Annotated in this window: 48 protein-coding genes (2 of these 48 only partly in view); 37 read left to right on the forward strand and 11 right to left on the reverse strand. The window is 71.3% G+C overall.

Annotated features, from left to right (window positions below):
- Positions 1–1318, forward strand: partial view of a sensor histidine kinase gene (locus ACLJPY_RS09625; RefSeq protein WP_410587685.1) — the 3' portion only. The gene continues 17 nt to the left of window position 1, outside the view; only the last 1318 of its 1335 coding nucleotides appear in the window; its start codon lies beyond the left edge, outside the window; the stop codon is at positions 1316–1318.
- A gap of 253 nt (positions 1319–1571) precedes the next feature.
- Positions 1572–1961, forward strand: a complete 390-nt coding sequence (locus tag ACLJPY_RS09630) for an NUDIX domain-containing protein (RefSeq protein ID WP_410587686.1) — start codon at positions 1572–1574, stop codon at positions 1959–1961.
- Here ACLJPY_RS09630 and trpS read toward each other — a convergent pair.
- Positions 1954–2919, reverse strand: a complete 966-nt coding sequence (trpS, locus tag ACLJPY_RS09635; RefSeq protein ID WP_410587687.1) for a tryptophan--tRNA ligase — start codon at positions 2917–2919, stop codon at positions 1954–1956. The genes ACLJPY_RS09630 and trpS overlap by 8 nt on opposite strands.
- A gap of 216 nt (positions 2920–3135) precedes the next feature.
- Here trpS and ACLJPY_RS09640 point away from each other — a divergent pair, with 216 nt between their 5' ends.
- Complete coding sequence (locus ACLJPY_RS09640) at positions 3136–3435, forward strand: YciI family protein (protein ID WP_410587688.1); 300 nt, start codon at positions 3136–3138, stop codon at positions 3433–3435.
- Positions 3436–3447: 12 nt separating this feature from the next.
- On the opposite strand, the gene ACLJPY_RS09645 is transcribed toward ACLJPY_RS09640, so the two are convergent.
- A complete protein-coding gene (locus tag ACLJPY_RS09645) occupies positions 3448–3597 on the reverse strand; it encodes a hypothetical protein (protein WP_003090169.1) in 150 nt (49 codons plus the stop codon).
- Positions 3598–3789: 192 nt separating this feature from the next.
- Between ACLJPY_RS09645 and typA the strand changes: the two genes are divergently transcribed.
- From typA to ACLJPY_RS09680, 7 genes are all read left to right on the forward strand, one after another.
- Positions 3790–5715 (forward strand): translational GTPase TypA, encoded by a 1926-nt coding sequence (gene typA, locus ACLJPY_RS09650; protein ID WP_091317730.1) that lies wholly within the window; start codon positions 3790–3792, stop codon positions 5713–5715.
- A gap of 383 nt (positions 5716–6098) precedes the next feature.
- Entirely contained in the window at positions 6099–7835 is a 1737-nt protein-coding gene (locus ACLJPY_RS09655) for an ABC transporter family substrate-binding protein (protein WP_410587689.1), read from the forward strand.
- A 290-nt stretch (positions 7836–8125) separates the two neighbouring features.
- The gene (locus ACLJPY_RS09660; RefSeq protein WP_410587690.1) at positions 8126–9937 is read left to right on the forward strand and encodes an ABC transporter family substrate-binding protein; all 1812 of its coding nucleotides are present in this window, start codon (positions 8126–8128) and stop codon (positions 9935–9937) included.
- A 187-nt stretch (positions 9938–10124) separates the two neighbouring features.
- Positions 10125–11141, forward strand: a complete 1017-nt coding sequence (locus ACLJPY_RS09665) for an ABC transporter permease (protein WP_410587691.1) — start codon at positions 10125–10127, stop codon at positions 11139–11141.
- The gene (locus ACLJPY_RS09670) at positions 11134–12063 is read left to right on the forward strand and encodes an ABC transporter permease (protein WP_410587692.1); all 930 of its coding nucleotides are present in this window, start codon (positions 11134–11136) and stop codon (positions 12061–12063) included. The genes ACLJPY_RS09665 and ACLJPY_RS09670 overlap by 8 nt, the downstream gene beginning before the upstream one ends.
- A 79-nt stretch (positions 12064–12142) precedes the next feature.
- Positions 12143–13159: an ABC transporter permease gene (locus tag ACLJPY_RS09675; RefSeq protein ID WP_410587693.1), complete on the forward strand. Its 1017-nt coding sequence runs from the start codon at positions 12143–12145 to the stop codon at positions 13157–13159.
- Positions 13160–13201: 42 nt separating this feature from the next.
- Positions 13202–13612, forward strand: a complete 411-nt coding sequence (locus tag ACLJPY_RS09680; protein WP_410587694.1) for a hypothetical protein — start codon at positions 13202–13204, stop codon at positions 13610–13612.
- Between the two features lie 86 nt (positions 13613–13698).
- On the opposite strand, the gene ACLJPY_RS09685 is transcribed toward ACLJPY_RS09680, so the two are convergent.
- A complete protein-coding gene (locus tag ACLJPY_RS09685; RefSeq protein ID WP_410587695.1) occupies positions 13699–13872 on the reverse strand; it encodes a hypothetical protein in 174 nt (57 codons plus the stop codon).
- Positions 13873–14155: 283 nt separating this feature from the next.
- On the reverse strand, positions 14156–15937 hold the full coding sequence (locus tag ACLJPY_RS09690; RefSeq protein ID WP_410587696.1) for an ABC transporter ATP-binding protein: 1782 nt from the start codon (positions 15935–15937) through the stop codon (positions 14156–14158).
- Between the two features lie 112 nt (positions 15938–16049).
- Between ACLJPY_RS09690 and mshB the strand changes: the two genes are divergently transcribed.
- The 4 genes from mshB to ACLJPY_RS09710 all read left to right on the forward strand — a co-directional run bounded on the left by mshB (position 16050) and on the right by ACLJPY_RS09710 (position 18914).
- On the forward strand, positions 16050–16892 hold the full coding sequence (gene mshB / locus ACLJPY_RS09695; RefSeq protein WP_410587697.1) for an N-acetyl-1-D-myo-inositol-2-amino-2-deoxy-alpha-D-glucopyranoside deacetylase: 843 nt from the start codon (positions 16050–16052) through the stop codon (positions 16890–16892).
- Positions 16889–17281, forward strand: coding sequence for a hypothetical protein (locus ACLJPY_RS09700; protein ID WP_410587698.1), 393 nt, complete (start codon positions 16889–16891; stop codon positions 17279–17281). The genes mshB and ACLJPY_RS09700 overlap by 4 nt, the downstream gene beginning before the upstream one ends.
- Positions 17274–18050 carry a hypothetical protein gene (locus ACLJPY_RS09705; protein ID WP_410587699.1) on the forward strand — a complete coding sequence of 259 codons (777 nt, stop codon included), beginning with the start codon at positions 17274–17276 and terminating at the stop codon, positions 18048–18050. The genes ACLJPY_RS09700 and ACLJPY_RS09705 overlap by 8 nt, the downstream gene beginning before the upstream one ends.
- An 84-nt stretch (positions 18051–18134) precedes the next feature.
- The gene (locus tag ACLJPY_RS09710) at positions 18135–18914 is read left to right on the forward strand and encodes a hypothetical protein (RefSeq protein ID WP_410587700.1); all 780 of its coding nucleotides are present in this window, start codon (positions 18135–18137) and stop codon (positions 18912–18914) included.
- Positions 18915–18943: 29 nt separating this feature from the next.
- Here ACLJPY_RS09710 and ACLJPY_RS09715 read toward each other — a convergent pair whose 3' ends face one another.
- Complete coding sequence (locus ACLJPY_RS09715; protein ID WP_410588262.1) at positions 18944–19705, reverse strand: site-2 protease family protein; 762 nt, start codon at positions 19703–19705, stop codon at positions 18944–18946.
- Between the two features lie 264 nt (positions 19706–19969).
- On the opposite strand from ACLJPY_RS09715, the gene ACLJPY_RS09720 reads away from it, so the two are divergent.
- Positions 19970–20257, forward strand: coding sequence for a WhiB family transcriptional regulator (locus ACLJPY_RS09720; RefSeq protein ID WP_410588263.1), 288 nt, complete (start codon positions 19970–19972; stop codon positions 20255–20257).
- 304 nt (positions 20258–20561) lie between these two features.
- Positions 20562–23852, forward strand: a complete 3291-nt coding sequence (locus ACLJPY_RS09725) for a glycosyltransferase (protein ID WP_410587701.1) — start codon at positions 20562–20564, stop codon at positions 23850–23852.
- Between the two features lie 723 nt (positions 23853–24575).
- On the opposite strand, the gene ACLJPY_RS09730 is transcribed toward ACLJPY_RS09725, so the two are convergent.
- On the reverse strand, positions 24576–25040 hold the full coding sequence (locus tag ACLJPY_RS09730) for a metallopeptidase family protein (protein ID WP_004559274.1): 465 nt from the start codon (positions 25038–25040) through the stop codon (positions 24576–24578).
- A 79-nt stretch (positions 25041–25119) separates the two neighbouring features.
- Here ACLJPY_RS09730 and ACLJPY_RS09735 point away from each other — a divergent pair, with 79 nt between their 5' ends.
- The 5 genes from ACLJPY_RS09735 (at position 25120) to manA (ending at position 29583) form a co-directional block, all read left to right on the forward strand.
- Complete coding sequence (locus ACLJPY_RS09735; RefSeq protein ID WP_033261311.1) at positions 25120–25473, forward strand: DUF3499 domain-containing protein; 354 nt, start codon at positions 25120–25122, stop codon at positions 25471–25473.
- 80 nt (positions 25474–25553) lie between these two features.
- On the forward strand, positions 25554–26909 hold the full coding sequence (locus ACLJPY_RS09740; protein WP_410587702.1) for a phosphomannomutase/phosphoglucomutase: 1356 nt from the start codon (positions 25554–25556) through the stop codon (positions 26907–26909).
- Positions 26910–26998: 89 nt separating this feature from the next.
- Entirely contained in the window at positions 26999–27220 is a 222-nt protein-coding gene (locus ACLJPY_RS09745) for a Trm112 family protein (protein WP_410587703.1), read from the forward strand.
- Positions 27204–28298, forward strand: coding sequence for a hypothetical protein (locus ACLJPY_RS09750; RefSeq protein ID WP_410587704.1), 1095 nt, complete (start codon positions 27204–27206; stop codon positions 28296–28298). Before ACLJPY_RS09745 ends, ACLJPY_RS09750 begins: the two co-directional genes overlap by 17 nt.
- A 55-nt stretch (positions 28299–28353) precedes the next feature.
- Complete coding sequence (gene manA, locus ACLJPY_RS09755; RefSeq protein WP_410588265.1) at positions 28354–29583, forward strand: mannose-6-phosphate isomerase, class I; 1230 nt, start codon at positions 28354–28356, stop codon at positions 29581–29583.
- Positions 29584–30498: 915 nt separating this feature from the next.
- Here the strand turns inward: manA and ACLJPY_RS09760 are convergent.
- Complete coding sequence (locus tag ACLJPY_RS09760; protein WP_410587705.1) at positions 30499–33420, reverse strand: BTAD domain-containing putative transcriptional regulator; 2922 nt, start codon at positions 33418–33420, stop codon at positions 30499–30501.
- Positions 33421–33551: 131 nt separating this feature from the next.
- On the opposite strand from ACLJPY_RS09760, the gene ACLJPY_RS09765 reads away from it, so the two are divergent.
- From ACLJPY_RS09765 to ACLJPY_RS09775, 3 genes are all read left to right on the forward strand, one after another.
- Positions 33552–34469 carry a cation diffusion facilitator family transporter gene (locus tag ACLJPY_RS09765; protein WP_410587706.1) on the forward strand — a complete coding sequence of 306 codons (918 nt, stop codon included), beginning with the start codon at positions 33552–33554 and terminating at the stop codon, positions 34467–34469.
- A 97-nt stretch (positions 34470–34566) separates the two neighbouring features.
- Positions 34567–36093: an amino acid permease gene (locus tag ACLJPY_RS09770; protein ID WP_410587707.1), complete on the forward strand. Its 1527-nt coding sequence runs from the start codon at positions 34567–34569 to the stop codon at positions 36091–36093.
- Between the two features lie 270 nt (positions 36094–36363).
- Positions 36364–37065 carry an LPXTG cell wall anchor domain-containing protein gene (locus ACLJPY_RS09775; RefSeq protein ID WP_410587708.1) on the forward strand — a complete coding sequence of 234 codons (702 nt, stop codon included), beginning with the start codon at positions 36364–36366 and terminating at the stop codon, positions 37063–37065.
- Positions 37066–37116: 51 nt separating this feature from the next.
- Here the strand turns inward: ACLJPY_RS09775 and ACLJPY_RS09780 are convergent, their stop codons facing one another.
- Positions 37117–39375, reverse strand: a complete 2259-nt coding sequence (locus tag ACLJPY_RS09780) for a hypothetical protein (RefSeq protein WP_410587709.1) — start codon at positions 39373–39375, stop codon at positions 37117–37119.
- A 92-nt stretch (positions 39376–39467) separates the two neighbouring features.
- Between ACLJPY_RS09780 and ahcY the strand changes: the two genes are divergently transcribed.
- A complete protein-coding gene (ahcY, locus tag ACLJPY_RS09785) occupies positions 39468–40940 on the forward strand; it encodes an adenosylhomocysteinase (RefSeq protein ID WP_410587710.1) in 1473 nt (490 codons plus the stop codon).
- 90 nt (positions 40941–41030) lie between these two features.
- On the forward strand, positions 41031–41198 hold the full coding sequence (locus ACLJPY_RS09790; RefSeq protein ID WP_410587711.1) for a hypothetical protein: 168 nt from the start codon (positions 41031–41033) through the stop codon (positions 41196–41198).
- A 242-nt stretch (positions 41199–41440) separates the two neighbouring features.
- Here ACLJPY_RS09790 and ACLJPY_RS09795 read toward each other — a convergent pair whose 3' ends face one another.
- Complete coding sequence (locus ACLJPY_RS09795) at positions 41441–42439, reverse strand: hypothetical protein (protein WP_364275474.1); 999 nt, start codon at positions 42437–42439, stop codon at positions 41441–41443.
- Between the two features lie 247 nt (positions 42440–42686).
- Here ACLJPY_RS09795 and ACLJPY_RS09800 point away from each other — a divergent pair, with 247 nt between their 5' ends.
- The 3 genes from ACLJPY_RS09800 (at position 42687) to ACLJPY_RS09810 (ending at position 44732) form a co-directional block, all read left to right on the forward strand.
- Positions 42687–43265 (forward strand): papain-like cysteine protease family protein, encoded by a 579-nt coding sequence (locus tag ACLJPY_RS09800; protein WP_410587712.1) that lies wholly within the window; start codon positions 42687–42689, stop codon positions 43263–43265.
- On the forward strand, positions 43262–44017 hold the full coding sequence (locus ACLJPY_RS09805) for a hypothetical protein (protein WP_410587713.1): 756 nt from the start codon (positions 43262–43264) through the stop codon (positions 44015–44017). The genes ACLJPY_RS09800 and ACLJPY_RS09805 overlap by 4 nt, the downstream gene beginning before the upstream one ends.
- A gap of 82 nt (positions 44018–44099) precedes the next feature.
- Positions 44100–44732, forward strand: a complete 633-nt coding sequence (locus ACLJPY_RS09810; RefSeq protein WP_410588266.1) for a dTMP kinase — start codon at positions 44100–44102, stop codon at positions 44730–44732.
- Here the strand turns inward: ACLJPY_RS09810 and solA are convergent.
- Positions 44721–45851, reverse strand: coding sequence for an N-methyl-L-tryptophan oxidase (gene solA / locus ACLJPY_RS09815; RefSeq protein ID WP_410587714.1), 1131 nt, complete (start codon positions 45849–45851; stop codon positions 44721–44723). The genes ACLJPY_RS09810 and solA overlap by 12 nt on opposite strands.
- A gap of 150 nt (positions 45852–46001) precedes the next feature.
- Entirely contained in the window at positions 46002–46787 is a 786-nt protein-coding gene (locus ACLJPY_RS09820; RefSeq protein ID WP_410587715.1) for an IclR family transcriptional regulator, read from the reverse strand.
- Between the two features lie 165 nt (positions 46788–46952).
- Here ACLJPY_RS09820 and ACLJPY_RS09825 point away from each other — a divergent pair, with 165 nt between their 5' ends.
- The 8 genes from ACLJPY_RS09825 to ACLJPY_RS09860 all read left to right on the forward strand — a co-directional run.
- Complete coding sequence (locus ACLJPY_RS09825) at positions 46953–47267, forward strand: bifunctional 3-phenylpropionate/cinnamic acid dioxygenase ferredoxin subunit (RefSeq protein ID WP_410587716.1); 315 nt, start codon at positions 46953–46955, stop codon at positions 47265–47267.
- A gap of 167 nt (positions 47268–47434) precedes the next feature.
- A complete protein-coding gene (mtrA, locus tag ACLJPY_RS09830; RefSeq protein ID WP_005150760.1) occupies positions 47435–48112 on the forward strand; it encodes an MtrAB system response regulator MtrA in 678 nt (225 codons plus the stop codon).
- A 7-nt stretch (positions 48113–48119) separates the two neighbouring features.
- Positions 48120–49844, forward strand: a complete 1725-nt coding sequence (gene mtrB, locus ACLJPY_RS09835; protein WP_410587717.1) for an MtrAB system histidine kinase MtrB — start codon at positions 48120–48122, stop codon at positions 49842–49844.
- On the forward strand, positions 49841–51550 hold the full coding sequence (locus ACLJPY_RS09840) for an LpqB family beta-propeller domain-containing protein (protein WP_410587718.1): 1710 nt from the start codon (positions 49841–49843) through the stop codon (positions 51548–51550). The genes mtrB and ACLJPY_RS09840 overlap by 4 nt, the downstream gene beginning before the upstream one ends.
- Before the next feature lie 69 nt (positions 51551–51619).
- The gene (locus ACLJPY_RS09845; RefSeq protein WP_410588267.1) at positions 51620–52420 is read left to right on the forward strand and encodes a ComF family protein; all 801 of its coding nucleotides are present in this window, start codon (positions 51620–51622) and stop codon (positions 52418–52420) included.
- Between the two features lie 675 nt (positions 52421–53095).
- Positions 53096–53782: a ribosome hibernation-promoting factor, HPF/YfiA family gene (hpf, locus tag ACLJPY_RS09850; RefSeq protein WP_003085632.1), complete on the forward strand. Its 687-nt coding sequence runs from the start codon at positions 53096–53098 to the stop codon at positions 53780–53782.
- Between the two features lie 296 nt (positions 53783–54078).
- Positions 54079–56976 (forward strand): preprotein translocase subunit SecA, encoded by a 2898-nt coding sequence (secA, locus tag ACLJPY_RS09855; RefSeq protein WP_410587719.1) that lies wholly within the window; start codon positions 54079–54081, stop codon positions 56974–56976.
- A 66-nt stretch (positions 56977–57042) separates the two neighbouring features.
- Positions 57043–57671, forward strand: the 5' portion of a protein-coding gene (locus ACLJPY_RS09860; RefSeq protein WP_410587720.1) for a cytochrome P450. 583 nt of this gene lie beyond the right edge of the window; 629 of the gene's 1212 nt are visible here — the first part of the coding sequence; it begins with the start codon at positions 57043–57045; its stop codon lies off the right edge, out of view.

The raw sequence follows: 57671 nt of genomic DNA on the forward strand, positions 1-57671 counted from the left end.
GGGCCGGACGCTGCAGGCCCGGATCACCGTGCTGGCCGCGACGATCACCCTGGTCTGCCTGCTCGGGCTGGCGGCGCTGGCCGCGTCGAACCTCTCGCCGCTGCTCATCGGCTCGGTCGACCGGGAGCTGTCCGGGGCGCTGGGCCCGGCGGGCGCCGAGGTGGGCGCCGGACGGCCGCTGTCCGGCGCCGCCCCGGTGACGCTGCGGGTGCTGGACATCGCGGGCGCACCGGCGGACGGCGGCACCCCCGCCGGGCTTTCGCCCGCGGACGTCGCGCTGCTCAAGGCGGGCCAGCCGGTCCAGCGCGACGGCGCGCGCTACCTCGGCACGGTCGTCAGCGCGCCGGACGGGTCGCAGCGCCTGGTCGTCGCGGGGGCCGGCCTGGTCGGGTTCGCCGCCGCGGTGCACTACGGCGGGGTGTGGCTGGTGGTCGTCGCCACGGTCGGCGCGCTCGTGGCGGGTTTCGCGACGTGGCTGGTGGTGCGCTTGTCGCTGCGTCCGGTCGCACGCATGCGCGGTTCGGTCCGGTCGCTGCCGCCGGGGGCGCGGCTGGCGCTGCCGGACTCGCACGACGAGCTGCGCGCGCTGGCGGAGGAGTTCAACGCGCTGCTGGAGCGGCAGGAGCAGGCCAGCGAGCGGCTCCGGCGGTTCACCGGCGACGCGGCGCACGAGCTGCGCTCGCCGGTCGCGTCGATCCGGGTGCAGGCCGAGGTGGCCGTGACCAACCCGGATCCGGAGCTGGCGCAGGAGACGCTGTCGGACATCCTGACCGAGGCCGAGCGGCTGTCGTCGTTGCTGGACGGCCTGCTGTCGCTGGCCCGTTCGGACGCGGGGGAGGTGCCGCCGGCATCGCCAGTGGAGCTGGTGAGCGAGGTCCGCGCGGCGGTGGGCAGGCTCCCGGCGGGGGCGCCGGAGACCCGGGTGAGCACCGCGGTCGCCCAGGCGTGGGCGTCGGCCGCGCACGCGGAGGTGGAGCTGGTGCTGGACAACCTGCTGCGCAACGCGTGCCGTTACGCGCGGGGGCAGATCGTGGTGTCGGTGCTGGCGTCGCGCTCGTCGGTGCGGGTGGTGGTCGACGACGACGGGCCGGGGATCGCGCCGGAGCACCGCGAGAAGGTGTTCGACCGCTTCTACCGCATCGCCGACGACCGGGCCCGGTCGTCCGGCGGGACCGGCTTGGGCCTGGCGATGGTGGCGGAGACGGTCCGCCGCCGCGGCGGGCGGGTCCAGGTGAGCGAGTCCCCGGACGGCGGCGCGCGGTTCGTGGTGGTCTGGCGCGCGGCCGCGGGCGGGGAGACCTCGAACCCGGCCAGCTGACCACCCCGGCTTGGGTCCGAGCGGGTATGCGGTGGGTAGGGAGGCGTGACGGAACGGTCGGCTCGCGTACCTGGAGGGTCGGCTCGCGTGCCCCGAGGGTCGGTTTGCGTACCTGGAGGGTCGGTTCGCGTGATTGGCGGGGCATCACGCGTGATCCGAGGGGTATCTCGCGTGACTGGAGGGGCATCTCGCGTGACTGGCGGGGCGGCACGGTGTGCGCCCGGGCGGGGGCTTCCGGGTAAGTTCCGGGACTGTGAACGCTGTGATCGTGGGAGCTGCCCTCGTCCGGGACGGGAAGCTGCTGGCCCAGCAGCGGGCCTGGCCGCCGAAGCACGCCGGGCAGTGGGAACTGCCCGGTGGCCGGGTCGAGGACGGGGAGTCCGAAGCCTTCGCGCTGGCCCGCGAGTGCAGTGAGGAACTCGACGTCGTCGTCGAGGTGGGCGACCGGGTGGGCCAGGACGTCCCGCTGCCCGGGGAGAAGGTCCTGCGCATCTACGCCGCCAAGCTGGTCTCGCCGGGCGAAGAGCCGCGGGCCGTCGAGCACCGAGCCGTTCGGTGGCTCGGGCTCGACGACCTCGACGACGTCGACTGGCTGCCCGCGGACCGGATCCTGCTCCCCGCCTTCCGCGCGCTGCTCAGTTAGCCCCGATCATCCGCAGCGCCGCGTCGAGCCGGTGCGAGCCGCGCTCGCGGGCGCGTTCGGCACCCGCCTTCCGCACCCGGTCCAGCTCGGCGACGTCGTCGAGCAGCGCCGACGCCCGGGCGCGCAGCGGCCGCAGCTCCTCGACCACCGCTTCGGCGACGGCGTCCTTCACCGCTCCGTAAGACGAGAACTCCGACGCCAGATCGGCCGGCGAGCCACCCCGGCAGGCGGCCAGGATCTCCAGCAGGTTAGCCATCCCCGGCCGCGTTTCCGGTGCGTGGACCGGCACCGAACCGCCGTCGGTCACCGCGCGGCGGATCTTGCGGCGGATCTGGTCGGGCTCGTCGAGCGCGAACACCACGCCCACCGCGTCCCGCGCCGACTTCGACATCTTCCGCGTCGGGTCGGCCAGGTCCTTCACCCGCGCGCCCGCCGGCGGCAGGACCGCCCGCGGGATCGTGAACACCTCGCCGTACGTGCCGTTGAAGCGCTTGGCCAGCGTGCGCGTCAGCTCGACGTGCTGGCGCTGGTCCTCGCCGACCGGCACCTCGTCGGCGCCCTGCAGCAGGATGTCCGCGGCCATCAGCGCCGGGTAGGTCAGCAGCGACAGCCGCACGCCGGCCTGCCCTTTCGATTTCTCCTTGAACTGGATCATCCGCGCGGCCTCGCCGTAGTTGCAGGTGCACTCCAGGACCCAGGTCAGCGCGCCGAGCTCGCGGGCCAGGTCGGACTGGACGAACACCCGCTCGGGATCGATGCCGGCGGCGATCAGCACCGCCACCTGCTCACGGGCCAGTGACCGGAGTTTCGCCGGGTTGTGCGGCGTCGTCATGCCGTGCAGGTCGGCGACGAAGTACAGGTCGTCCGCGCCGCCTTCGCGGGCCCAGCGGCGGACCGCGCCGAGGTAGTTGCCGAGGTGGACGTGACCGGAGGGCGTGATGCCGGACAGCTTGCTCATCGTGTCTTCCTTCCGAGGCGGGGCCACCCCGGAGAAGGCACGAAAAAGGCCGCCCGTCCGGGGCGGCCGCTGGTGATCAGCGCAGGACTGGAACGGCCGCCGAGGGCGGCCACCAGCTGGATGTCTGCGCGTGCATGCGGCGAGCATAGCCGAGGCGCGTCACCGCTCGGTATCGTCCGGACGCGGGATCGGCCGCGCGGGTCTACCGTCTTAACCATGTACGTCGTCCTGCTGAACTACACGGCACCGATCGAGGAAATCGACTACGCGCTCCCGGACCACGCCGAGTGGCTGAACAAGCAGTACGAGCACGGCCACTTCCTGGCTTCCGGGCGGCGGAACCCGCGCACCGGTGGCGTGATCATCTCGCGCCCGATGTCCCGCGGGAAGCTCGACGCCATCCTGGCGTCCGACCCGTTCTGCGTGAAGCACCTCGCGCAGTACGAGGTCATCGAGTTCTCGCCGACGAAGACCGCGCCGGAACTCCGGCTGCTCAACGAGGCCGTGCCCCACTGAGACATCCCGAAGCTAGGCGGCCAGATCCTCTTTCGCCTTCTTCAGAGCCAATACCGGGCACTTCTTGCAGCGCGGCTTGGACCGGCAGCACTTCTTCTTGACCTTGCCGGCCTTCATGAGCTTGCGCACGACCTTCCGCGGGTCCTTCGGCTTCTTGCCCACGCGCACGCACCTTCCGGATCGCCGGCTTCACCGGGTTCCCACGTTAGGTCAGCCTAACCGTCAGGGGGCGTGGGGCCGCTCACACGGGGGTGGCAGGTATCCTGGGTGAGGTCCGCGTGTGACCAGAGCCGGTCACGGGATGCCTGAACGGTGTGCGCGGCCATCCAACCCTTGAAGTTCAGGAGTTCTCGCGTGCCCGCAGCCAGCGCTACCGTCGAAACCGGCCGGCCGACCGGTAAGACCCGGCCCGACCTGCGCAACGTCGCGATCGTCGCCCACGTCGACCACGGCAAGACCACCCTGGTGGACGCGATGCTGCGCCAGTCCGGCGCCTTCGCCGAGCGCGCCGAGGTCGTCGACCGCGTGATGGACTCGGGGGAGCTCGAGCGCGAAAAGGGCATCACGATCCTCGCGAAGAACACCTCGATCCACCGCCAGACGCCCGAGGGCCAGGTGACGATCAACGTCATCGACACCCCCGGCCACGCCGACTTCGGCGGCGAGGTCGAGCGCGGCCTGGCCATGGTCGACGGCGTCGTCCTGCTGGTCGACGCGTCCGAGGGCCCGCTCCCGCAGACCCGGTTCGTGCTGCGCAAGACCCTCGAAGCCGGCCTCCCGGTGATCCTGCTGGTCAACAAGACCGACCGGCCGGACGCCCGGATCGCCGAGGTCGTCGAGGAGACCCACGACCTGCTGCTCGAGCTGGCCAGCGACATCGAGGACGCCGACCACGACGCGATCCTCGACCTCCCGGTCGTCTACGCCTCCGCGCGCGCCGGCAAGGCGAGCCTGGAGCAGCCCGCCGACGGTGAGATCCCCGAGAGCGAGAACCTCGACCCGCTGTTCGACACGCTGCTGCGGCACGTCCCGCCGCCCGCCGCCGACCTCGACGCGCCGCTGCAGGCGCTGGTCACGAACCTCGACGCGTCCAACTTCCTCGGCCGCATCGCGCTGATCCGCATCCACGCCGGCAAGCTGCGCAAGGGCCAGACCGTGGCCTGGATGCGCGAAGACGGCACGACGCAGAACGTGCGCATCTCCGAGCTGCTGGTCACCGAGGCGCTCACCCGCGTCCCGGCGACCGAGGCCAGCGCGGGCGAGCTCGTCGCCATCGCCGGCATCCCGGACATCACGATCGGCGACACCCTCGCCGACGTCGACAACCCGGTCGCGCTGCCCCGGATCACCGTCGACGAGCCCGCCATCTCGATGACCATCGGCGTCAACACCTCGCCGCTGGCCGGGCGCAACGGCGGCGACAAGGTCACCGCGCGGCTGGTCAAGGCCCGCCTGGACCAGGAGCTGATCGGTAACGTCAGCATCCGCGTCCTGCCGACCGAGCGCCCCGACACCTGGGAGGTCCAGGGCCGCGGCGAGCTGGCGCTGGCCATCCTCGTCGAGCAGATGCGCCGCGAGGGCTTCGAGCTGACCGTCGGCAAGCCGCAGGTGGTCCTGCGCACGATCGACGGCAAGCTCCACGAGCCGTTCGAGCGCCTCTACATCGACTCGCCGGAAGAGCACCTCGGCGCGATCACCCAGCTCCTGGCCGCCCGCAAGGGCCGCATGGAGGACATGAGCGGCAACGGCACCGGCCGGATCAAGCTGGAGTACGTGCTCCCGTCGCGCGGCCTGATCAGCTTCCGCACCGACTTCCTCACCGAGACCCGCGGTACCGGCATCGCGAACCACGTGTTCGAGGGCTACTTCCCGTGGGCGGGCGAGATCCGCACCCGGCACAGCGGCTCCTTGGTCGCCGACCGGTCGGGCCCGGTCACCGCGTACGCGATGATCCAGCTCGCCGACCGCGGCACCTTCTTCGTCGAGCCGGGCGCGGACGTCTACGAGGGCATGGTCGTGGGCGAGAACCCGCGCTTCGAGGACCTCGACATCAACATCACCAAGGAGAAGAAGCTGACGAACATGCGTCAGTCCTCCGCCGACGTGATGGAGACGCTGGCCCGGCCGCGCAAGATGGGCCTGGAAGAGGCGCTGGAGTTCTGCTCGGTCGACGAATGCGTCGAGGTCGCGCCCGAGGTCGTCCGGGTCCGCAAGGTCACCCTGGACGTGAACACCCGCGCGAAGGAGCGTTCGCGCGCGAAGAGCCGCGACAACGGCTGATTCCCGCTTCTCGCGAAAAAAACCTCCCGGCCCGCGTGGCCGGGAGGTTTTTTTCGTGTCCGGTACCTTACGCTGGGTCGGTCGGCGGCGACCCGACGTCACCGATTCCGCCGTTCTTCTCCTTATATCTTTATAGGGTTCCCGACGGCTTCATCGCCTGGCGCCGACCACCGGCGTGAACCGGTTTCGTGTCCGGCCCGTGTTCGTTCCGCCGTTCCGGAACGGTCCGGGAACCCGGACGGACCCCTGCGCGTCCTTTCCCGTGTGGCCACCTTGGGGCGCCGCAGCCGTCCGATCCGGGTATGGGAATCTCGGTTCCGGCGGCGAACGCGGCCATGGGAACATGGCTGACCCGATCGGGGCGGAACTGGGAGGAACGGGGCGTGCGGGTGAATCGCAAGGCGGTGCCGGTACTGGCACTCGCGGCCGTCCTGCTCACCGCCTGCTCCAACACCCCGCCGCCCCCGGTCGTGTCGTCGTCGGTCGCGCCGGTGTCCACCACCGGCAAGACGCCGTCGCAGATCGTCGTCGGCGTCGACGACGTGCTCGGCGGCTACAACCCGCACAACCTCGCGGACTCCTCGCAGGTGACCTCGGCGCTCTCGCAGCTGCTGCTGCCCTCGGTGTTCCGCCAGAAGGACGACGGGACCGTCCAGCTCGACAAGAACCTGATGAAGTCCGCGGAGGTGGTCTCGCAGCAGCCGTACGTCGTCGCCTACGACATCCGGCCCGACGCCTCCTGGTCCGACGGCGCGCCCATCGCCGCCGAGGACTTCGACTACCTGCGTACCCAGCTGCGCGACCAGCCCGGCGTGCTCGAGCCCGCCGGCTACCGGCAGATCACCGACCTGCAGTCCCGCGAAGGCGGCAAGCGCGTCGAAGTCACCTTCGCCAAGCCGTACCCGGGCTGGCAGACGCTGTTCTCGGACCTGCTGCCCGCCCACCTGCTCAAGGACGCCCCCGACGGCTGGCGCGGGGCGCTCGCCTCGAACTTCCCGGCCGTCGCCGGCCCGTTCTCGATCAAGAGCCTGGACACCGCCCGCGGCGAGGTGATCCTCGAGCGCAACGAGCGCTACTGGGAGAAGCCCGCCGCGATCGACCGGATCGTGCTGCGCCGGTCGGACCAGAACACGCTGCTGGCCGCGCTGCGCAGCGGCAACGACCAGTTCGCGCTGGCGCGGACGACCGGCGACGAGCTCAAGCTGCTCGGCGAACTCGGTTCGACGGTTCGGCTGCACACCGTGGCCCGGCCCCTCGTCGCCGGCGTGCTGCTGCGCCCGGTCAGCGCGACGCTGCAGGACGCCCAGGTCCGCGCCGGCGTCGCCGCGCTGATCGACCGCACCAAGCTGATCACCGAAGGCGTCAACGGCGGCCCGTCGTCGGCGCTGCACGCCGACGCCCAGGTGACGGCGCCGTCGGTCAAGGGTTACGCGGCGACCATCCCGCCCGGCCCGCCGTCCGCGCCCGACGTCGCCAAGGCCGAGCAGTCGCTGAAGGCGGCCGGCTACACCAAGACCGCGGGCACCTGGCGCAAGAACGGCAAGGCGCTCTCGCTGGTCATCGCCTCGCCCGGCACGCAGGAGCCGTACGCGACGCTCGCCAAGGAGCTCACCAGCGAGCTCGCCGCGCAGGGCATCGAGGTCAACGCGATCACGCCGCAGCCGCGCGACCTGTTCAGCGGCCTGCTCGCGATGCCGGTCGTCTCCGGGGTCCAGCAGCCGACCGGCGACTCGGCGGGCAACGTCGGGGTCGACATCGCCGTCGTCCCGCAGGCGGTCGGCGGCGACACCGCGTCGGTGCTCGCCTCGACCTTCGGCTGCCGCCCGGAGCAGACGGCGACGGGGGCGGACAAGACCAAGCCCGTCGTCCCGGGCAACGCGGCCGGCTTCTGCGACCCGGCGCTGCAGGCGTCGATCGACGCGGCGCTGTCCGGATCGACCCCGATCGGCGAAGCGCTCACCACTCTTGAGCCTGAACTTTGGCGCCAGAACGTGGTGATTCCGCTGTTCCAATTGGCTGACACCCTGGCGATCGGATCGGGCATCTCGGGCGTCACGCCTGGTCCCCCCATGGTGGGCCCATTCGGGTCGGCCGTGAACTGGACTCGCGGCCCCAAGTAATCGGTTGGCTACGCATTCAGTACTACCGGGTGATCTTCACCAACGCCTTCGAGTGGGACCCAGTGAATCCATGAGGTAACCGTCGTATTTCTGGATGTCGACTGGAAGTCACCCTTTGGTCACGATCGACCCTGAACTGGTGACTGTCGGTGCTTTTCCTTTCTAGCGTGCTCCCGCAGTGCGCCAGTTGAGTGTCGCTTGGCGTGTCGTAGGCTCCGGCCCATCCAAACCGGAGCGGTGTGGGCCCTTGTCCCGATTCTCAAGGGCTCAGTGCTAGGAGGGCACACTTCATGAGGAGATCCAAAGCTGTCTCCGCTTTGTCGCTCGTCGCCGGCGCTTCGCTGTTGCTGAGCGCCTGCAGCGGCGGCGATTCGGGTTCGGGCAACACCGACCAGAACGGATCGTCGACCGACGTCAAGGCGATGGCTGCCGGCAAGGCCGAGACCGGCGACCTGTTCAAGCTCGCGGACACCCCGGGGTACGACGGCACGGTCACGATCGGTATCGACGACGGGTACTCGGGGTACAACAACCAGACCCCGGACACCAACAGCTCGTACAACAACTACGTGTTGGCCGCGGTGCTCTCCGGTACGTTGAAGCTCGACGGCAACAACAAGATCCTGCTGAACAACGACGTCTTCGAGTCGTGGGACATCACGCAGAAGGACCCGCAGCAGGTCACGTACAAGATCAAGCCGAACATCAAGTGGTCCGACGGTCAGGCCTACGACTGCAAGGACCTGTACCTGGCGTGGCTGTCGCAGAGCGGCCTGGCGAAGGGCCCGGACGGCAAGACCCCGTTCAACTCGGCGTCGACCACCGGTTACTCGCTGATCAAGCAGGCCACCTGCAAGGACCCGCTGACGTTCGTCACCGACTACAGCGAGCCCTACCTCGACTACAAGGGCCTGTTCAACGCGCCGTCGATCCTGCCCGCGCACGTCCTCGAGGCCAAGACCGGCATCGCCGACATCACCAAGCTGGCCCCGACCGGCGACCCGGCGCAGATCAAGAAGGCCGGCGACTTCTGGTCGAACGAGTGGAAGGGCTTCAAGGCGGACATCATGCCGTCGTCGGGCCCGTACAAGATCACCGCGTTCGACGCCAACCAGAAGGCCGTCACCCTGGAGAAGAACCCGCTGTGGGCGGGCGGCAAGGGTGGCCCCTCGAAGATCATCGTCAAGGCCATGGAAGACACCAAGGCCATGGCGACCGCGCTGCAGAACGGTGAGATCGACGTCGCCGCGTCGACCCAGCCGGACGCCACCGCGGCCCAGACGATGAAGGGTCTCGCGGCCCAGGGCGTGGTCTACGGTTCGGCCCCGCAGCTGACCTACGAGCACCTCGACCTGAACTTCAAGCGCATGTTCGCCGACAAGGACCTCCGCAAGGCGTTCCTCGAGTCGATCAACCGCAAGGAGATCACGGACAAGCTGCTCAAGCAGGTCCAGGCGGACGCGGAGCCGCTGAACAGCGTCGTCTTCTTCCAGGGTGAAGAGGGCTACACCGACCTGTACAGCAGCAAGGCGGGCCTGGGTGCCGACGCGGCGGCCAAGACGCTGACCGACGCCGGCTGGGCCAAGGGTGCCGACGGCATCTTCGCCAAGGGCGGCCAGCGCGCGTCGTTCAAGATCACGCACAACCAGAACGCGCGCCGCAGCCAGACCGTCGAGATCATCATCTCGCAGGCCAAGGCGGCCGGCATCGAGGTCAAGGACGAGACCGACGCCAACTTCCTCAAGGGTGGCCGCGTCTCGACCGGTGACTACGACGTGGCGCTGTTCGGCTGGTCGGCCCAGCCGTTCAAGGCGGAGTCGCGGTCGATCTACGTCTGCCCGGACAACGGTGGTGAGCAGAACTACCAGGCTCTGTGCGACAAGAAGATCGACGACGCCTACACCGCCGCGGTGAAGGCGACCGACGAGCAGGTCAAGCTGCAGAAGTACCAGGAGGCCGACAAGGCCATCGCCGACGACTACGCGACCCTGCCGCTGTTCCAGACGCCGAGCATGTGGGCGTTCAAGGGCGTCGACCGCGTCTACATGCAGTCGTACGACGGTGTCCTGTGGAACGCCGGCGAGTGGGAGAAGAAGAAGTAGGGCTCGCCCCGCCTCTTCTCTCCCCTCGCTCCAGATGACCTGGCGGGTACCGGGGTCCGGCCACGAGCCGGGCCCCGGTACCCACCGGAAGTAGCTGTTGACCGTAGGGTTACCGCCACTACGGTAGACAACCGGGTAGCGGTCCAGCGCACTTCTGACGACCAGGCCCCGGATGAGGAGCAGTTCGTTGAACCTGGTGATCTACATCCTTCGCCGTCTGGCGATATCGATTCCCGTCCTGCTGGTCGGGACTTTCTTGTGTTTCGTGATGGTCGCCGCCACCGGTGACCCGCTGGGCGAGCTGCGGCAGAACCCGCAGATCAGCAAGGAAGCGCTGGCCGCCACGGCCACCAAGCTCGGTCTCGACCAGGGCATCGTGCCCCGCTACTTCACGTGGCTCGGGGACTTCCTGAGCGGCAACTGGGGCATCTCGATCGCGCAGGGCAACGCCCTCGCCCCGGTCGCCCCCAAGGTGATGGCCGCCTTCGGTGTCACCTTCAAGCTGGTCGTCGGCGCCGAAATCCTCGCGTTGATCATCGGCATCATCGTCGGCGTGCTGGCGGCCGTGAAGCAGTACTCGATCGTCGACTACCTCGCGACCACCCTCGCGTTCCTGCTCTTCTCGATGCCGATCTTCTGCGTCGCGATCGTGCTGAAGAACTACGCGATCGAGATCAACGGCTGGGTCCGCGACCTCGGTCTGCAAGACGTCCTCGGCAACCCGTGGCTGCGCACCACCAGCCCGGAGCAGCTGAAGACCGACGGCGTCGGCGACTTCATCACCAGCACGATCGGTGCGTACCTGCTGCCGACCCTGTCGATCATGGCGATCAGCTTCGCCGCGTACAGCCGGTTCCAGCGCGCCTCGATGCTCGAGGTGATGAACTCGGACTACGTGCGCACCGCGCGCGCCAAGGGTCTCGGGAACGGCCGGGTCATCTTCCGGCACGCGTTCCGCAACGCCCTGATCCCGGTGACGACGCTGTTCTCGGTGAACTTCGGCTCGGTGCTCGCCGGCGCCATCATCACCGAAACGGTGTTCAACTGGCACGGTATGGGCACATTGCTGGTGGAAGCCGTCTCGAAGAACGACACTCAGGTGATGATGGGCTGGCTCGTGGTGATCGCCAGCAGTGTCATCGTCGCCAACCTGATCGCCGACCTGATGTACGGCATCCTGGACCCGAGGATTCGCGTTGGCTGACTTGAACTCTCTTCTCGCGACCGAGACCGCCGCCGCCGAAGGCACGCTGCCGCCGGATGCGCTGCCGGAACCGCGGAGCCAGGGCAAGCTGGTCCTGCGGAAGTTCCTGCACCACAAGCTGGCGATGGCGTCCACGGCCGTGCTGGTCCTGATCGTGCTGATCAGCATCCTGATGCCGATCTTCTGGAAGCACAACTACGAAGACAGCTCGTTCCCGTCCTTCGCCAAGCCGAACGGGGACTTCCCGCTCGGCACGACCCAGGTCGGCAAGGACATGGTGTCGCAGGTGCTGCGCGGGACGCAGTACTCGCTGCTGATCGCGCTCACGGTGTCGATCCTGGCCACCGTGATCGGTGTCGTGTTCGGCGCGGTCGCCGGCTACCTGCGCGGGTTCTCCGACTCGGCGATCTCGCGGGTGACTGACCTGTTCTTGATCATCCCGCAGATCGCCGCGGCGGCCATCCTCGCCAAGGTGTTCGGCGGTGGTTCCTGGTACATCGTCGCGCTGGTGCTGGCGGCGTTCGGCTGGATGCAGATCGCCCGCATCACCCGCGCCGAAGCGATGTCGCTGTCCCAGCGCGAGTTCGTCGACGCCGCCCGCGCGTCGGGCGCCGGGACGTTCCGGATCATCTTCAAGCACCTGGTGCCGAACATGGTCGGCAGCATCACGGTCAACGCGACCCTCGCGGTCGCCCAGGCCGTGCTGGCGGAAGCCGCGCTGTCGTTCATCGGCCTGGGTGTCCAGCTGCCGGACACCTCGCTCGGCCGCGTCATCCTGGAGAACTACGCCCAGCTGCAGACCCGGCCGGCGTTGTTCTTCGGTCCGTTCGTCGTGCTCGTGCTGATTTCACTGACGATCAACTTCATCGGTGACGGTCTTCGCGACGCCTTCGACCCGCGGCAGCGGAGGATGAAGGCCTGAACGCGCGACGCGGGGGTGACCGGTTCCGGTCGCCCCCGCGTCCGTTTTCCGCGCGGATCGCCGAACCTGGGGGTTTCGGATGAATCTCGTGCTCTACGTGCTCCGCCGGCTGGCGATCTCGATCCCGGTCCTGCTGGTCGGCACGTTCCTGTGCTTCGTCATGGTCGCCAACACCGGCGACCCGCTCGGCGAGCTCCGCAGCAAGCCGGGGATCAGCGCGTCGGCCATCGCCGAGACCGAGCACAAGCTCGGCCTCGACCAGAGCGTCGTCGCCCGCTACTTCAGCTGGCTGGGCCACTTCCTGACCGGCGACTGGGGCACCTCGATCGCGCAGGGCAATGCGTTCGCCCCGGTCCAGCCGAAGGTGCTGGCGGCATTCCGGGTGACGCTGGAGCTCGTGCTGACGGCGTCGGTGCTGGCCCTGTTCTTCGGCGTCCTGGTGGGTGTCCTGGCGGCGGTCAAGCAGTACTCGATCTGGGACTACCTGGCGACGACGCTGGCGTTCCTGATGTTCTCGATGCCGATCTTCTGCGTGGCGATCGTCCTCAAGGGCTACGCGATCCGCGCCAACACCTGGGTGCGCGAGCTGGGCCTGTCCGACGTGCTCGGCGACCCGTGGCTGCGCACGACGAGCCCGGAGAGCCTCTCGGCGACGGGAGTGGGCGACGCGCTCGCGAAGTACGTCGGCGCGTTCCTTCTGCCGACGCTGTCGATCATGGCGATCACGTTCGCCGCGTACAGCCGCTTCCAGCGGGCGTCGATGCTGGAGGTCCTGGGCGCCGACTACGTGCGGACAGCGCGCGCCAAGGGCGTGTCGAACAGCCGCGTGATCTGGCGCCACGCGTTCCGCAACGCCCTGATCCCGGTGATGACGCTGTTTTCGGTCAACTTCGGCGCCACGGTGACGGGCGCGATCATCACCGAAACGGTGTTCAACTGGCACGGCATGGGCACCCTGCTGGTGGAGGCGGTGAACAAGAACGATCCCCAGGTCCTGATGGGCTGGCTGGTGGTGATCGCGGCGAGCGTGGTGCTCGCGAACCTGGTCGCGGACCTCCTGTACGGCATCCTCGACCCCCGCATCCGCGTCGGCTGAAACCCGGTCGACCGGCGACCGGTGACCGGGCACACTCGCCCGGTGAGCTGGGTGACGAACATGATGCTGTCCACGGCCATGGAGGACTGGAAAGCCGCCGAGACGCTGAGCGAGTGGCTGCGCACCGAGGCGCCGCGGCGCTACGACCCGGCCGCGTTCGGCTGCGGCTTCCTCCGCGAAACGACCGACGGCGAGGACAAGCCCTGGGGCGGCTGGAAGAACCCGGAGTGCCGGGTCTGGGCCGGTGCGCTCAACCACGCCGACCTGAGCGCGGTGCTGGACCGCGTGCGGATGCTCCCGTGGCTGGCCCCGCACGCCGTCCAGGTGTTCCTGATGGACCAGGAGCAGCTGTACTTCCGGCTCTGGATGTTCCGCGACGGCGAGCTGCGCCAGTACGCCCCGGAGCGACCGGACGAGGAAGATCCCGCGTTCGGACGGCCGTACCACCCGTAAGACGCCGGAAGGCCGCCACCCGAGCCCTGGTCGCGGACCTCCTGTACGGCATCCTCTACCCCCGCATCCGCGTCGGCTGATCAGGTTCACCACCGCTCGGCGACGGCGGCGAGGCGGCGGCGGAAGACTTGCGCGTCGCCGGCAGGCAGGGTGTGGGCGACGAGCTCCAGGACGTGGCGTAGCTCGTCCGGGTCGGGGCAGCACTGCAGCACCCCGCACCCGGACTCCGGATCCCACAGGCGGTGGAACGGGTTTCCCACGAACGCTTCCCAGGCTCTCAGCGCTTCGGCCGCGGCCCCGGGCCACAGCCGGGTGCGTTCGAGACGGACGAGGCACGCCGATCCCCGTGGTGAGAGGCCGCTGAGCGTGGGGATCCGTTCGCCGGCTGTGCGGCGGCGAGGGGGGTCCGTGCGGACCCGGGCCGGCGATCTACGCGCCATGGCCCTTTCGCGTGGTCGACATGGGCCGATTCTCGCACGCGGACCCCGCGAAACGCGGAAGGCCGCCACCCGAAGGTGACGGCCTTCCGCGTGTCGAACAGCCTCAGTCGGCCACCGGGGCCAGCTTGCCGGCCTCCCAGGCCGCGCGGCGCTCGGCCTGCAGCACCGGGTCCGCGACCGGGGCCGCCGACAGCAGCCGCTTCGTGTACTCCTGCTGCGGCGAGTGCAGCACCTGGTCGCGCGTGCCGACCTCGACCAGTTTCCCGTGCTGCATCACCGCGACGCGGTCGGCCAGCAGGTCGACCACCGCCAGGTCGTGGCTGATGAACAGGCAGGCGAACTGCAGCGACTGCTGCAGGTCCAGGAACAGGTCCAGCACGCGGGCCTGCACCGACACGTCCAGCGCCGACGTCGGCTCGTCCGCGATGAGCAGCGCCGGGTCGAGCGACAGCGCGCGGGCGATCGCCACGCGCTGGCGCTGGCCGCCCGACAGCTCGTGCGGGTAGCGGTTCATGTAGTGCCCGCCCAGCTCGACCTTGTCGAGCAGCGACCGCACCCGCGCCGACAGCGCCTTGCCGGAGAGCACCTTGTGCAGCACCATCGGCTCGGCGATCGACTCGCCGATCGTCATCTTCGGGTCCAGCGTCGACGCCGGGTCCTGGAACACGATCGAGAAGAACCGGCGAAGCGGGCGAAGCTCCTTCGCCGACATCTTCGTGATGTCCTTGCCCGCGATCGCGATCGTGCCCTGGGTCGCGCGCAGCAGGCCGACGGCGCAGCGGCCGACCGTCGACTTGCCCGAGCCCGACTCGCCCACCAGGCCGACGATCTCGCCCTTGGCGATGGTCAGCGAGACGTCGTCGACCGCGCGGTTCTTGGCCTGACCGCGGCGGCCCGGGTACTCGAGCACCAGGTTCTTGATCTCCAGGGCCGGCGCGGCCTCCTCGATCACGGCTTCCAGCTCGGCGTCGGCCAGCCGGATCTCCTCGGCGATCTTGGCCGCCTCGGTGCTGTCCGTGGCGATGCCGGTGTCGTCGAGCAGGCGGCGGCCCTCGGGCCGCTGGCCGAGCACCGGCACCGCGGCGAGCAGCCGCCGGGTGTAGTCCTCCTTCGGCGACGCGAACAGCTCGCGCACCGGCGCCTCTTCGACGATCTCGCCCTGGTACATCACGATCACGCGGTCGGCCATGTCGGCGACGACGCCCATGTCGTGGGTGATCAGCACGATCGCCGTGTCCAGGGTGTCCCGCAGCTTGCGCAGCAGGCCGAGGATCTCCGCCTGGACCGTGACGTCGAGCGCCGTGGTCGGCTCGTCGGCGATGATCACCTTCGGGTCGCAGGCGATCGCCATGGCGATCACGACGCGCTGGCGCAGGCCGCCCGAGAGCTGGTGCGGGTACTGCTTGAACCGGAGCTCAGGGTTCGGGATGCCGACCATGTCGAGCAGCTCGACCGCGCGCTTGTCGGCGGCGTCCTTGGCGATGTCGAGGTGCGAACGCAGGGCCTCGCGCAGCTGCCACCCGACCGTGTAGACCGGGTTCAGCGCCGTCATCGGCTCCTGGAAGATCATCGCGACCTGGTTGCCGCGGATCTTCTGCATTTCCTTCTCTTTGAGATCCGCCAGGTTGCGCTCGCCGAGGCGCAGCTCACCGGCGATCCGGCTGGTCTTGGGCAGCAGGCCCAGCACCGACATCGACGTGACGGACTTGCCGGACCCGGACTCCCCGACCACGGCGACGATCTCGCCGGGCTGCACGTCGAACCGGATGCCCTTGACGGCGTTCACGACGCCGTCCTCGGTCTGGAACGACACGCTGAGGTCGGAAATGGACAGGACCGATCCTGACACGCCGGCGACGTCCGCCGAAGTTGCTTCAGTGCTCACCAGATGCCCTTCGTGGGGGTACAGACCGTCACGACGCGGCGGTCGCGACTCGCGCGAGGATAACCGAGGGTGTCCCCGACGAAGGTCGGAGCACGGGAATTACGCTCAACCCGTGATCTCCCCGGTATCGCGAAGGCTGCTGTTCGTCCACGCCCATCCCGACGACGAAAGCATCACCACCGGCGCCTCGATCGCACGATACGCCGCCGAAGGGGCCGAGGTGACCGTGGTGACCTGCACGCTCGGTGAAGAGGGCGAGGTCATGCCCGAGCTGGCGGAGCTCGAGGGGCTGCGCGCCCACACCGCCGACCAGCTGGGCGGCTACCGGGTCACCGAGCTCAAGGCCGCCTGCGCCGCGCTGGGGCTGTCGCGGCACCGCTACCTGGGCGGGCTCGGCCGGTGGCGCGACTCGGGCATGGCGGGCACGCCGTCGGCGGCGCACCCCCGGGCGTTCACCGGCGGCAGCGCCGACGAACAGGCGGCCCAGCTGGCGGAGATCCTCGACGAGGTCCGGCCCCAGGTCGTCGTCACCTACGACGCCTTCGGCGGCTACGGCCACCCCGACCACGTCCGCGCCCACGAGATCACGATGGCGGCGGCGCCGCGGGCCGGCTCGGTGCAGCGGGTCTTCCACACCGTCGCGTCGCGCGACGCCGTGCGTGCCGGGCTGGCCGCGCTGCGTGAGGGCGAGCGCCGCTACCGCGTCCCGGCCGACGACGAGCTGCCCACGACGCCCGACGAAGAGATCACGACGGTGCTCGACGTCGCCGCGCACCTGCCCGCGAAGCTGGCGGCACTGCGGGCGCACGCGACGCAGCTGGCCGTGGCCGAAGAGGACGTCCCCTACTTCGCGCTGACCAACGGCATCGCCCAGCCGATCCTCGCCCGGGACTTCTTCGTGCTCGCCCACGGCCCGGCCGAGGGCGCGGCGGACGACCTGTTCGGCGGGCTGTGACGGTGGACGAGCGGCTCACCCTCGAGCAGGGGCTGCTGCTCGCGCTGCTCGTCGTCGACACGGTGCTGCTCGCGCTGCTGGAGCTGTTCTTCCTGCCGCTGCGGGCCGGGGTGGTCCCGGTGCCGGTGACGGTGCTGGTGGGCGCGGTCACCACGCCGTGGCTGGTGTGGTCCGTGGCGAAGCTGGTGCGTCCGGCGCTTTCCTGGGTACCCCTTGCGGTGTGGGTGCTCGTCGTGTTCGGGGTCGGCCTGCTGGGCCCGGGCGGTGACGTGGTGCTGATCCAGGACTGGCGGGCGTTGCTGCTGCTCGGCGCGAGCGCGCTGCCGGGGGCGATGGTGCTCGGCGGCACGCCCCGCCGGGCGACGGGAAGGGGACCGGGACGTGGCTGAGGCGATCTCCGACCGGCAGCTCGTGGCGGTGCTGCGGCCGTTCGTGCGCGCCTGCGGGCCGATGCTCGACGCGCTGCGCGAAGCCGACCCGTTCGGGCTGCAGGCGCGGGCTTCGGAGGACTTGGCCGAGGTCGACTCCGGCTTGAAGGCGAAGCTGATCCACGGCGTCACGTCGGTGAAGGTGCCCGGCACGGCCGCGTGGACGCGGATGACGGGCTACGACCGGTCGAGCTGGTGGATGAACCGCGTCGGCCGCTTCACGGCGTTGCTGACGTCGATCCCCGGGCTGGGCGGGGCGCTGGCCGACCGCCTGCCGGTGCAGGACACGCTCGGCGCGGCGTCACAGGGCCTGCTGCTCTGCGCGATCGCGGGCGAGTACGGCGTGACCGACGTCGGCACGCGGGTGCGGCTCATCGCGTGGGTGCTCTTCGAGCGCGACATCGACCCCGATCTCGCGGCGGGCAGGCACGCGGAGCACGACGAAGCCGCGGAGGCCGACGAAGCGGCGAAGCTGACCGAGGAACTGACGGCGTCGGAGAAGAAGCACGGCAAGGCGACGGTGAAGGCGGCCGGCCGCACGCTGTGGCGGCTGGGCCGGGGCCTGCTCGGCATCACGGGTGAATTGGAGAAGCGCCCGCGCGGCAACTTCTTCCACCGGGCGCTCGGCATGCTGCCGGTCGTGGGCGCCGCGGGTGACTACCTCGGCGAGCGGTCGGGCCTGCGCGTGGTGTGGAAGCGGGCGCACGTCTGGCTGACCGAACGCCGCTGATCTCGTAACAACGCCTCCTCCGGTGCCGACTCTGGCCAGGCCCGGCGCACCGGCGCCGGGCGTGGGCGACGGGAAGGCGAGACCGTGACGATCTCCGACGGGCAAATCGTGGCCGTGCTGCGGCCGTTCGTGCGAGCGTGCGGGCCGGTGCTCGACTCGCTGCGGGACGCCGATCCGTTCGGGCTGCAGACTCGGGCGCCGGAAGACCTGGCCGGCGTCGAGTCCGGGCTGAAGGCGAAGCTCGTCAACGGCGTCACGTCGGTGAAGGTGCCGGGCACGGACGCGTGGGCGCGGATGTCCGCCCACGACCGGTCGAGCTGGTGGATGAACCGCGTCGGCCGCTTCGCCGCGCTCCTGACCGCGATCCCCGGCGTCGGCGGGGCGCTCACCGACCGCGTACCCGTGCAGGACACCGTCGGCGCGGCGTCGCAAGGGCTGCTGCTGTGCGCGGTCGCGGGGGAGTACGGCGTGACGGACGCCGGCACCCGCGTGCGGCTGATCGCCTCGGTGCTGTTCGGCCGGGACATCGCGCCCGCGCTCGCGGCCGGCCAGGACGACGCCGCCGAGGCCGTGGCCGCCGCCCGGCTGACCGAGGACCTCGCGGCGTCGGAACGCGACCACGGCAAGGCCACCGTCGGTGCGGCGGCGGGCACGCTCTGGCGGCTCGGCCGGAGCCTGCGCGAACTCACCGGAGAGCTCGAGAAGCGGCCGCGCGGCCGGATGCTGCACCGCGCGATCGGCAAGGTGCCGGTCGTCGGGGTCGCGGGCAACTACCTGGGCGAGCGGTCGGGGTTGCGGGAAGTGTGGCAGCGCGCGCACGGCTGGCTGGCCGAGCACGCGCCGCCGGTCACGGCACCGCGTTGATCATTCCCGCGCGGCGCGGGTCCCAAACCTCAGTTCCAGAACTGGAAGACGCTGAAGCCGATCTTCGCGCCGTCGACGTACCCGCCGAACGCGTTGAAGATGGCGTATGCGCCGTCCCACAGCGCGTTGTTCGCCGGGCGGAAGAACCACAGGAGCGCGAACAGGATGATCGGCGCCCACGGGCGGACGCGCGCGCCGAGTTCGCGCGCCTGCGGCGGCAGGTACGGCTCGATCGCGCCCCAGCCGTCGAGGCCCGGGATCGGGAGGATGTTGAGGATGAACGTCACGACCTGCAGGAGCGCCAGGTAGGACATCGCGATCACCAGGCCGCCCGCCATCGGCACCAGCGCGACCACCAGCGCCAGCGCGGCCCCGACCGCGAGGTTGCTCAGCGGGCCGGCCAGCGACACCCACGACGACGTCCCGCGCGAGCGCAGCGCGCCGCGGTTGATCCACACCGCGCCGCCGGGCAGCGGGATGCCGCCGATGATGAGGAAGACCAACGGCAGGATGATCGAGAGGACCGGATCGGTGTACTTCCGCACGTCCAGCGTCAGGTAACCCTTGTGGGCGACGCTGTAGTCACCGCCGCGGTAGGCGACCATCGCGTGCCCGAACTCGTGCAGCGACAGCGACGCCACCCAGCCGGCGGCGACGAAGATCACCACGCCCGCGATGAGCAGCGGGTCGCGGTCGCGGACGAAAACGGTGTTGATGTCACCGAACGCGGCCATGGCGCCACCGGCGACGGTGAGCGCGAGGATGCCGAGGAAGACCGGGCTGGGGCGCACTGCTGACTTCTGCACGTGTCCCAGTCTTCCGTATGCCCGGTGTGAAGTTACCGGCGTGTCCCCTTGCGCGATCGGGCCGGAACGTCCCCCGAACTCGCTACTCCGCTTGACCTGACCGCACTACACGGGTGTAATCACAGTGATGTCATTCGCCGCCGAGAGGGGACGGCGGGTGTCGTTTCACCACCGCCAGCCTGGGGAGTGCTAGGGAGCGAGGAGGCGGACGTGCGGTTGGAAGCCGATGGGAAGGAATGGGGGCACGTCATGGGTTGGGGCGAGATCCCGGAGCAGGCTCTGGGAGATCTCACCGAGCTCATCGATGTCACCGACGAAGAGCAGGATTGGCAGGAACGCGCCCTGTGCGCGCAGACGGACCCGGAGGCGTTCTTCCCCGAGAAGGGCGGTTCCACCCGCGAAGCCAAGCGCATCTGCCTGGGTTGCGAGGTCAAGGACGAGTGCCTTGAGTACGCACTGGCCCACGACGAGCGCTTCGGCATCTGGGGCGGTCTGTCCGAGCGGGAGCGCCGCAAGCTCAAGAAACGAGCGATCTGAAGCGGTCCGAGGGGCGAGGTGTGTTCGCGGAGAGCGCGAACCACGCTCGCGCTTCAGGTGTCTTCTGGGGGTGCAACCCCCAGACCCCGCCCGGGGGCAAGCCCCCGGACCCCCGTGCCGGGTCGAGTTCGCGTGGAAAGCTCGGCTCTGGTCGCGTCCGCTCAGCGGGACTGCGGAATTCGCCGGTGATGCTTGTGTCACCGGCGAATTTCTCTTTTGGCGCGACCGGCGTGGGTTCACCACCGGGTGACGGGGCGGGGCCGTAGGGTGGCCGGACCGACTGCCGCCTGATCTGGAGCGTTCGTTGCCCCGCACCGCCGCGCCCGTCCCGCGCTCCGCGCCCGTTCTGGCCATTGTGGTCTGTCACGACGGCGAAAACTGGCTGCCGCTGGCGCTTTCCGCGTTGCGCCGCAGCACCGTCCGGCCCCGGCACGTGCTCGCCGTGGACACCGGGTCCACCGACTCGACCCCGCGGCTGCTCGCCGAGGCCGCCGAAGACCCCGGGCCCGATTCTTCGCCCGTGCTGTCCGGCGTCATCACACTGCCGAGTGAAACCGGCTTCGCGGCCGCGGTCGCCGAAGCCGTCGCGCACGCCACGGAACGCTGGGGCGATCCGGGATCCTGGCTGTGGCTCCTGCACGACGACTGCGCGCCCGAACCCGACTGCCTCGAGCAACTCCTGGACGTCGCCACGAAGGAGCCGTCGGCCACCGTGCTCGGCTCGCTCGGTCTCGACTGGACGGACCCGCGGCTGATCGTCGAAGCCGGCCTGTCCACCGACGCCTCCGGACACCGCCAGCAGGTCGCCGCGACCGGCGAGGACCCGGTGGAGGTGCTCGCCGTGCCCAGCGCGGGCTCGCTCGTGCGCCGCGACGCCTGGGACTCCCTCGGCGGCTTCGACCCCGCTTTCCCGTTGCTGCGCGAGGATCTCGACTTCGGCTGGCGCGCGAACGCCGCCGGCGGCGTCGTCCTGTCCGTGCCGCTCGCCCGGGTCCGCCACGCGCGCGCCGTCACCACCGGGCGGCGGCCAGCGGACGCGCTCCCCGGCGCCCTGCCCGCCGCGAACCGCGCGCACGGGCTGCGCGTGTTCCTCGTCAACTGCTCGCCGTTTTCCTTCTGGTTCGGCCTGATCCGGCTCCCGCTGCTGGCGGTGCTGCGCGCGCTGGCCTTCGTCCTGCTGCGCCGCACCGGCGAAGCGCGGGCCGAATTCGCCGCCGTCGCGTACCTCCTCAGTGGACACGGCGGATTGCGCGCCGCGCGTGCTAGCCGACGGCGAAATCCGCGGCCGGGCACGGTTCGCGGGCTCTTCACCGGACGCTGGACGCGGCTGCGCAACGCCGTCCGCGCCGGTGTCGTCGGCCTGGTGCGCCGCGGCGTCGAGAACGAAGTCGCGCTCGGGAGGGTGCCCGAGACCGTCGAAACGGAGTCGGCGTGGGTGACGCCGGAAGCGCTCGACGCCCGCGAGAACCGTCCGGTCGGCCCGGACGCGCTCCCGGCGGGCGCGCTGCGCGGACTCAGCTCTCGCGGGTCCGGGCTGCGCCGCCCGGGCACGCTCGTCGCCGTCGCGCTGCCGGAAACCCCGGCGCCGGTGACCGAAAACACCACCGAGGACACCGGCCGGGACACCGGCCGAGACCCTGCGGAAACCGAAGAGCCGGAACTCGTCTTCGTCGAGGTGAACCGCCGCCGGGTGCTGGCGGCCACGGTTTTCGCGCCGCCCGTGGTCCTGTTCGTGGTGCTGACCGCGCTCGGCTTGTTCGTCAACCGCGCCCGGCTCGGCCTCGACCTGTTCGGCGGCAAGCTGCTCCCGGTCGGCGGGCTGGGGGAGCTCTGGTCGTCGTACCTGACGCCGTGGCACGCGATCGCCGGCGGTACCGGCGCGCCCGCGTCGGCCACCGTGGGCGTGCTCGGCGTGCTCGGCGCGGTGTTCGCATCGATCGGCGGCCCGGCCGCGCTGGTGGCGATCCTCCTCCTCGGCGACATCCCGCTCGCGGCGCTGAGCGCGTACGCGGCGACGCGGCGCCTTCGCGTGCGCCGCTGGGTCCGTGCCGTCGTCGCGGCGACGTACGCGCTGCTGCCGGCCGCGACCGCCGGTGTGGCGCAGGGCCGGCTCGACGTCGTCGTGGTGCACCTGGTGCTGCCGCTGGTGGCCGCGGGCATCGCCGGGCTGCTCGTCAACGCGGACACGCGCTGGCTGCACGTCTCGGCGCTCTCGGCGTTCGGCGTGGCGCTGCTCGGTGCGTTCTCGCCGCTGGCGCACGGGCTCGCGCTCGCCGGGCTGCTGATCGGGTTCGTCGTGCTGCCCGCGCCGACCGGGCTGGCGCGCCGGATCGCGTCGGTCGGGATCGTGGTGCTGCTGCCGCTGGCGCTGCTGCTGCCGTGGCCGACCGTGCTGCTGAAGCACCCGGAACTGCTCCTGCAGGGACTCGGCGGGGCGGCGGCGACGGTGTCCGGCACCGACCTGGCCGGGCTGGACCCGGGCGGCCCGGGCGCGTGGCCCCTCGGCGTCGTGGTGATCGCGGCGGCGCTGGTGGCGGTGGTCGTCCGCCCGACGAAGCTCGCCGCCGGCGGGTTCGCGCTGGCGGCGCTGGGCGCAGGCGGGCTGGTGCTCGTCCGGCTGGTGACGGCGGTCCCGCTGCAGGGCGGCGCGCCCTCCCACGGCTACGCGGGCGTGCCGCTGCTGATCGTCGGCGCCGGGCTGCTGTGGGTCGTGCTCGGGTCGTGGCAGCGCGGCGGCGCGGCCGGGGCGCCTTCGACGTGGCTGCCGAAGGTGATGGCGGTGGCCGGGGTGGCGGTGTTCCTGGCGCTGGCGGCCGGCGCGGTGGTGGTCGGCTCACAGGGCCCGCTGCGCGCCGGCGAGCGGCCGTCGCTCGCACCGGAGGTCGCGGCCGAGCTGGCGGCGTCCGGCCGGTCGGTGCTGGACGTGGCCCCGGACGCGACCCGCCAGATCACCGGCCGCCTCCCGCACTACGGCGACGACGAGCTGGCCCCGACACCGGGCACCCCGGCCCGGCTGGCGGCCTGGCGCCACGACCTCGGCCAGGGCGACGCGGCGGCGGTCCAGCGTTCCCTGGCGGCCGCGGCGGCGGCGGGCGTCCAGTTCGTGGTGCTCCCACCCGGCGTGGACGCCCAGGCGTACGTACCGCTGGCGAAGGACATGCTCGCGGTGGCCGCCCCGACATCCGACGGCCGCGGGGTACTCCGCCTGCTCCCCCCGGCCGGCCAGGTGATCCTGATCTCCCCGGAACAGGCGAAGGCGGCGGTAACGGGCGGCGGCGCGCCGGGCAACGCCCCAGGAGTGGCCCCGGTACGGGCGGACCTGCCGGAGGTACGCGTCCGGGTGTCCGAAGGCCCGACGGGACGGCTCCTGGTGCTGGCGGCGGAGCAGGAAGCGGGCTGGAAGGCCACGGTGGGCGGCAAGCCGGTGCCGATCGTCCCGGCGTGGGGCCACCAGGTGGCGGTATCGGTGCCACCGACGCCATCGGAGGTGACGGTGGAGTACCCGGGCACGGAACGCAACTTGCTGTTGCTGGCCCAGCTGGCAGCGGCGCTGTTCACACTTTTGACGGCAGTCCCGGCCCGCCGCCGCACGTGAAGTTGCCACCGGAGGAGCGCGGTGGTCATCCCGTCGCCTGAGGCCGTCAAATCACTTTGAGCCGGGCCCGCAACCCAGAGCGTGAGGCGAGGGGAGAGCGCGAGCTTGCGGGCCCGGCTCAAAGTGATAGGCCTCGCTCAGGCGACGGGATGACCACCTCGCGGCCCCTCGAGAACGAGAGATGGCAGCGGAAGCAGGGGTCATCCCGGAGCCTGCCCGTCCGGCGAGGACAGCTTTTGATTCTGCCGCGGCCGAATTCTCTGCCGCGGCAGGCGGGTCCGACCTCCCCCGCCCCTCCGGGGGGATTTTCAGCCGACGGGCGGGTTCGTCAAGGCGGGAAAGCGTGCCTTGACAAACCCGCCCGTCGGCTGAAGAGAAGGCTGGGATGAGGGGCGGGGGAGGTCTGGTGACGTCGTTGGCCGGCTTGCGTTGCCGGCCTGCGGTTCGCGGCGAGCACAGATCTGGCCTGCGGTTCGCAACGTCCACAGATCTGGCCTGCGGTTTGCAGCGACTACAGATCCGGCCTGCGGTTTGCAGCGACTACAGATCCGGCCGGCGGTTCGCAGCGAGTCCCGCAAAGCCCCGCGTCGGCCTGCGCCGAACCCGCCGGCTGGGCCGGCGGCGCTCGGAAACTGTCGGTGCCGCCCGGTAACGTAAAAACCGGGGGTCCCTCCACGCGCGCGGGTTGTGCGCTTCGCAGCAATGCCCCGACCCGGCCAGGTGCTACTCGCCCTCGATGACGTCCGGCTCCACGCCCAAATACCCCGCCACCTGCTCCACCAGCACGTCGTGCACCAGTTCCGCCAGCTCCGACGGGTCCTTCGCGCGCGCCTCCAGCGGCCGCCGGTACAGCACGATCCTCGCCCGCGTCGGCAGGCCCGTCCGGTCCACCCCGGCCGGGACCAGGCGCGACAGCGGGACCGCGCCGTCGTGCAGGACCCCGTCCGCCGGCGAGTGGCCGTTCTCGCGGACCTCGGGCACGTCGTCCACCGCCACGTCGAGCTTCGTCAGCTCGTGGCGCCAGCGGGCCTCGATCGGCTCCAGTGCGTCCAGCACCAGTGCGTCGAAGCGTTCCGCGCGGCTCGCGGCGGCGGGCAGGGTCGCCGGGTACAGCGTCCCGCGCAGGCCCCGGCCGTGCCGGTCCCGTCGCGAGCGCCGCCGCTGTCGGTAATCACGAGCCGTCGCCACGCCCGAAGTCTATGCGGTCCGCACGTCCCAGCGCGTGTCGCTCCTCCAGGCTTGCGGCGACGCGCTATCGTTTCGTTTCGTGCGGAGCGTACGGAAGTGTTCGCGTACTGGCTGTCTCGAGCCAGCTGTGGCCACGCTGACGTATGCGTACAGCGACTCCACCGCCGTCGTCGGCCCGCTGGCCACCGCCTCCGAGCCGCACTCCTACGACCTCTGCGAAGCCCACGCGCTCCGGCTGACCGTGCCCAAGGGCTGGGAAGTCGTCCGGCACGAAGGGGCCTTCGCCGCGCCCGACCCGTCGGCCGACGAACTGACCGCGCTGGCCGAGGCCGTGCGCGAGGCTGGCCGCTCCGACAAACCGGCCCCCGCGCCCGAGCCGGAGGGCCCTTCCGGGCGCCGCGGCCACCTGCGGGTCCTCCCCGGTCGCGCCTGAACGCGTAACCCACTCACCTCGCCGGTAGGCTTTCCGCGCGGCGCAGCGGGCGCCGGGAAGACTATTCGCGGGGAGACGGCGTGCCAGACCTTTCGGGCATCGTGAAGGCCTACGACATTCGCGGCGTGGTCGGCGAGCAGCTCGACGCGGACCTCGTCCGCGACTTCGGCGCCGCGTTCGCCCTGCTCATCAAGCCGGAAGCGCCCTCGGTGGTGATCGGCCACGACATGCGCGACTCCTCGCCCGGCCTGGCGGCCGCGTTCGCCGAGGGTGTCACTTCGCAGGGCCTCGACGTGGTGAGCATCGGGCTGGCCAGCACCGACCAGCTGTACTTCGCCTCCGGTTCGCTGAACCTGCCGGGCGCGATGTTCACCGCCAGCCACAACCCGGCCAAGTACAACGGCATCAAGATGTGCCGCGCGGGCGCGTCGCCGGTCGGTCAGGACACCGGGCTCGCCGAAATCCGCGACACCGTCGAGCAGGGCGTGCCGGAGTTCGAGGGCCAGCGCGGCACGATCAGCGAGCGGGACGTCCTCGCCGACTACGCCGCCTACCTGCGCAACCTCGTCGACCTGTCCGGCAGCCGGCCGCTGAAGATCGTGGTCGACGCCGGCAACGGCATGGGCGGCCACACCGTCCCGACCGTCTTCGAGGGCCTGCCGATCGAGGTCGTGCCGATGTACTTCGAGCTCGACGGCACCTTCCCGAACCACGAGGCCAACCCGCTGGACCCGGCGAACATCGTCGACCTGCAGGCGAAGGTGCGCGAAGTCGGCGCGGACGCCGGTGTGGCCTTCGACGGCGACGCCGACCGCTGCTTCATCGTCGATGAGCGGGGCGAGCCGGTTTCGCCGAGCGCGATCACCGCGCTGGTCGCCGTCCGCGAGCTGGCGAAGGACCCCGGCGGCACGGTCATCCACAACCTGATCACGTCCAAGGGCGTGCCGGAGATCGTCGCCGAGCACGGTGGCAAGCCGGTCCGCACCCGCGTCGGGCACTCGTTCATCAAGGCCGAGATGGCCCGCACCGGCGCCATCTTCGGCGGCGAGCACTCCGCGCACTACTACTTCCGCGACTTCTGGCGCGCCGACACCGGCATGCTGGCGGCGCTGCACGTCCTCGCCGCCCTCGGCGAGCAGAACGGCCCGCTGAGCGAGCTGACCAGCGCGTACTCGCGCTACGCGGCCTCCGGTGAGATCAACTCCACGGTCGACGACCAGGTCGCGAAGATGATGGCGGTCAAGGACGTCTTCGGCCCCCGCTCCGGTGTCGAGATCGACGAGCTGGACGGCCTCACCGTGCAGCTGCCAGGCGGCGCCTGGTTCAACCTGCGGCCGTCGAACACCGAGCCGCTGCTCCGGCTGAACGTCGAAGCGGCGAACGCCGAGGCCGTGCAGGCGCTGGTGGAAGACGTGCTCGCGATCATCCGCAGCTGACCCCGTCCACGGTGAAGGGCGGGCCGCGGGGCCGAACCGTGTCCTGAAGGTGCCCTTCACCACACCTTCTCGCGTGGTATGGAGGAACCATGGCCATCACGCTCGACGCCCAGCTCCTCGAGATCCTGGCGTGCCCGTCGCCGGATCACGCCCCGTTGCGCCCCGGTGCGCCGGACGACCCCGAGGCCGACGCGCTGACCTGCACGGAGTGCGGCCGGGTGTACCCGGTCCGTGACGGCATCCCGGTGCTGCTCCTGGACGAGGCGACCCTGCCGGGTGACAACGGAAACTCCGATGCCGACAGTGCTTGACGACACGCTGCTCGACGACCCCGCGCGGCTGGCCGAAGCCGACAGCGCGGGGTTGCTCCGCGCCGCCGCGATGGCCGGCGCCCAGGTGCGGGCGGCCGCCGAGCTGGCCGCGGAGCTGGAGCTGTCCGAGCGGCTCGACATGGGCCGTCCGCGCGCCGTCGTGCTGATCGACCGGCCGGGGGTCAGCCGCACGCTCACGCGGCTGCTGGCCGCCCTGCTGGCGCCGTCGTGCCCGGTCCCGGTCGTCGTCGCCGAGGTGGTGCCGAGTTGGATCGGCGCGCTGGACGTCGTCTTCGCGCACACCGACGACCCGGGTGACCGCGAGCTCGCCGCGTCGCTGGAGCGCGCCGCGCGGTACGGCGCCTCGGTCGTGCTGTCCGCGCCGTCCGAAGGCCCGGTGGCGGCCGCCGTGGCGGGCAAGGGCCTGCTGCTGGCGCCGCGGATCCCGGTGCCGCCGGAGCTGGCGTTCCCGCGCGGCCTGGCCGCCGGGCTGCTCACCGCGAACGCGCTCGGCCTGCTGATCTCCGACGTCCAGGTGCTCGCCGACCAGCTGGACCTCGAAGCCGAGAAGGACTACCTGGCCCGGGAGTCGTTCGCGAACCCGGCCAAGGCGCTCGCCCTGCGGGTGGCCGACCGCGTGCCGCTGCTGTGGGGGCTGGACCCGGTCGCGGTCGCCGTCGGCGAACACGCTGCGCACGCGTTCGCGGCCCACGCGGCTACGGTGTGCGACGTCGAGGACTACCGTCAGGCGCTGGCGCGCCCCGCATTGCGGCGGGCGGCGCAATCAGGTGGCGGAGAGCGTGACATCTTCGCCGATCCGGACGATCCCTCTGGTGACATCCCTACCCGGGTGCTGCTTCTCTCGGTAAGGACCGGTCCGGCCACGGACGCGGCGCGCTACCAGGCCGAGGACCTGCTGCCGGGTGCGGACGTCATCGCGCCGGCCGAGGAGATCGAGGCCGACGAAATCGTGCGGGCCGCGGTGCTGGCACTGCGGTTCGAACTGGCGGCGGTCTACCTCGGGCTGGCCGCGGGCAGCATCGGCGGCGCCGGCCGTTTCGCGCCCGCGACGGCGTGAGACCTGCCGAGCACCGGCTCTGGCCGGTGCCCGAAGGAGTGGAGTTGAGGTGACAGTGGAGCTGCTGCGCAACGCGGTGCGGCCCTACGCCTGGGGATCGCGGACGGCGATCCCCGAGCTGCTGGGCCGTCCGGTACCCGCGCCGCACCCCGAGGCCGAGCTGTGGATGGGCGCCCACCCGGGCGACCCGTCGCACGTCATCGGCCCCGACGGGACCGAGCGGAGCCTGCTCGAGCTGGTGGACGCCGACCCGCTCGGCCAGCTGGGCGAACGCTGCGCGAAGCGGTGGGGCGGGCGGCTGCCGTTCCTGCTGAAGATCCTCGCCGCCGAAGAGCCGCTGTCGATGCAGGCGCACCCGTCGGCGGCCCAGGCCGCGGAGGGGCACGCCCGCGAGGAGAAGCTGGGCATCCCGCGCGACGCGGCGAACCGCAACTACCCGGATCCGACGGCGAAGCCGGAGCTGGTGTGCGCGCTGACGGAGTTCCACGCGCTGGCCGGGTTCCGCGCCCCGGATCGCACGGTGAAGCTCCTGAAGGCGATCGAGACGCCCGGCCTGGCGAAGTACACGGGCCTGCTGGAGGCCCAGCCGGACCCGGCCGGGCTGCGGGCGCTTTTCACGACGTGGATCACGCTGCCGCAGGCGTCGCTGGATTCGCTGCTGCCGGAGGTGCTCGACGCGTGCGTCCGGCACGTCCAGGAGCACGGCGAGTTCGCGGTGGAGTGCCGGACGATCCTGGAGCTCGGCGAGGCGCACCCGCGTGACGCGGGCGTGCTGGCGGCACTGTTGCTGAACCGGTTGACGCTGCGGGCGGGCGAGGCGATCTACCTGCCGGCCGGCAACCTGCACCTGTACCTGCACGGAACGGCCGTGGAAATCCTGGCGAACTCGGACAACATCCTGCGGTGCGGGCTGACGCCGAAGCACGTGGACGTCCCGGAGCTGCTGCGCGTGGTCGACTTCGCGTGCGGCGAGATGCCGGTGCAGTGCGGCGACACCGGCGGCCGCCTGGCGGTGTACCGGACGGACGCACCGGAGTTCGAGCTGTCGCGCGTGGAGTGGGCGGCGGGCGAGAACGACGAGATTTCGGTCGACAGCGTCGGGCCGCAGATCCTGCTGTGCACGGCCGGCGACCTGCTGGTGACCGCGGACGACGGCGAGAAGGTCGAGCTGCGCAGGGGCCAGTCGGTGTGGCTGCCGGCGGCGGACCCGCCGGTTCACGTGCGCGCGCTGGGCGGCGAGCGCGCCCAGCTCTTCCGCGCGACGGCAGGAACCTGCGAAGACTGACCCGCCCGCTGCTTCGCTCCCTATCGCGCTCACCCTCCCCGCGCGTACCTGCACGGTCGGCCTGCGTACCTGGAGGGTCGGCTTGCGTACCTGCGCGGTCGGCCCGCGAATCGACGGTGCACGTATGCCGGTGTGGCGGTCGGGGCATGCCGCAGGACCTCTTGTGACGCGAACCGACCCTCTGGGTACGCGAACCGACCGTCTAGGTACGCCAGCCGACCCTGTAGGTACGCAAGCCGACCCTGTAGGTACGCGGGCCGACTGTCTGGGTACGCGGGTCGGCTCTGCCCGGGCGGGGTTTCTGTGTGCGTTCCGTGTGGCGGGGTCGGCCACGATCATCACCACGGGGGGACCCTGGTGCGTTGATGCGCGCCGCCGGGTCCGCTGGGGGTGGCGCCGGTCGGATTCGCCCGGCGTCCGTGGGCTGAGGGTGGTGCCGCGAGGGGGCGGCACCACCACGGCGCCCGCACCCCCGCCGAGGCGAGACGGATGGTGCGGTGAGGGGGCGGCACCACCCCGTCTCGTCCGGCAGGCGAGCCCGGCCACGAGGAGCGCCCAAGCCGCTCCGACGGGCGGGAACCGGTTCGGGCTGGGTGCGGGGAGGCACCTCGGCCGCCGGGGGCGGAGAGGCCCTGGTCGGACTGACCGGTGCGGGGAGGCACCCAGTCCGGCCGGGCAGCTGCCCGGCCGGACCGGAACGCCCGCTCGAGCCACACCCGTGCGATCAGGACAGGTCGGCTGCCCCGGCGGCCCGGAGGGTGCCCGCTTAGGCCGGATCGGTCGCGGCCAGGGCAGGGGGCTGCCTTGGCGGGACCGAAAGCGCCCGCTCAAGTCAGATCCGCGCCGTCTGGACAGGTCAACCTTCCCCAAGCGGCCCGAAGCCCGGCTTAGATCGACCTTCCGCCAGAAGTCCGCTCAGCTCGGCTCTGTCAGGGCCACCAGGGCCCGCCGCAACGCGGCCGCGCTTGCGTCGCGTGGGTCCAGCCACCTCTCCGCCTCAGCCGCCGCCTCCACCTCCGCCGGGTCTCCCGTCGCCAGGTACGCCCGGTGCAGCACCAGCCACGTCAACCCCGTCGCCGCTCTCCCGCCCATCTCACGGAACTCGTCGAGACACGCCCGCAGCACCGGGATCGCCTGAGCCGCCCGGCCTTCGCCGATCCAGGACGCCGCCAACGCCCGGGTGCACGACAGCTCCCGCGGCCGCTCGTCCAGCTCACGAGCCAGCTCGCGGGCCTCCTCGAACGCCGCCGTCGCTTCGGCCCGTGCTCCCGTTGCCGCCGAGATCGCCCCCGCCGTTCGCAACGACTTCGCCAGGGCCGAGCGCACTCCCGCTTCCCGAAGCAGCTTCACGGACTCCGCGATCGCCGCCGCCGCGCCCTGGTCGTCGCCCGTCAGCAGTGATGACCAGGCGTACCCGTGCAGTGCTTCGCCGGTCATCCGGGTGTCGCCGCTTGCGCGGGCCGCTGCCAACGCCTTCCGGTCGACTTCGTGGGCGTCCGCGATCCGGCCGAGTCGCAGCAGTGCCGCCGACTCCGCTGCCCGGACCCAGCCGAGGCCGGCTGAGCCGTCCTCGGTGAACAGCTCGCGCGCGTGGGCCGCCGTCTGCAACGCCTCCTCCGCGCGGCCCAGGCCGATCAGGCAGTGCGCCAGATTCGCCGACACCCACGCATGCGTGCGGCGGTCGCCGTGGGCTTCGAGCTCCTTGGCGCACGCGCGGTAGCGGACCGCCGCCTCCTCGTACTCGCCACGCGCGTGCCGCAACAGCGTCAGCGTGGCCTCGGCCACCGTCGCCAGCGGCGGGTCCGCGGCCAGGACCGACTCGTACGCCGCCCGCATGTCGGCGTACTGCCCGTGCAGGTACAGGTAGACGCCGAGCCGGTCGAGCAGCAGCAGCGCGTCCCGCGGGGCGAGCGTGCCGATCAGCAGCACGAGGTTCGCGCGCTCGGCCGCGAACCAGTCGTCCGGACGCGCCAGCAGCCGCTCCACCAACGCCTGCGGCAGCGGCTGCGCGGGCGGCTCGTGGGCCGGCGACGGCATCGGCACCGTGCGCGGCAGCCGGGCCGCCGCCGCGTCGGCCAGCGCCAGCGTCGCCGCCAGCACCGTCCGGAGGCCCTCGCTGGGCACCGGATCGTCCAGCTCCGCCGCGTACAGCCGGACGAGGTCGTGCATCCGGTACCGGCCTTCCCCGGTGCCGTCCGCGCCGCGGGCCTCCAGCAGGCTCGCCTCGACGAGCTCTTCGACGGCCTCGTCCGGGTCGTCGACCAGGGTGGTGACCGCCCAGGCCGGCAGGTCGGCGAGGCGGCACCGGCCGAGCAACCGGAACGCGCGCCGCGCCGGCGGCCGCAGGCCTTCGTAGCTCAGCGCGATGCTGCTCCGGACGGCGAGATCGCTGACGGTCAGCTCGTCGAGCCGGCGGACCTCGTCCTCCAGGCGGTCGGCCAGCTCGCCGAGCCGCAGGTGCGGGCGGATGGCCAGCCTGCTGCCCGCGATCCGCAGGGCCAGCGGCAGCCGCGCGCACGCCGTGATGATCCGCTCGGCGTCCGCCCCCTCCCGGGCCACCCGGGCGCCCGCGAGCCGGTTCAGCAGCTCGGTGGCGTCGGCGCCGGACAGCGGCCCCAGGGCCAGCCGGTGCGCGCCGGCCAGCCCGCTCAGCCGGCGGCGGCTCGTCACGAGCACCGCGCAGCCCGGTGTGCCCGGCAGCAGCGTGCGGACGTGCTCGGGGTCCACGGCGTCGTCGAGCACCACCAGCACCCGCCGGTCGGTCAGCCGGCCGCGGAACACCGCCGCGCGCGCCCGCACGTCGTCCGGCACCGCCGGGCCGGGGACGCCGAGCGCGCGCAGCAGGTCGGCCAGCACCTCCCCGATTTCGCGGCCCGCCAGCGGCACGTACAGCTGGCCGTCCGGGAACCGCGCGCGCAGCCGGTGTGCGGCGCGCACGGCGAGGGTGCTCTTGCCCGCGCCCGGTTCGCCGGTGAGCACCGCGACCGGGACGCCGGTGCCGGCGCCGAGCACGCCGGTCAGCTCCGCCAGCTCCGCGTCGCGGCCGGTGAAGTCGCCGATGTCCGGTGGGAGCTGGCAGACCGGCCACACCGACGGCGGCAGCCGCGGCACCGGGTCTTCGCCGCGCAGGACGGCCGCGTGCACCCGCCGCGCCTCCGCACCGGGCTCGACGCCGAGCTCCTCGATCAGCGTGGTCCGCAGCCGCCGGTAGACCTCCAGCGCGCTGCCCTGCTGCCCGGCCCGGTGCAGCGCGATCATCAGCTGCGCGGCCAGCCGCTCGCGCAACGGGTGCTCGGTGATCATGGCCTGCAGCTCGCCGGTCAGCTCCCCGTGCCGCCCGGCGGTCAGCTCCGCGTCGACGCAGTCTTCGAACACGGCGAGCCGCTCGGACTCCAGCCGGGCGACGTCGGCGTCGAGCCGCGGGACGTGCAGCCCGGCCAGCACCGGGCCCCGCCACAGCGCGAGCGCCCGCCGGTAGTGGCCGGCCGCGGCCACCGGATCCGCGGTCCGCCGCCCGTCGGCGACGGCGGACCGGAAGGCCAGCAGGTCGAGCTCCTCCGGCTCGACGTGCAGCCGGTAGCCGGGCGGGCCGTGCTCGACCCGCAGGCCGTCGATCCGCTCGCGCAGCCGCGAGAGGTAGGTGTGCAGGTTGGAGGTGGCCGACTTGGGCGGCCCGTCCGGCCAGAGCGCCTCGACCAGCACGTCGACCGGGACGGGCCGGCCCGCGTTGAGCAGCAGCACGGCCAGCAGCGTGCGCTGCCGCTCGCCGCGCAACGCGACCCAGTGCCCGGGCGGCCCTTCGACGGCGAGCGGCCCGAGCACGCCGAAGTGAGCCATGCCACCCTCCCCGTGCCGGAACCGCCACCGTAGCGAAGGGGTCCGACAAAACGAGGCGGAGTCGGGCGGCGGCCGAGGCGGTCCTCTAGGCTCCAAACCGGCAAATCGGGAACGTCAGCAGGGGAGCGGTCGTGTCAGCTGGAGGCGGAACCAAGGCGATCCTGGCGGCACTCGGCGCGAACGCCGGGATCGCGGCGGCGAAGTTCGCCGGCTTCCTCGTCACGGGGTCGTCGTCGATGCTGGCCGAATCGGTGCACTCGCTGGCCGACACGACGAACCAGGGCCTGCTCCTGCTCGGCCAGAAGACGTCGAAGCGGGCCGCAGACGAGGAGCACCCCTTCGGCTACGGCCGCGACCGGTACTTCTACTCCTTCATCGTCGCGCTGATGCTCTTCACCCTCGGCTCGGCGTTCGCGATCTACGAGGGCATCCACAAGATCGGCCACCCCGAGCCGCTGGATTCGCCGATCGTCGCCGTCGTCATCCTGCTCGTCGCCGTCTGCCTGGAGGGCTACAGCTTCTACACCGCCGTCGGCGAGTCGAAGAAGATCAAGGGCGACGTGACCTGGTGGGGCTTCATCCGCCAGGCGAAGGAGCCGGAGCTGCCGGTGGTGCTGCTCGAGGACGCCGGCGCGCTGCTCGGCCTGGTCTTCGCGCTGCTGGGCGTCGGGCTGTCGGTGATCACCGGCGACCCCGTCTGGGACGGCGTCGGCACCCTGGCGATCGGCGTGCTGCTCGGCGTCATCGCCGTCATCCTGATCGTCGAGATGAAGAGCCTGCTCATCGGCGAGGGAGCCAACGAAGGCGTCCTCGCGACGATCGTCGACGAGCTCGCCGCGGGCAAGGTCGAGCGCGTCATCCACATCCGCACCCAGTACCTGGGCCCGGACGAGCTGCTCGTCGCGGCGAAGCTGGCGCTGGTGCCGGGGCTCGACCTCGCCGAGGTGGCGAGGGCCATCGACGACGCCGAAGCCCGCGTCCGCGCCAAGGTGCCGGTGGCGCGGCTGATCTACCTCGAGCCGGACCTCGACCGCAGCCCCGCGCGGTAGCGCAAGATCCACCTCGCCGCTTCGGCGAGCCGCTCCGGAGCTGACCCGATAGGGTGACCTACTGCGATACATGCAGGCCAGCCGCAGGAGGTCAACGGTGCCCGGTACGGGATTGTGGCGCACGAAATCGATCGAACAGTCCATTCAGGACACCGACGACCCGGACACGAAGCTCAGGCGGAACCTGAGCGCGTGGGACCTCACGGTGTTCGGGGTCGCGGTCGTCATCGGCGCGGGCATCTTCACGCTCACCGCGCGCACCGCCGGTGACTACGCCGGCCCGTCGGTCTCGCTGGCCTTCGTCTTCGCCGCGATCGCCTGCGCGCTGGCGGCGCTGTGCTACGCCGAGTTCGCCTCGACCGTGCCGGTCGCGGGCAGCGCGTACACGTTCTCCTACGCCACCTTCGGCGAGTTCATGGCGTGGATCATCGGCTGGGACCTGATCCTCGAGCTCGCCGTCGGTGCGGCGGCGGTGTCCAAGGGCTGGTCGGTGTACCTCGAGACGGTGCTCGGCTACCTCTTCGGCAAGGGCACCAAGACGACGTTCGACATCGGGAGCGTGACCGTCGACTGGGGCGCGCTGCTCGTCGTGGCGATCCTGACGACGCTGCTGGCCGTCGGCACGAAGCTGTCGTCGCGGGTGTCCATGGTGATCACCGGCATCAAGGTCGCCGTCGTGCTGTTCGTGATCATCCTCGGGCTCTTCTACGTCAAGGGCGCCAACTACTCGCCGTACATCCCGCCGGGCTCCACCGGCGGCTCGGGCGAGACCGGTGTCGACCAGTCGCTGTTCTCCCTGATCGCGGGGGGCGCCAGCAGTTCATTCGGCGTCTTCGGCCTGCTGGCCGGCGCGTCGCTGGTGTTCTTCGCGTTCATCGGCTTCGACATCGTCGCGACCACCGCGGAGGAGACGAAGAACCCGCAGAAGGCCGTGCCGCGGGGGATCATGGGCTCGCTGGCCATCGTCACCGTGCTGTACGTCGCCGTGTCGCTCGTGGTCGTCGGCATGACGTCGTACAAGGACCTGGCGACGAAGGCGGGCGACGGCAGCCACAAGACCCTCGCCACGGCGTTCGCCGCGAACGGGGTCGACTGGGCGGCCAACATCATCTCCTTCGGTGCGCTGGCCGGCCTGACCACCGTCGTCATGGTCCTCATGCTGGGCCAGGTCCGGATCATCTTCGCGATGTCCCGCGACGGCCTGATGCCGCGCGGGCTGGCGAAGACCGGCGAGCACGGCACGCCGAAGCGCGCGACGCTCATCGTCGGCGGCCTGGTCGCGCTCGCGGCCGGCTTCTTCCCGGCGGACAAGCTCGAGGAAATGGTCAACGTCGGCACGCTGTTCGCGTTCGTGCTCGTCTCGGCCGGCGTGCTGGTGCTGCGGCGGACGCGGCCGGAACTGCCGCGGGCGTTCAAGGTGCCGCTGGTGCCGCTGATCCCGATCCTGGCCATCCTCGCCTGCCTGTGGCTGATGCTGAACCTCACCGTGCTGACCTGGCTGCGGTTCTTCGTCTGGATGGTGGTCGGCGTGGTGCTGTACTTCGCCTACAGCCGCCGGCATTCGCTGGTCGGCAAGCGGCAGGCCGAAGGTGTCGAAGAGCCGTCGGAGTCGTCCGGGTCCTGACTTGCACCGAAAAAGCCCCGTCGTCCTGGATGCCCAGGTCGGCGGGGCTTTTTGTGTTTGGTTGCGTAACGCGAGGTTACGGCTTGATCAAGAGGATCTTGCGATTCGTGCGCAAAGGGGGACCCCGTGTAAGGGGTGGAGTGACGTGCGATACCTTTCGAGCCTCCGTGTGCCACTGACGGGTGAATTACAGCCGCGTGATTCCCACGTGCAGTGGCGTCGCGATCCCCCGAATTTGCCGTTCTTCCCCCGTTCGGTACAGGAGAACTCATGCGCACTCGTTCCTTCCGCGGCGCCGTGGCGGTCATGGCGCTCACCACCGCTGCCCTGCTCGGTACCGCCGGTTCCGCGCTGGCCTGCTGGAGCCCCGACGACCGCTCGAACCCGGTTCCGGACCGCAACCACTCGAAGTGCGCGGACGGCCAGGACAAGGTCACCCAGGACGACGTCGACATCGACAAGGCGACCGGCGTCGGCCACAAGACGCTGACCATCCTGAAGGTCCACGACGGCGTGACGGTCAACCGCATCATCGTCATCGGTGGCGACGACGGCTTCAACGAGTACGTCCCGGGCAAGAAGGGGCTGTCGAAGGACGCGCCCTGGACCAACCTCAAGCCGACGCTGACCAGCCACCGCCAGGAAACCACCATCGACAAGTGGTACCTCTGCGGCACGAAGACCACCAAGCCGACCGAGACCAAGACGCCGCCGACCCGCCCGACGGCGCCGTCGACCACCACCACGGCCACCACGAAGCCGTCGGCCCCGGCGACCTCCGACACCTCGGTCTCGCCGACCAGCAGCACCGCTGCGGCCGCCGTTCCGGCGGGCAACGAGTCGGGCACCGGTGGCGGCCTGGCCAACACCGGCTTCGACAACAGCTGGCTGATCTGGGTCGGCGCGCTGCTGCTCGTCGCCGGTGGCGGCCTGCTCGCGCTGCTGAAGTTCCGCCGCAAGGCTTCCGAGTGAAGCTGAGCTAGTCCACGGTCGAAGGCCCCTCGCTCCGCGCGCGAGGGGCCTTCACCGTTTCGGGGGGAAGTCCCCGAACAGCGAACCCTGCTCGCCCCAGGACGGCTTGCCGAGGCCGGCGGCCATCGCGACGGCGTGGTCCCACTCGGCGTCGACCACGTAGTCCTGGTGCTTGAGCACCCCCGGCGCCCAGCGGTGCCGCCCGGTCGGGCCGCGCAGCGGGTCCGGCAGCCAGTGGTCGCCGCCGAGGATCAGGACGCCGTTGGCGTCGGCCGTCGCCGACACCGGGCCGCAGCCGCCCTCGGGGAGGAAGCCGACGCCGTGCAGCCGCCGGTCGGCGACCGAGTGCCGCCAGGTGGTCACGCCGCCGCCGAAGATGTCGGTGCCGCGGCACAGGGCGCGCCAGCGGCCGTCGAGGTCGGTGAACAGCCGTTCCAGCGCTTCCTGCTGCAGCAACGCGGGGAAGGCCCGCTGGTAGCCCCACTGCAACGGGGAACCGGCGGTGAGCACGCCGACGCGCTCGAGTTCCGCTTCCGGGAGCTCGGCCGCGAGGCGGGCGGCGGCCATGATCGTCAGCAGGCTGCCGAGGTTGTAGCCGGAGAGCACCACGCGCGTCCCGGGCTCGGCGAGGTGCTCGCGCGCCCGCGCGGCCAGTTCCGGGACGACCTTCAACGCGTAGCAGGGCGGGACCGTCGGGTGCGCCGCCCGCGGCCAGAAGCACACGAGGTCGGCCAGCGCGCCGAGGTGGCGGCTGCGCTGCGGTGTCCGCGCGGCCGTGTAGACCACCCGCAGCAGGCCCGCGGCCAGCGCGCCGAGCGCCACCACGCCGATCGCGGACAGCGGCCCGAACCAGCCCGGGACCAGCCGGAACCCGAAGCGCAGCACCAGCAGGGCCGCGCCGCCCGCGGACATCGCGCTCGCGACCGCCAGAGCCAGGTGGTGCAGGTGCCGCCGTTCCCACGCCGACCGCGCCCAGGCCGCCGCGGCCTGGGCCTCCTGGCGTTCGTCGTGCTCCATCAGCTCGACGATCGCGGGGATGCCCCGCCGCAGCCGTCGCAGCGGGACGGCGACCGCGAAGCCGAGCACACCGAGCACCGCGGCCAGCGCCAGCCCGGCGCCCCACAGGACCGTGACCAGCACGTACGTGTCCGGCACGTGCAGGAATTCCGCACCGGAAAGGCGGCGGACGGCCTCGGCGAGGCCGGCGCCGAACCCGCCGCCGAGCAGGCCCGCCAGCGCGAGCACCGGCGCGGCCGCCCAGCCGCCCAGCCACGGCCGCAGCCGCTGCGGCTTGTGCTTCCAGCCGGGCCGGGCCAGCAGCGCGGCCGGGGCGAGGAACAGCGCGAACAGCACCGTGACGACGACAAGGGCCGCGCCGAGGCCTTCGACGACGCCGTTGGTGCCCGGCAGCGGGCCCGTGCCCGGCCTGAGCCGCACCGCGGCCGCGACGACCAGCAAGGTCGCGAAGGCGAGCACGCCGGGCCGGGCGATCCGGCCGGTGTCGGCGCCGATCGCCGCGGCGACGACGGTGGCGAGCACCACGGCCAGTGTGACGATCCAGACGACCAGCCCGAAGCTGTCGCCCGGCACGCGGAACGGGCCGCCGAGCAGCAGCAGCGCGACCGAGGCCAGCGCCGCGACGGTGTGCAGGCAGCGCAGCGCGGGCGTTTCCGGGTCGGCGCGCATCCGCAGCGGGCCGCCGGTGAGGTCGCCGTCGGCGTGCACCGCCCAGGTCGCGCTGGAAATCCGGTGCAGGACGAAGATCACGGCCAGCAGCGGCAGCACGCCGACGGCGGTCCGCGCGGGCACCGAGCGGACTGCGTCGGGGACCCCGGGCAGGCAGCCCGAGCCGGGCGCCAGGCACTGCGTGGCGAACATGTCGAGCGCGATCGCCGCGAGCTGGCCCATCAGCAGCATCGTCAGCAGCAGGGCGCCGACGCGCAGCAGCCCGCGGCACACGGCGCCGAGGACGCGGGCGGGGCGGCGGTCCGGCGGGACCGGCGGCAGCATCCAGAAACAGACGTTGGCCAGGGAGAACGGGAACAGCAGCGCCCAGGTGGCCTTCGCGGCGCCGCCCGAGGTCATGCCGTGCCAGAGGTAGCCCTCGAGCGTCCGCGGGATCGACCGGCCCAGTGCGGGCAGCACCGGGCCGGGCGCCGGGCGCCGCAGCCGGTCCGCCGGGCGGACCACCCGCCCCAGGCCGTCGCCGGCGACGTCGACGGTCGAAACCGCGTCGAGCAGCGTTTCCCCGCTGGTGCCCACGAGCCCGGCGACGCGGATTTCCACGACGCGGGTGTCCGGGCCGGGCATGGGCACGGTAAGGGCCTCCTAACAGTTCCAGTGACAGTCGAGCGGACAACGGTAGTGTTCGGGTGTCATCGAGTCTTGGAGGAATCGCCACTATGACCCCCGAAAGCGTTGCCAAGCGGCACCAGACCCGCAACGGCATCGAGTTCGCCGTCGCCGACCTCGAGGCCGCCGAGTTCGGCCGCAAGGAGATCCGCCTCGCCGAGCACGAGATGCCCGGACTGATGGCGCTGCGGCGCGAATACGCGGAGGTCTACCCCCTGCGCGGTGCGCGCGTCTCCGGCTCGCTGCACATGACCGTGCAGACGGCGGTCCTGATCGAGACGCTGGTCGCGCTGGGTGCCGAGGTGCGCTGGGCGTCCTGCAACATCTTCTCGACCCAGGACCACGCGGCCGCGGCGATCGTCGTCGGCCCGCACGGCACCGTCGAGGAGCCCAAGGGCGTCCCGGTGTTCGCGTGGAAGGGCGAGTCGCTCGAGGAGTACTGGTGGTGCACCGAGCGGATGCTCACCTGGGACGGCGAGGGCCCGAACATGATCCTCGACGACGGCGGCGACGCCACGATGCTGGTGCACAAGGGCACCGAGTACGAGAAGGCCGGCGTCGTGCCGGCCCCGGACGACAACGACTCGGACGAGTGGAAGGTCTTCCTCGAGCTCCTGCGTGCGTCGGTCGCGACCGACACCGGCAAGTGGACGAAGATCGGCGAGGGCATCCGCGGCGTCACCGAGGAGACCACGACCGGCGTCCTGCGGCTGTACCAGCTCGCGGCGGCCGGTGAGCTGCTGTTCCCGGCGATCAACGTCAACGACGCGGTGACGAAGTCGAAGTTCGACAACCGCTACGGCATCCGCCACAGCCTGATCGACGGCATCAACCGCGGCACCGACGTCCTGATCGGCGGCAAGGTCGCGGTGGTCTGCGGCTACGGCGACGTCGGCAAGGGCGCGGCGGAGTCGCTGCGCGGCCAGGGCGCGCGCGTGATCGTGACCGAGATCGACCCGATCTGCGCCCTGCAGGCGGCGATGGACGGCTACCAGGTCCGCACGCTGGAGAACGCGCTGCCCGAGGCCGACATCGTCATCACCACGACGGGCAACAAGGACGTCGTGCTGGTCGAGCACATGGCGAAGATGAAGCACCAGGCGATCCTGGGCAACATCGGCCACTTCGACAACGAGCTCGACATGGCGGGACTGGCGCGCTACCCGGGCATCCGCCGCATCAACATCAAGCCGCAGGTCGACGAGTGGATCTTCCCGAACGGCAACACGATCATCGTGCTGTCGGAGGGCCGGCTGCTGAACCTGGGCAACGCGACCGGGCACCCGTCCTTCGTGATGTCGAACAGCTTCTCGAACCAGGTGATCGCGCAGATCGAGCTGTTCACCAAGCACGAGGAGTACGACAACGAGGTCTTCCGGCTGCCCAAGAAGCTCGACGAGAAGGTCGCGAAGATCCACCTCGACGCGCTCGGCGGTGAGCTGACGAAGCTGACCAAGGAGCAGGCGGAATACATCGACGTGGACGTCGAGGGCCCGTTCAAGGCGGACCACTACCGGTACTGAGGGTTTCGCGTTTTCACTGGTCAGGGCCGCCCCGAAAGTGTTCGGGGCGGCCCTCTCCGTTTCGTGCGTGCGACAGCCGAAGAAAAGAGCATGGACGAGTCGGCTGTCAGCCAGCGGAACCGCCTGATCGTGGAAGGCAAGCTGCTCACTTACGAATCGGAGGACCCGGTCCTGAGTCTCGACGAACTCGAAGAGCTCTCTCGCGGCTGGGGCACCGCCGTCAGCGAGGCGCTGAACTGGACTCGAGGCGAATGGTGAGCGTCGAACTCTTCGCCGGCATCGCCGTCTCGCCATGCACACCCTCTTCGTCGACGACCTCGACGACACATCGGCGGCGGAGGGAGCCGCGTAACCTCCAGCACGTTTCTGGCTTCACAGGTTTCCGATGCACGGGGTGCTCACGCCGCAAGCCGGCCAAGGCCAAGTCCCGCGCCCAGCACCGCGGTCGCTGAGTGCCGTGCCGGCCCTTCGAGCACGTGCTACCGGAGGGCCGGCACGCCTCAGTTCCACTCCACCGCGACCCCGGCCAGCCCCGGTCCGGCGTCGCTGAAGAACGCGCTGCTCACGCCGCCCATGTCGCACGCCAGTTCCTCCGCCACCACCGGCAGGGCGTCGTCGCGCGCCCGGACCTGGCGGGTGCAGCGGGCCGGCAGCGCGTTGCGGTCGAACCGCAGCTGGACCAGGTAGCTCGCGCACCGGTCGCGCAGCATCCGGTAGTACCCCGGCGACGCCGAGCCCGAGTCGTCGCGGACCTCGAAGCAGAACACGTGGATGTCGCCCTCGGCGAGCTTGCGGTCGAACAGCAGCTCCGTCGCCATCGTGTCCGCGTCCGGGTTGCGGCGCATCCGCCCGACCCGGCAGCCCTCGTCGGTGATCAGCTCGACGTCGTCGATGCGGCAGCCCGGGTCGCCGTTGTACACCGTCAGGTACCGGTCCGGGCCGTGCCGTCGCGCGCGCGTCACCAGGCGCGTGCGCAGGCTGACCTGGCGGTGTTCCGCGTCGAACGTGATCGTGTCGTGGACCGATAGCAGCTCGAGGTCGGCGTTGTAGTGGTTCGACGACGGGTACGCGCCCAGCTCGGCCAGGAGGTCCTCCACGATCGACCCCATGTCCCCGGAACGGAGGTCGTGGAACGACGCCGCCGGCTGGTGGCCGCGGCGGGCCAGCCGGGGCCCGATCAGCACCACCAGGGCGTCCGCGGGCAGCTGCAGGACCGATTCCAGGGCCCGGACCGCCGGGAGCGCCTTCGGTACCTCGGGCTGACGCAGCCCGCGTTGCCAGTAACTCAGCGTCGACTGTCCGATTTGGACGCCGCGCAGCGCGAGGTGCGCGCGCAGCCGGGCGAGCGACAGCCCGCGGTAGGCGATCGCCAGCCGCAGGGCGTGGTGGAACTCGCCGGTGCGGAGCGCCTCGGTCAGCTCTTTCGGCAGCTCGGCGACCGATGCCCGGGTCGTGCGGGCGCCATCGATGATCAGTGGGAGGTTCCCGTCTTGTGCCACCGCTCGTCCCTTCACCCGACCAGTGTGTGCGCTGGGCGTGAACACCGCGGAACGTTCACGTTAGCAGCGTAGAGTGCCCCCGCCGACCCCCGTTCAGGGTGGTTGGCCTCGTTGTGGTGACTGTTCCGCGTTCCGGCTGCGACCCGGAACGGTCCGTTCCGCCGGATGGCGTTCTTGCTCCTTGTGACCGCGTTGTTCACCGTTGTGACCACCGCTGGTTCACCCACTCCTCCGCGGGAGGCCGTCTGTGCTGGTGAAGTCGAGCCAGGTCCACGCCGTACTGGCCGTGAGCCTGCTGTTGTGCCTGGTCGCGCCGACGCAGTCCCAAGCAGCCGCGCCCGGAGTGCCGCCGACCTACCGGAACCAGATCGTCCTGCAGCTCCAGCAGAAGAACCAGTGGTGCTGGGCCGCTGCGGGCAACACCATCGCCGCCTACCACGGCGCGGTCGTCAGCCAGACGCGGTTCTGCCAGCTGGCCCACGGGGACACCGGCGCCGACTGCGCGAACCTCCCCGGCACCCTCGCCGACCCGCAGCGCGCCTTCGCCCGGCTCGGCTTCACCTCGCCCGGCCGCTACCTCGACCGGCGCATCTCCTACGCCGACGTCCGGACGCAGACGGCGGCCGGCCGGCCGGTCGAGACCCGCGTCGGCTACCGCTCGGGCGGCGGCCACGTGCACGTCCTCTACGGCTACGACACCCGCGGCGGCTGGGTGTTCTGGGGCGATCCCGGCCCCGCCAAGCGCTACAACTGGTCGACCTACGGCTACTACGCGCAGAACTCGTCCTTCACCTGGACGCACACGCTCACCGGGATCGCCCGATGAGCAGGCGGGTACTGGTGCTCGCCGTGCTGACGGGCGCGGCGCTGCTGATGACGGCTCCGGTGTCAGGCGCGGCCCAGGCCGCCGGCATCAGCAGCGCCGACGCCTCGGCGGCGCACAGCGCGGCCGCGGGGTTCCAGGACGTCCTGGTCCACTTCTTCGCCCAGGCGCCGGGCGCGCAGGGGCCGGTCTCGGTGCAGGTCGCCCCGGACGCCTATCCGGTGTACGAGCTGTCGCCGGACTTCGTCGCGGGCAAGCCCGGTGCGGCGCCGGGTGATTTCGCTTACTTCGCGGTCCCGGCACGTGCTTCCGACGGCCGAACGGCGACGCTCTGGTCCGTCCGCGGCGCGGACGGCGCCTGGCAGGTCGGCAACATCGCCTCGGGCGACGTCGAAGGGCAGTACGCCCGGCAGCTGCCCGCGGGCGCCCAGCTGCTGCACGAACCGCAGGTCGACGCCTGGTACGCCGTCCGCGACGGCCGCGTCACGCCGCTCTCGGAAGGCAACGCCCTCACCGTCGCCGGCTACCAGCGGACCGTCGAGGCGCGCTACGCCGACAAGCTCCCCGGCTCGGCCTACGCCCGCAACGGCGAGGCCGGCGGTTACGACGCGACCTCCCAGGTGATGCCCCGCGGCGACGGCGGCCCGGCGCCGTCGGGCCACGACACCGGCTGGGTGCCGCTGCTGATCCTCGTCGGCGTGCTCGCCGTCAGCGGCGCCGGTTACGTGCTCCACCTGCGGCGGCACGCCGCCTAGACGAACCGGCGGGCTCGGCGTCGATCCCCTTCCACCGAGCCCGCCGGTCGACCACCGTTAGGGTTGCCCCGTGGGTCGACTGGTGGTCATCGAAGGGCTCGACGGCGCGGGCAAGCGCACGCTCGCCGACGGGCTGACGGCGCAGCTCGGCGCGAAGGGCGCGAGTGTCGCGTCGCTGGCGTTCCCGCGCTACGGCAAGAGCGTGCACGCCGACCTCGTCCGGGAGGCGCTGCACCGCGGGCACGGGGACCTCGCCGACTCGGTCTACGGCATGGCCGTGCTGTACGCGCTGGATCGCAGCGGCGCCGCGGGCGAAATCCGCGCGCTGCGAGAAGCGCACGACGTCGTCCTGCTCGACCGGTACGTCGCTTCCAACGCCGCGTACGCGGCCGCGCGCCTGCGGCAGGACGCGGCAGGCGAAGTCGTGAAGTGGGTGTGGGAACTGGAGGTCGACCGCTTCGGCCTGCCCCGCCCGGACGCGCACCTGCTGCTGCGCGTCGCCCCGGCGGTCGCGGCCGAGCGCGCCGAACGCCGTGCGCAGACCGACACCGATCGGGAGCGCGACGCCTTCGAGACCGACGACGGCCTGCAGCAGCGGTGCGCCGCGGTCTACGACGAGCTCGCCGCGTCGGGCTGGCTCGCGCCGTGGCACGTCTTGGACGGCGTCGCGGGCGTCGACCTCGAAGCGCTGGCGGCGACGCTGCTACGGCAGTAACCGGGCCGGGTCGAACTGCGCGATCGGGTGCGCCGTGGCGCCGTCGACGACCAGATCGGCGAGGATTTCGCCGATCACCGGGGCGAACTTGAAGCCGTGGCCGGAGAACCCGCACGCGAGCACCACCCGGTCCTCGGCCGGGTGCGGGGCGAGCACGAAGCTTTCGTCGGCCGTGTCGGTGTACATGCACGTCGCCGCCCGGAGGAACGCTCCCGGCAGCGTCGGCAGGTGCCGCTTCACCACGCCCGCGATCTCGTGGACCTCGTCGCCGGACACCGCGCGGTCGATGCCGTCGGGGGTGCACGTCCGGCCGCCGCCGTGGAACGCGACCTTCACCCCGTCCGCCGGCGCGTTGTGCGCCGGGAAGCCGTAGAACGTGTAGCCGTCGGCTTCCCAGATGTAGACGGGGTGCTCGCGGAACGGCGCGATCCCGCCCGAGGGCGCGAACCAGTACTGCACCTGCCGCCGGACGGTGAAGGCGACGCCGAAGCCGCCCAGCAGCTCGGCGGCCCACGCGCCGGGGCACAGCACCAGGCGGTCGGCCGTGTAGTAGCTGTGCGACGTCCCGACGCGCACGCCGCCGGTCGTGCTGCTCCAGGTGAACACCTTCTCCTCGTGGTGCAGTTCCGCGCCGCAGCGCGCGGCCAGCTGCAGGTGCGCGGCCACGCAGCCTTCGGGGGACACCAGCCCGGCACCAGGCTCGTACAACGCGACTTCGTCCGGCGACGGCGCCATCGTCGGGAACCGGCGCCGGATTTCCCGCGCGTCGAGCAGTTCGTGCGGGATGCCGAAGGCCCGGGCCGACGCCGTGCTGCCGGTGATCGTCTGCGACTCCGCCGTGCCGACCACGATCCCGCCGCAGCGGGTGAACAGCCGCCGTCCGCTGTCGCGCTCGAGGCCCTCCCACAGTTCGTGGGCCCGCAGCAGCAGCGGCACGTACTCGGGGCCTTCGAGGTAGGCCTGGCGGGTGATCCGCGAACCGCCGTGGCTCGACCCGCGGTTGTGCACCGGCGCGAACTGGTCGACACCGAGCACCCGCTGCCCGCGCTGCGCGAGCCGGTACGCCGCGGCGCTGCCCATCCCGCCGAGGCCGACGACGATCACGTCGTAGTGCGTCACGGGTGGGTGTCCGGTCCGGACAGCCGCGTCCGCCGCCGGAGCCGTGCTGCCATTCGCGGGTCCCTCCGGGCGCCGTTGCGTCTGCAGCAACAACGTGCGTCATGCGAGACGCAGTGTCAATCGTCCGATCCGGCGACCGCGGCCGTCCGGCTAGTCCCGGAAGTAGCCCAGCTGCGCGGAAAGTTCGTCCGCCGCCTCGGTCATCGGCTTCACGATCTGCTTCACCCGCTGCTTCGAGAGCCGGTACGACGGCCCGGAAGCGCTCATCGCGGCGACGACTTCCCCGCCCGGGCCGTGGATCGGCACGGCGACGGCGTGCATGCCGAGCTCGAGTTCCTCGTAGCAGGCGGCATAACCGTCTTCGACCACCCGTTGCAGCTCGGCCAGCAGCGCGTCCGGCTCGGTCGTCGTGCGCGGGGTGTACTGCTCGAGTTTCCGCTTCAGCACGCGCTTGCGCTCGGCTTCGCCCATGTGGGCCAGCAGCACCTTGCCGCTCGAGGTCGCGTGCAGCGGCGTCCGCTGGCCCGTCCAGTTCTGCGTGGTGATCGCGGCCGAGCCGCGGGCCTGGCTGATGTTGATGGCGACGCCGTCGTCGGCGATGGCGATGTTCACCGTCTCGCCCAGCTCCTCGGCCAGCACCAGGCAGCTGGCCCGGCCGAGCTTCGCGAGGTCCATGCGGCCGGTCGCGGCGCCGGCCAGCCGGACGACGCCGAACCCGATGGCGTACTTCCCGCGTTCACCGAGCTGCTCGACCAGGCCCCGGGTCTCCAGGACGCTGAGCAGGCGCGACGCCGTCGACTTGTGGACACCCAGTTCGCCCGCGATCTCGGTGATGCCGGTTTCGCCGTTGCGCGCGAGCAGCTCCAGCACGCTGATGGCCCGGTCGACCGACTGCACCTGGCTCTGAGTTGCGTTGGCCGGGTCCTGGTTCCGCATGGCGCAACAGTATCCGTTTCGCGGAGTTCCTATCGGCTGAGTGGGCGACTTCCTTGACGAGGACGGCCCCGGCATCGGATTGTTGCGCAACAGGCACAGCGTCTCACGATGCGCAACTTTCACGTACCGTTCCGGCACCCCGCCAGTCCTTGTCCGGAGGCCCCGATGATCCGCGCCTGCGCCGTCGCCGACCTGCCCGTGGGGGAAGCTCTCCGCCTCGGCGGTCCCGCGCCGATCGCGGTGTTCCACACCGAGGACGGCTTCTTCGCCGTGGACGACACGTGCACGCACCAGGACGCTTCGCTGTCCGACGGCTGGCTCGAAGGCTGCTTCGTCGAATGCCCGTTGCACGCCGCGCAGTTCGACCTGCGTACCGGTGCGCCCACCGGCCTGCCGGCGAAGGACCCCGTGCGGACGCACCGCGTGGTCGTCACCGACGGCGTCGTGTACGTCGACGCGTTCGTGCCGGCCGTTCCCTGAGCTCTCCTCACAGGTCCGTGGAGGCCGCACCGGGGTTCCGGCGCGGCCTCCGCGGACCGTCCACCGGCACCCGGATGGAGCAGGGGGGTCCGGCGATCTTGATCTTTCTGGTGGTCAAACACGCGGGTCGTGCGTGCGGGCGCCGGAACTAGTGCGAATATGTGGTCATGAAGGCACGTGTTCTCGTGGTCGACGACGACCCCGCTCTCGCGGAGATGCTCACCATCGTGCTCCGTGGGGAGGGGTTCGACACGGCGGTGGTCGCCGACGGCTCACGCGCGCTGCCCGCGCTGCGCGAGCTGAAGCCGGACCTCGTCCTGCTCGACCTGATGCTGCCCGGGATGAACGGGATCGACGTCTGCAAGGCGATCCGCGCCGAGTCCGGGGTGCCGATCGTCATGCTCACCGCCAAGAGCGACACCGTGGACATCGTCCTCGGGCTGGAGTCCGGCGCCGACGACTACGTCGTCAAGCCGTTCAAGCCGAAGGAGCTGGTCGCGCGGGTGCGAGCCCGCATGCGCCGCACCGAGGCCGAGCCGGCGGAGTCGCTCACCATCGGCGACCTGGCGATCGACGTGCCGGGCCACGAGGTCACGCGCGAAGGCAAGGCCATCCCGCTGACCCCGCTGGAGTTCGACCTGCTGGTGGCGCTGGCCCGCAAACCGCGTCAGGTGTTCACCCGCGAAGTGCTGCTCGAACAGGTGTGGGGCTACCGGCACGCGGCCGACACGCGGCTGGTGAACGTGCACGTCCAGCGCCTGCGTTCCAAGGTGGAGAAGGACCCGGAACACCCCGAGGTGGTGTTGACCGTTCGCGGCGTCGGGTACAAGGCCGGCCCGCCGTGATGAGTCGATGACCACGGATCCCGGCAGACGGATCCCCGCGTTCGCGCGTTCGACGGCACGCCTGCTGCGGCGTGTCGTCGTTTTCGCGCGCCGCCGCGCGGTCGCGTTCAACGAGCTCTGGAAGCACTCGCTGCAGTTCCGCGTCACGGTGTCAACGCTCGCGCTGTCCTCGGCCGTGGTGTTCGTGCTGGGCATGGTGCTGCAGAACCAGATCACCGAACGGCTGCTGGACACCAAGCGCACCGCGGCGATCGCCCAGACCCGCGCGGCGGCGGAGACGGCCGCCGGTGAGCTCGTCGGCCTCGGCTCCGAGAACGACGAGGCGCTGCGCAACCGGCTCGAGAACGCGCTTAAGAAGATCGCGATCACGCCGACCAGCCAGGACGCGGCGGGCTCGGCGGCGGGCACGTTCGTCCCCGTGCTCGCCAGCGGCGGCCACGACCAGTCCGGCGCCGACCCGTCGTCCGCCGGCCCCTTCGAGAACGTACCGCCGCGGCTGCGCCAGTTCGTCGAGGCCGACCAGACGAGCTGGCTCGAGCACACCGTCCCGGACACGACGGGCGGGCGCACGACGTACCTGATCGTCGGCACCCCGCTCAACACCGTCGCCACCCCGTTGCAGCTGTACTTGCTGTTCCCGCTGACGACCGAGCAGACCACCGTTTCGACGGTGCAGAACACGCTGCTGGTCGGCGGGCTCGTGCTGCTGCTCCTGCTGGCGGGCATCACGAACCTGGTGACGCGGCAGGTGGTGCGCCCGGTCCGCTCGGCGGCCGCGGCGGCCGAGCAGTTCGCCGGCGGCGACCTCGACCAGCGGCTCGCCGTGCTCGGCGAGGACGACCTCGCGAAGCTCGCGGTGTCCTACAACGAGATGGCCGCGAGCATCCAGCGCCAGATCCGCCAGCTCGAGGAGTTCGGCGGCCTGCAGCGCCGGTTCACCTCCGACGTCTCGCACGAACTGCGCACCCCGCTCACCACCGTCCGGATGGCCGCGGACGTCCTGCACGCCTCCCGCGAGCAGTTCCCGGCCGGGCTCGCGCGCTCGACCGAGCTGCTGGTCGACGAGCTCGACCGGTTCGAGGCGCTGCTCGGCGACCTGCTGGAGATCAGCAGGCTGGACGCCGGGGTGGAGGAGCTGGCCGCGGAGTTCATCGACGTCCGCCCGATCGCCACCCGCGCGGTCGAGCAGGTGCGGGTGATCGCCGGCAACGCGGGCAGCTCGGTCGAGCTCGTGCTGCCCGAGGACGAGGTGATCGCCGAGGTCGACGCCCGCCGCGTCGAGCGGATCCTGCGCAACCTGCTGGCCAACGCCGTCGACCACAGCGAGGGCAAGCCGGTGGTGCTGACGGTCGGGGCGAACGAAACCGCCGTCGCCATCACGGTCCGGGACCACGGCGTCGGCCTGCGGCCCGGCGAGGCGGACCTGGTGTTCAACCGGTTCTGGCGCGCCGACCCCTCGCGCAACCGCCGCACCGGCGGCACCGGCCTCGGCCTGGCGATCAGCCAGGAGGACGCGCGGCTGCACGGCGGCGAGCTCGACGCGTGGGGCGAGCTCGGGCACGGTGCCTGTTTCCGGCTGGTGCTGCCGCGGCAGCAGGACGTGCCCGCGGGCGACCCGCCGCTGGTGCTGCCGCCGCCCGACCGCTTCGCCACCGAGGCGTCGCTCGGGGTCGTCGACGTCACGCCGGCGCCGGAGGCGATCTTCGCCGAACGTGAGGGAATCGGTCAGTGAAACGGCTTTCGGTGTTGCTGTTGTGCCTTCTGCTGCTCGCCGGGTGCGCGAACGTGCCGCTGGAGTCGCAGCCGGTGGTGGTGCCCGGCGAACGGCAGGGCCAGAGCTCGGGCGACGTCGTGCCGGAGCCGCCGCCGGGGATCGACCCGCTGTCGCTGGTCCGCGCCTTCGTCGGGGCGACGCTCAAGCCGGGGCAGAACAACGCCGCCGCGCGCGCCTACCTGGACGAGCCGGGCCGGGCGAGCTGGCGGCCGAGCCGCAGCCTGACGATCATCCAGGACACCTTCGGCACGGTCTACGACACGGCCCCGCCGCCGGAGCCGAACACGCAGGTCGTCAACGTGCGCGGGATCGACATCGGCACGCTGGACCAGAACAGTTCGTTCGTGCCGGACCACAGCTCGGCGCTGCTGCAGGTCAAGGTGCGCAAGCAGGCGAACGGCCAGTGGCGGATCGTCGACCCGCCCGCCGACCTGTACGCGACCGAGTCCGACTTCAGCGAGAACTACACGCCGGTGCCGATCAGCTTCTACTCGGAGTCGGCGGCCACCTTCGTCCCCGACCGGCGGTACGTCGTCGCGAAGCCGCAGTCCGGGCTGCCCGGCCGGGTGATGGACCTGCTGGTCAGCGGGCCGTCACCGAGCCTGGCGGGTGCGGTGAAGAACCTGCTCGGCGAGCCGATCGAGATCGACACGAACGTCAAGAGCCTCGACGACGGGACGCTCGTCGTGCCGCTGACCGGGCTTTCGGGCGTGCCGGACGACATCCGGAACCTGATCGCGGCGCAGATCGTGCTGTCCCTGCAGTACGTCACGTCCGCCCGGATCCGCATCCTCGCCGACGGCGCCCCGCTCGTGGCGAACCACTCGGACTGGCGGCTGAACGAACTGCCCGCGTACGGCGCTTCGCTGTCGATCAGCCTCGAGCTGCCGGGCCTGATGACGGTCGGCGGCCGCGTCCGGTCCCTCGGTGACGGTGCCCCGGTCCCCGGGCCGGCGGGCAACGGCGGGTACGACGTCGTGAGCGCGGCCCAGTCGATCGACGGCAAGCGCCTGGCGGTGGTGGAGCACAACGGTGACGGCGTGCGCCTGCGGATCGGCGACCTGGGCCACGACCTGGCGTTGACGACCCTCGGCGGCAGCACGCTGACCCGTCCGACGTGGCGCCCGGGCACCGGGGAGCTGTGGACGGTGGTCGACGGGCTGTCGGTGGGCCGGATGGTGCTCGACCAGAACGGCCACTGGACGGCGCTGAGCGTCAACGCCGCGGACCTGATCCAGCAGGGCGGCATCACGGAGCTGCGGTTTTCCCGCGACGGCGCCCGCATGGCGGCGGTGATCAAGGGCCAGCTGTGGGTGGCATCGGTGGTCGTCAACGGCGACTCGGTGTCCCTGCGCGAACCGCGCCACCTCCAGCCGCACGACCTCGAAGACGTCGTGGACGTGGACTGGGTCGCCCAGGACGCCCTGGTGGCGGTGACGAAGTCCCCGTCCCAGCCGGTGGTCCGCGTGACGGTGGACGGCCAGCGCATGGACGCGTTCAACAGCAGCAACCTGACCCCGACGGTCCACGGCGTGACGGCGGCCCCCAACCGTTCGATCGTGGTGGCGGACGCCAACGGCCTGTGGACGGCCTCGGTGCTGGGGGAGGTGTGGCGCCCCCAGAGCCACACGATGAAGGACGCGGACCCGTTCTACCCGGGCTGATCTTTCACTCGGGTGGGTGACGGCTGAGGGCCGGAAACTGTCGGTGCCGGTCGTGACACTGTCCGTGTGTTGAAGAGACTGCTCGATCTGCTGATCCCCAGCCGCTGTGCCGCGTGCGGAGCGCGCGGGGCGCCGTGTTGCGCGAAGTGCGAAGGGGTGTGGGGCGCGGCCAGGGAAGTGGTGCGTGGCCCGACGGCGGGGTTGGTGCGGGTGTTCGCGCTGGCCCGGTACCGCGGGGTGGGGCGGAAGCTGCTGATCGCGTACAAGGAGCGGGGGAGGCGGGATCTGGCGCCTTCCCTGGGGAGGGCGCTGGCGGAGGCACTGGTCGTGCTGCCGCTGGGAGCAGGCGGGGCTACTGGCGGGGCACTGCCGGCCGGGGTTTCGGCTGGGTCGGGTGGTGCCCTGGGTGGGCCGGGCGCTTCGGCTGGGCGGGGTGGTGGTCCGGCTGGGCTGGGTGCCGTCATGGCTCGACCGGGCGAGCGTTCGGGTGACCTGACCCGAGCCATCTGCCTCGTCCCCGCCCCCAGCCGCCCATCGGCGGCCCGCGTCCGCGGTGGCCCGCACGTCGAGCGGCTCGCCAACGCGGCGGCGAGCGTCCTCGCGGCCCGAGGCATCGCCGTCACGGTCGCCCCCGCCCTGGAACTCGCCGGCGCGGCCCGCGATGCCGTCGGGCTCGGCCGCGAGCAGCGCATCACCAACCTGGCGGGCCGCCTGACGTTCCGCGAAGCCGGACGTCCGCCTCCCGGCGTTCCCATCGTCGTCCTCGACGACGTGGTCACGACCGGCGCCACCGCGGCCGCCTGCACCCGGGTCCTGACGGCGGAAGGCTTCACGATCGCCGCCGTCCTGACCCTCCTCGCCGCCGGCTGACCGGCCGGCCCCGCACGCGAAAAGAAAGGCGGTACCGGTTCCGCGCCTCACCCGGGGCAAACATCAACAAAGTCCTGCGGCGCCAACGCTTCCGCAGCTCAAACCCCGAAAACAGCGGTTTTCGCGGCCGGGTGAACCGGAAGTCACCTGGACGAGTGACAGCGAGTGGGAACGTCAGCGGATCGGCGCCCGTTGTCCGGGCATGAGGGTGCCGATCACGATCACTCGGCTGCCGCACCACTCCACCGGGGTGGCGGCTGTGGGAAACCGGGCTGTCACCCTCGGCGTCCACTGTCGACCGACGCTGCGCCTTCCGTGTGAAAGCACGGCGACCGGGCCGCGTCCGACCAGCGGGTGTTTTGCGGTGCCCGCTCCGCGATCACTGCGCGGGGTGACCGAGTCCCATCCCCTGACATCCCCCGGCTCGGGGGCTGTTGTAACGGGCGTGAGGAAGCTAACGTGCTCCGCAATCAGCAATCCCCGCAGGCAGGGAGGTGACGAGCCCATGTCCCTGGCGCCGGAGGTGCGCTGAGTCCGCGCTCGGTCACCGGAACGAGACGTCGTCCACCGTTTCCGAGTTCCTTCTCAGCCCGCGATCCGGGCTTACGTCCCCGCAATACCGGCGCCGTGTGTGAACACAACAGCTCGCAGTCATCTCAGCGAGGGAGGTCGTGTATGGACATCGTCGTTAAGGGCCGCAACGTGGAGGTGCCCGACCACTATCGGGCGCTCGTCAGCGAAAAGCTGGCCCGCCTCGAGCGCTATGACAGGAAAGTCATCCGGTACGACGTGGAGCTGTTCCACGAACCCAACCGGCGCCAGGCCAAGAGCTGCCAGCGCGTCGAAATCACCGGAAAGGGGCGAGGCCCGGCCGTACGCGCCGAAGCGTGTGCCGCCGACTTCTACGCGGCGCTCGATTCCGCAGTCACCAAGCTGGAAAACCGGCTGCGGAGGACACACGACCGGAGGCGCGTGCACTACGGCCGCAGCCGCCCGGAATCGGTCGCCGAAGCGACCTCGGCACTGCCGGGTGGTGGATCCCCGGCCGCAGCCAGTCCCGCCGCGCGTACCGCGGTGTTGGACGCACCCGAAGCCGAGCCGCAGACGAACGGCTTCGCGAGTGCCGAAGAATTCCACCTGCCCCAGCAGCAGAGCTGGGCCGACGACGACCTGGGTCACCAGCCCGGCCGCGTCGTTCGCGAGAAGCAGCACACCGCCGAACCGATGACGGTGGACCAGGCTCTCTACGAGATGGAGCTGGTCGGCCACGACTTCTACCTCTTCAACGACTCCGACGCGGGCCGGCCCAGCGTGGTCTACCGGCGGAAAGGCTTCGACTACGGCGTGATCCGGCTCGGCTGAGCCGGGAGCTCAAGGAGGCCAGGCGGAGGGTCCGCACGCGCTCGCGTGCGGGCCCTTTGCATGTCAGAACCTTATTCTGGTTAGGCCGGCGCTACGGACCGCAGGCCGTCCACCACGTGACATTCGCGCCGGCCGACGGCTGAATAAGGTTCTCAGGACGTACGGCGTGTGCACACGACGGCCACCGTTCCCTACGATGGGGGTGGGAAGGTGGCGCCGAACACGGCCGCCACCGTGGGAGAACCTGCCTGGGACCGGCCTGGGCGCATTCATGATCAGCTAGTGAGGTCGACCGGATGGTGCTGAACCGCCTGCTCCGCGCGGGCGAGGGCAAGATGGTGAAGCGGCTGCGCAACATCGCCGATCACATCAACACCCTCGAAGACGACGTCAAGGACCTGACCGACGCCGAGCTGCGGGCCAAGACCGAGGAGTTCCGCAAGCGGAACGGCGACGGCGAATCACTCGACGACCTGCTGCCGGAGGCGTTCGCGGTCGTCCGGGAGGCGGCCAAGCGGGTGCTGGGCCAGCGCCACTTCGACGTCCAGCTGATGGGCGGCGCGGCGCTGCACCTCGGCCAGGTCGCCGAGATGAAGACCGGTGAGGGCAAGACGCTCACCTGCGTCCTCCCGGCCTACCTCAACGCCATCCCCGGCAAGGGCGTCCACGTCGTCACGACGAACGACTACCTCGCCAAGCGCGACTCGGAGTGGATGGGCCGCATCCACCGCTTCCTCGGCCTCGAGGTCGGCGTCATCCTCTCGGAGCAGCAGCCGGACGTGCGGCGCTCCCAGTACAACGCCGACATCACCTACGGCACGAACAACGAGTTCGGCTTCGACTACCTGCGCGACAACATGGCGTGGAGCCTCGACGACTGCGTGCAGCGCGGGCACAACTTCGCCATCGTCGACGAGGTGGACTCGATCCTCATCGACGAGGCCCGGACGCCGCTGATCATCTCCGGCCCGGCCGACCAGTCCTCGCGCTGGTACGTCGAGTTCGCCCGGCTCGCGCCGCTGATGCAGGGCATCGACACCACGAACATGGGGTCGCGCGAGCGGGTCGAGAAGACGAACCTGATCAACTCGAAGTACCACTACGAGGTCGACGTCCGGAAGCGCACCGTGGCCGTCACCGAGAAGGGCGTCCGGTTCGTCGAGGACCAGCTCGGCATCGAGAACCTGTACGAGGCCGCGAACACCCCGCTGGTCGGGTACCTGAACAACGCGCTCAAGGTGAAGGAACTCTTCCACCGCGACAAGGACTACATCGTCCGCAACGGCGAAGTCATGATCGTCGACGAGTTCACCGGGCGCATCCTGCACGGCCGCCGCTACAACGAGGGCATGCACCAGGCGATCGAGGCCAAGGAAAAGGTCGAGATCAAGGCCGAGAACCAGACCCTGGCGACGATCACGCTGCAGAACTACTTCCGGCTCTACGACAAGCTGGCCGGCATGACCGGTACGGCCGAGACCGAGGCCGCGGAGTTCCACCAGACCTACAAGCTGGGTGTGGTGCCGATCCCGACGAACCGGCCGATGATCCGCGTCGACCAGGCCGATCTGATCTACAAGACCGAGCAGGCCAAGTTCGAGGCCGTCGCCGAGGACATCGCCGAGCGGCACGAAAAGGGCCAGCCGGTGCTGGTCGGCACCACGAGCGTCGAGAAGTCCGAGCACCTGTCGAAGCTGCTGGTCAAGCTGAGCGTTCCGCACGAGGTGCTGAACGCGAAGCACCACGACCGCGAGGCGCTGATCGTCGCGCGCGCCGGCCAGAAGGGCGCCGTCACGGTCGCCACGAACATGGCGGGCCGCGGTACCGACATCGTGCTGGGCGGCAACCCGGACCTGATCGCCGACCAGGTGCTGCGCGAGCGCGGCCTGGACCCGGTCGAGCACTCCGAGGAGTACGAGGCCGCCTGGCCCGAGGTCCTCGAGCAGGTCAAGGCGGAGTCGAAGGCCGAGGGCGAGGAGGTCCGCGAAGCGGGCGGCCTGTACGTCCTGGGCACCGAGCGGCACGAGTCGCGCCGCATCGACAACCAGCTCCGCGGCCGGTCCGGCCGTCAGGGCGACCCGGGCGAGTCCCGGTTCTACCTCTCGCTCGGTGACGAGCTCATGCGCCGCTTCAACGCGACGATGGTCGAACGCGTCATGACGACCATGCGCCTGCCCGACGACGTGCCGATCGAGCACAAGATGGTCTCCAAGGCCATCAAGAGCGCGCAGACCCAGGTCGAGCAGATCAACATGGAGCAGCGCAAGGACGTCCTCAAGTACGACGAGGTCATGAACGAGCAGCGCAAGGTGATCTACGCCGAGCGCCACCGCGTCCTGGCCGGGGAGAACCTGCGCGACCAGATCGAGGGCATGCTCGTCGACGTCGTCAACGCCTACGTGGACGGCGCGACGGCCAACGGCTACGCCGAGGACTGGGACCACGAAAAGCTGTGGTCGGCGCTGAAGCAGCTCTACCCGGTGAGCATCGAGTGGGACGACCTCATGGAGGACGGCGACCTCGACGAGAGCACGCTGCGCGAGGCGCTGATCCAGGACGCCCGCAACGCCTACGACAAGCGCGAGGCGGAGATCAACGCGCTCGTCGGCCCGGAGGGCATGCGGACCCTGGAGCACCAGGTGATGCTGACGGTCCTCGACCGCAAGTGGCGCGAGCACCTCTACGAGATGGACTACCTCAAGCAGGGCATCGGCATGCGGGCGCTGGCGCAGCGCGACCCGCTGATCGAGTACCAGCGCGAGGGCTTCGACATGTTCCGCGCGATGCTCGACTCGCTGAAGGAGGAGGCCGTCGGCTTCCTGTTCAACCTGCAGGTCGAGCGCGCCGAAGCACCGCCCGCGGAGGCGGCGGCCGCCGTGCCGACGGGTGTCGCTTCGGGCAACGGCCAAGCAGTCGCGCCCGCGGAGGGCCGGCACGCGCGGCCGGCGCCGCCGCAGCCGCCGACCACCGACACCGAGTCCGTCCCGGCCGCGCTGCGCGGCAAGGGCCTCGGCGCCGGTGGCCCGCAGTCGGGCATGATGCTGTCCGGTCCGAACGAGGACGGCGAGGTCGAGGCGCACGTCGAGGGCGGCGCGCAGGCCGCGGGCGGCGGCGGGGCCGGCGGTACCCGCCGCGACCGTCGTGCCGCGCAGCGCGACGCCGCCAAGAAGGGCAAGAAGGGCCCGCGTCGCTGACACGGGTGTGACCGGGGCGCGCGGCTGGTCCGCGCGCCCCGGTGTCATGAACGGGGGATGATTTCGATGACGTCGGCGGATCCGCAGGAGTTCTTCGCGCTGTTCAGCGCCGAGCGGCGGCCGGACCCGTACCCGCACTACCGGCGGTGGCGCGAGCGCCTGCCGGTCGCGGCCATCGGGGAGCGGATGTTCGCGGTCAGCGGCCTCGCCGAGGCCACGCAGGTGCTGCGCGACCCGGCGTTCGGCCACCCGGAACCGGAGTACCTGGATCCGGCGGACCGCCTTCCGGACCAGCCGGTCGACGAATCGGGACGCGTGGTCCGGGCGTTCCTGTCGCTGAACCCGCCGGACCACACGCGGCTGCGGCGGCTGGTGTCGAAGGCGTTCACGCCGCGGATGGTCGAACAGCTCGCGCCGCGCATCGAGGAGATCACCGCAGCGCTCATCGACGGCGCGCCGGACCGGTTCGACCTGATGACGGCGCTGGCGAAGCCGTTGCCGGTCGAGGTGATCGCCGAGCTCCTCGGCGTGCCGTTGGACGACCGGGAGCGCTTCGCCGAGTGGTCGCACGCGATGGCGCGGGCGCTGGACCCGCCATTCCTGCAGCACCCGGAGACGGTGGCGCCGGCGGTCCGGGCGCGGCAGTCGTTCGTGGCCTACTTCCGCGAGCTGGCGGCCCGGCGGCGCCGCGAGCC

Source organism: Amycolatopsis sp. lyj-23 (assembly GCF_046549135.1).
Taxonomy (GTDB): Bacteria; Actinomycetota; Actinomycetes; order Mycobacteriales; family Pseudonocardiaceae; genus Amycolatopsis.

Coding starts and splice junctions, on each gene's coding strand:
- ACLJPY_RS09820 (WP_410587715.1), bottom strand. CDS start 46,787: ATGCGGAACCAGGACCCGGCCAACGCAACTCAGAGCCAGGTGCAGTCG.
- ACLJPY_RS09750 (WP_410587704.1), top strand. CDS start 27,204: ATGCCGACAGTGCTTGACGACACGCTGCTCGACGACCCCGCGCGGCTG.
- mtrB (WP_410587717.1), top strand. CDS start 48,120: ATGACCACGGATCCCGGCAGACGGATCCCCGCGTTCGCGCGTTCGACG.
- ACLJPY_RS09760 (WP_410587705.1), bottom strand. CDS start 33,420: ATGGCTCACTTCGGCGTGCTCGGGCCGCTCGCCGTCGAAGGGCCGCCC.
- ACLJPY_RS09660 (WP_410587690.1), top strand. CDS start 8,126: ATGAGGAGATCCAAAGCTGTCTCCGCTTTGTCGCTCGTCGCCGGCGCT.
- ACLJPY_RS09720 (WP_410588263.1), top strand. CDS start 19,970: ATGGGTTGGGGCGAGATCCCGGAGCAGGCTCTGGGAGATCTCACCGAG.
- ACLJPY_RS09805 (WP_410587713.1), top strand. CDS start 43,262: ATGAGCAGGCGGGTACTGGTGCTCGCCGTGCTGACGGGCGCGGCGCTG.
- secA (WP_410587719.1), top strand. CDS start 54,079: ATGGTGCTGAACCGCCTGCTCCGCGCGGGCGAGGGCAAGATGGTGAAG.
- ahcY (WP_410587710.1), top strand. CDS start 39,468: ATGACCCCCGAAAGCGTTGCCAAGCGGCACCAGACCCGCAACGGCATC.
- ACLJPY_RS09640 (WP_410587688.1), top strand. CDS start 3,136: ATGTACGTCGTCCTGCTGAACTACACGGCACCGATCGAGGAAATCGAC.
- mtrA (WP_005150760.1), top strand. CDS start 47,435: ATGAAGGCACGTGTTCTCGTGGTCGACGACGACCCCGCTCTCGCGGAG.
- ACLJPY_RS09775 (WP_410587708.1), top strand. CDS start 36,364: ATGCGCACTCGTTCCTTCCGCGGCGCCGTGGCGGTCATGGCGCTCACC.
- ACLJPY_RS09675 (WP_410587693.1), top strand. CDS start 12,143: ATGAATCTCGTGCTCTACGTGCTCCGCCGGCTGGCGATCTCGATCCCG.
- trpS (WP_410587687.1), bottom strand. CDS start 2,919: ATGAGCAAGCTGTCCGGCATCACGCCCTCCGGTCACGTCCACCTCGGC.
- ACLJPY_RS09790 (WP_410587711.1), top strand. CDS start 41,031: ATGGACGAGTCGGCTGTCAGCCAGCGGAACCGCCTGATCGTGGAAGGC.
- ACLJPY_RS09780 (WP_410587709.1), bottom strand. CDS start 39,375: ATGCCCGGCCCGGACACCCGCGTCGTGGAAATCCGCGTCGCCGGGCTC.
- ACLJPY_RS09825 (WP_410587716.1), top strand. CDS start 46,953: ATGATCCGCGCCTGCGCCGTCGCCGACCTGCCCGTGGGGGAAGCTCTC.
- hpf (WP_003085632.1), top strand. CDS start 53,096: ATGGACATCGTCGTTAAGGGCCGCAACGTGGAGGTGCCCGACCACTAT.
- ACLJPY_RS09745 (WP_410587703.1), top strand. CDS start 26,999: ATGGCCATCACGCTCGACGCCCAGCTCCTCGAGATCCTGGCGTGCCCG.